This window comes from Paenarthrobacter sp. CCNWLY172, from assembly GCF_037402035.1.
Taxonomy (GTDB): domain Bacteria; phylum Actinomycetota; class Actinomycetes; order Actinomycetales; family Micrococcaceae; genus Arthrobacter.
In genome coordinates this window covers 111,045-167,107 of the sequence record NZ_JBBEGB010000005.1, presented here as the reverse complement: position 1 = coordinate 167,107, position 56,063 = coordinate 111,045, and the positions used below count along the sequence as shown (strand labels likewise).

The following is a 56,063-nucleotide window of genomic DNA, read 5'->3' as shown; positions in this document are numbered from 1 at the left end:
ACCGCCGCCCACCAGTCCTCCAGTGGGAACCCGGCGACCAGCCACACACATGGCACTGGGCGCCTGCGACCCCCGAGACGTTGCCGCACCACCTGAACAACCACGGAGAATCATGACCACAACAGCCGAAACCCTGGGCCTGCTTCCCTTGCACACCTTGGTGGACGAGCAGACAGGGATCATCCGCAGGGTCCGTCCCGTTCTCACCCCGGAGAACGCCCCACCCGCATACACGTCCATGACCGCGGAGGTATCGAACGCGCGGTGGCTGGGAGACTGGCCCGCCGACCGCGTTTCACTGGGCACCACGTTCGGCGACAGCCGACAAGCCTGGATCGCGGCCGTCGCCGAAGGCATGGAACGGTACTGCGGCAACTTCATTCCCGCGGACCTCCCGGACCACCACTACTTCACCGGGACGGCCCATGAGCTGACGGCGTCAGGCCGGGCCGCCGTCGGGCTTGAACAACTGCCGCGATTCGCGGACTGGCAGCTGGAGCGTGCGGCATTCCCCTACCGGGACCTCGACGCCGACACTCCCGCGCTGTGGACAGCATGCAGGCGGGAATCGGACAGCTCGGAGGTGTGGCTTCCTGCGAGCCTTACCCTCCTGAACTGGCGGCAACGGCGCTTCCGTGACCTCCCGCGGATCCATCATCTGAACTACGCGGGGATCGCCACCGGGCAGGGCCGCGCTGATGCCACGGACAGGGCGGTGCTGGAAACCATCGAACGCGACGCCCTGGAACTGTGGTGGCATTTGGACGGTCCCACCCGCGGTATCAGGCCGGAGAGTGTTCCCGGACTGGTGGACGCCATGGCCGGTTGCCGGCTGCAGTACTGGGTGGTGGAAATGCCCAGTGAGTTCGCACCCTGCATGGCGGCCCTGGTGTTCGATCCGGACACGGGGCTGTACGCCGCCGGATTCTCCTGCAAGAACGAACCCGCTGAAGCGGCACGCAAGGCAGTCCTGGAGGCTGTCCACACGTGGATCTACTCCCAAGGTGCCACCGACGCTGATGGTTGGGTGTTCCAAGCGGTGGAGGCAGGGCTCATGGCCAAGGGGCTGTACTTGGAACACCGTGAAGACCGTCAATACCTGGACGACGTGGGGCCCGGATTCGGTTCAGTCCGCGACCTCGGTGCGCATGTTCAGGTGTGGCTTGATCCCCGGACACACGTCCTCGCGGAACGCTTCACCAAGCCCGCAGGTGGGCTGGTGGACATTGCTGCCGTGGATGACGTGTCCATGCCGGAGCTCTACAGGCGGCTGGAATCGGCCGGCCACACCGTCTATACCCGTGAACTGACCACTCCCGACGTCGCGGCGACCGGCCTGAGTGTTGTCCGCGCCGTGGTGGGAGGGCTGGTCCCCAACGCGCCGGCCGCTTTCGCCTACCTCGGCTGCCCCAGGTTCACCACAGCGGCGTTGGAGCGCGGGTGGCGTGAAACGGCGCCGGCCCTGCCCGAGGACTTCACCCTCACCCCACCTCCCCACATGTAATGGACGTCCCCCACGTACTCCTAGCCCCAGGATTTGCCCGCGCCTGGAGCCACGAGGTTCCCGGTCCCGTGCAGCCGCCCGGCCCTCAAGGTTCCCCGGCGTCCGGCACAGTTGAGAGCCCGCGGCATGATGGGCTCCCGGTGGCTGCCATGCTGCGGGCCATCTGGTGGAGCGAGGACTTCCACCCGAATCCCGCCACCGGCCTGCCCGGGAAGGTGCGGAAACGCCCAGTGCCGTCGGCCGGCGGGTGCTACCCGGTGCAACTGCGGGTCCTCTGCGGGGAAGGCTGCGACGTGCCGCCCGGAACATACGTGTTTAACGGCACCGGCTTCAACGGCAGCGGCGGTGAGTTGCTCCGCCTGCGGAACCACGACGACGGTACCCCACCCCAAGGGGGTCTGCGGGCACCCGCGCGGGGCGCCGTCGTCGTGCTGACCGTGCTGCCGCAGCGCACCCTGGCAAAGTACCACCACCGTGCGGGTCCGCTGCTGATCGCGGATACTGCCTACGCGGCGGTGGCCTTGGTTCACCATGCCGCTGCCCGGGGTGTGGACGCCCGGTGGGATGCCGTGGCACCCCGCCCTTGGCCCGGCTCTGTTCCGGAGTTCGGGCTGGCTACGGTCTCTCTGGGAGTGTCCCCGGCGAGGTGCCAGCAGCCCCGTCATGACCGGATCGCCGGGGTTTCGGAGGCGCAGCTGGCTGCCCGCAGGAGCTGTGGGTTATCCCGCTTGCGTGCCCGCCCGGCCGCCGACGCAGGCCGGGTGGTTGGGGAACTCCTGGACCGTTCCCTCCTTTCCTTCCCGCAGCCAGCCCCTTCGTCCTGCCGTGCCCGGGTCCTGTCCGCGGAGTCGCTCCGTGATCCGGAACTGGCCGATCGATGTGCCGGGCAGTCCTGGGTCAGGAGCCTCGACGCCCTGTTGGTTTTCGAGATCCTGGGCACGCCAACCCCGGCTGCCATGTGGTGGACCGCCACGTTGGCCGCTCATATCCTCTACACCGCGCTTGGCGCGGACCTGCCCCTGGAATTTCGTCCGGTGGGCGGTTGGACCGGCTCCCGCTGCGGCTGGACCACACTCCATGGGCTGGGCGTAGCAATCCGGAAACCACTCACCACAAACCACGAAAGGGCCGCGAATGCTGGTCAATAAGAGGCTCTTCCAGATGACGGGTGGGCACCGCGGCCGGCTGGCTGGAGTGACAGCCCTGCTCTGCGTCACCACGGCGAGCTACTGGTTGCAGGCGTGGTTCCTGGCTCAGGCCCTGGCGGCGCTGGTGGTTCTGGTGCGGGTTCCCGGAAACCCCGACGGCGGCACGTACGTGCCGCTGGCTCCCTACCTTGCCGGGGTTCTCGCCTGTGGCCTGGGGCGCCTTGTGATCCAGCAGTTCCACGCCCGGCTTGCCAGTTCTTTGGGCTCCGGGGTGCGGTTGCAGGTACGACGGAAGTTGGCCGACAGCCTGCTCCAGCCCGAACGACTCAGGGATACCTCGGACCGCGGCGGAGCCCGGCGGCTGGCCCTGAGCGAAGGTGTGGACGGAGTGGACAGCTACATCAGCCAGTACATCCCCCACGCTTTCCAACTGCAGATAGTGGTGCCCGCGCTTCTTGTCTGGATCGCGTGCCTGAATCCCTTGCTGGCACTCGCCTTGGCCCTTGCCGTGGCCGTGGCTGTTGGTGCGCCGAAGCTCTGGGGAAAGGCCTTGGCGAAACGCGGAAAGCAGCACTGGGACAGTTACGAGGCACTCAGTGCCGACTTCCTGGAGGCCCTTCAAGGGATGCGGACCCTCAAGATCCTTCACGCGGTTCCCCGGACCAGGGCGCGGCTCCATAACAGGTCCCAAGAGCTTCATAAAGCAACCGTGTCCACCATGCGCACGTCCCTGGTGGACACGGCGTTGGCGGACTTCGGAATCCAGTCAGGGATGCTGGCCGCCGCCGCGCTGGCCGCATACGCAGCGCTGGGGCAGCGGCCGTTGCCCGGACCGGAGACTGCGGCGATCACGTATTTCCTGCTGATGCTCTCGTCGGAAGTTTTCAGGCCGGTACGGGATCTTGCACGGCAATGGCATGCCGGGTATCTGGGGCTCTCGGCCTTGGGCAGTATTGACGCGGCGGGAGGCGCGGACGCCCGCGGCGATAGCACGCTGACGGGCGAGGGGCAGGCGCGTTCCGCGCAAGGAGACCCTTCCGCGCCCGGGATGCGCCCCGGCGTCGTGCCTCCCGGTCGTCTCACTCTGCAGAACGTGAGCTTCCGATACTCAGCTGCGGACCCCTGGGTTCTGCGGGATGCGTCGGCGGAGATCCAGCCCGGCGGCCTCACCGCGCTGGCGGGGGTGTCAGGGGCGGGGAAGAGCACACTGTTCGATCTTCTGCTGGGTTTCCTGCCGGCGGGGGAGGGCCGCATCCGCCTGGACGGTCAACCACTCAGCCCAAGTGACGTCAGCGTGGTCTCACAGCGCAGTTACCTCTTTCCGGGGACCATCCGGGAGAACCTCCGCGTGGTGGCGCCTGCAGCTACGGAGGTGGAAATCCAGCGTGTCGTGGAGATTGCCGGCCTGGCAGACGATCTGCGGCAGTGGCCCCACGGGCTGGACACTGTGCTGTCCGAAGGGGGCGGATCCGTCTCGGGAGGCCAGCTCCAACGGCTTTCGATTGCACGGGCACTCCTGGTGGACAGGCCGGTTCTTCTCCTGGACGAGCCAACGTCCGCCCTCAATACCGAGCTCGCAGGACAGGTGTTGGAGGGGCTTCGCCGCGAAGCCGGACGCCGGATTGTGCTCATGATCGCCCACCGGCCCGAGGCCCTCGCTGCCGCGGACACCGTACTCCGCCTGGCAGACGGCCAACTCCACACACAGCAACAGGAAGCAGCCACGCTATGAGCCTCACCGCACGCACACCCCGCAACCCGCTCCTGGGCCTGGTTCCGCACATGTCCGGCGAGTGGGCAGGGATCGTGTGGACCGCGGTTGTGGGCATCCTGAACAACCTGGCCCTCATTGTCCTTGCTGTCGTGGGCTCCTACGTTGTGGCGCTGGCTGTGATGAGGCAAGAGCCCGCAGCCGCCGAATGGTGGGTCGCCGGGGTGGCGGCCGTGGTGTTCAGGGCGGTGCTGACGTGGCATGAGATGGACATCTCGCACAGCATTGCGTACCGGATCCTGGCCGCGCTGCGCATGGCGCTCTTTGACGGTTTCGCGCGCGGCGTCCCTTCCCGCACGCCGGACCAGCACACCGGAAAACTCGCCGCCACGGCCATGGGCGATGTTGAAAAGCTGGAGTTCTTCTACGCCCACACGGTTGCCCAGCTGGCTGGCTCCGCAGTGCTGTTCGTGGCCGGGGTGGCTGCGGTGTGGCCGCTGGGGCCGGGCCTGGCCGTGGCCTTGCTGCTGGGGTTCGTGGCGCTGGTGGCGGTGACGCTCCCGGGATTGCACCGGGGCGCCGTGCTGGGGGCGAGGGTGCAGGAGGCCAGATCCGGGGTGTCGGTACTCGCCGTGGACCTGCTGGCCGGCACCCGCGAGATCCTGGGTTTCGGACTGCGGGAGCACGCGCAACGCCAACTAAAGGAACAGAGCCTGGCAGTGGATGCCGGCCAGCGCAAGCTCAATTCCTTCCTTGCCTTGGCAACGTCCTTGCGCGAGCTGTGTGTCCTGGGCACCGTGGTGGCGGTCTTCGTCGCCGCCATCTCACAACCCGGGCTGGATTCTGTATGGTTGCCCGCCCTGGTTGCCGGCACTCTGACTCTCCTGGCTCCAGTGGCCGAGGGCGTTGCCACCGTAACCCAGCTCCAGCCGCACCGTGCCAGCGCCCAGCGCGTTGGGGAGGGCATCAGCCTGCCCTCGGCCGCAAAAGTTTCGGGGCCCCTCGTGGAGTTCAACCCCCAAGGGCCGCTGGGTCTGGAGGTCCGGAACCTGCAGTTCACGTACGACGACGGCGCGCCGGCTTTGCGCGCGACGTCCCTGTCCGTGGCGCCCGGCGAGCATGTGGGGATCAGCGGCCCATCCGGTGCAGGAAAGACCACGTTGGCCCGGTTGTTGGTGCGCCTGTGGGTGCCGGATTCGGGGAGTATCTCGCTTGTGTCGCGCAGCGGGGAGTCCGTGGACGCCTGGGCCGTGGACGAGGCGTCGTTCCGGCGTATGGTCACGTTGGTGGAGCAGGACGCCCCGGTTTTCCATGGTTCCGTCCTGGACAACATGCGCCTGGCCCAGCCCACGGCAACTGAAGCCGACGTCCTGTCAGCCTTGGACCTGGCCGGGCTTCCGCTCGCTGGCGAACGATGGGCGGATGGCGTGGATACTGTGATCGGCGAGCAAGGGGTGAGCCTGTCCGGTGGTGAGCGTGCCCGCTTCTGTTTGGCGAGGGCCCTGCTGATCAAGCCGAAGATTTTGGTGCTGGATGAAACCACAGCCAGCCTGGACCCTGCCTCGGAGCGTGCCTTGGTGGAGGCTGTTGCTGCAATCGCCGGCGACACCACGGTAATCACCGTGTCCCACAGGGAGTCCACCCTGGCCGCATGCCACCGGCGGGTGCAGCTGGGCTAGCTTCCCGCTCCCGCTTCCCCCGCCCGTCCTCTCGGGCGGGGGAATTGGAGGGCTTAGAACGCGTCGGGGTGGAGGCCCTTGGCGATCTGCTCCACGGCGCGGAGGTTGCCCCAGGTTCCGGGCATGACGTCATCGGAGTCGACGGCCACCAATCGCTGGTTCTTCACTGCGTCTACCTCAGGGAACTTCTCCTGAAGGAAGGTGCGGGTGGCGTCCTCGTGGGCCTTGTCCAAGGTGGTGAACACGATGACCTCGGGGTTCTTCTGTACAAGTGTCTCTGGAGAGATCATGGCAGAGAAGAACGTGGCGAAGGCTTCATCGGACGGGCTGAAGAGGTTCTCGCCACCGGCAGTCTTGATCATGTCGTACTCGATTCCCGCCCCGATGGCCGCAATGGAGTTCCCCTCAACAAACAGCTCCACCACGGTGGGCTTCTCTTTGCCTTCCACCTTTGATGCAACCGAAGCCAGCATCTCAGCTGCTTCCGTCCGAACGGCTGACGTACGCTCACCCGCGCCAACCACAGCGCCGATGTTCTCGATATCCGTGAGGATGTCCTTGACCTCGGCCTTGCTCCGGCGTTCCATGCAGCCCGCCGTTGCTATGTAGGACTCAGCGCCTGCAGCTTTGAGTTGTTCGATGCTCGCAAAGCCCTGCTCGGCAGTGAATTCATACGCTGTGGGGGAGTAGACGAAATCGGGGTTGGCGCCCAACAGGACTTCGCGCGACGGCGGCATCTGATCACTCAACTGCTGCACGTTACCGCGCTCTTTAAGTTCCGGCAGCAGCTCGCTGCCTTTGCTCTGTGCCTCAGCCACTACCTTGTCCGCGGCGCCCAGCTTCACCAACAGCTCGGACTGTCCGGGAGTCATGGCCACCACCCGCTGGGGCACGGAGGTGAAGGTCAGGGTGCGGCCGCAGTTCTCGATTGCTCCCGCGGGCTGCGCGGCGACACCGGCGTTTTCCTTGGCAGGTGTTTGGCTGACTGCTTGACCGCAGCCGGACAACAGCATTCCGCTGAGTGTCATCACGCTCAGGACCGCAGCGGTTTTGGGCAGGGTGGATTTCTTCATGTGTGTGCCTCCAGTTGGGTTGTATCGGGTGATGGGTACGTTCAATGGCGGGCGGCGGAGAAGTCCGCATCCTGGCTGGGTGGGGGCGTCTGTTCCGGCGTCTTCGCTGCAATGGCGATCAGCGCCCGCCCGGTCAAAGGATGCTCCAGCGTCCGGGATTCAACACCGAAGCAGCGGCGGACCAGTTGGGAGTCCAGCAGCGTTGACGGCGGACCGAAAGCCTGCAGCCGCCCGGACTGCAGCACTGCCACCTGGTCACAGAATTCAGCCGCCAGGTTCATGTCATGCAGGGCGGCCAGCACGGTCCTTCCCCGCGAAGTGACCAGATGCATGAGCTCCAGTTGGAAGGCGACATCGAGGTGGTTGGTAGGTTCATCCAGGACCAGGACCGGTGCTTCCTGAACGAGTGCCCGCGCCAGCAGGACCCGCTGCTTTTCCCCGCCGGACAACCCCGCAAAGTAGCGGTCCGTCAGGGAGGAGGCTCCGACGTCGAGCATTGCTTGGTGGACGAGGTGGTGATCCCGGTCTGAATCCGCACCAAACCCGCGCTGATGCGGGGCGCGGCCCAGCATCACAACCTCGCGGGCCGTCATGGGAAAGTCCTGACTGGATTCCTGGGCCATCACGGCCACGCGGAGCGCGGCCTGCCGGGAGGTAAGGGCGCGGACATCCCGGCCGCCTATGGTGACGGTCCCCGAGGTGGGTTTGTTCACCCGGTACAGGGCACGCAAAAGAGTGGATTTGCCGCATCCGTTGGGCCCCAGAATGCCAACCACGGAGCCGCTGGGTGCAGTAAAAGTGACGTCGTGAACCACCGGAGTGCCGCCAAGGGCGATGCTGACGTTGAGGAATTCCACCTTCATCGTTTGATGCCACCCCGTACAGCGCCGTTGCCGCGCATGAGCCACAGGAAGAAGGGCGCTCCGACGGCAGCGGTGAGGATGCCCAAGGGAATCTCGGCCGGTTGCGCCACCGTGCGGGCCAGCAGGTCAGTGAGCATGAGGAAAAGGGCCCCGCCAAAGATGGTGACGGGCAGCATGCGGCGGTGATCGGAGCCCACCAGCATGCGCGCGGCGTGCGGCACCACCAAGCCAACAAATCCGATGCCGCCGCACACGGCAACCGTGGTGGCAGTCAGTAACGCCGTGGCCAGCAAGAGGGTCCGGCGCAGCGATTCCACGTTGACGCCCAGGGCCGTGGCCGTTTCGTCGCCGGCCAGGAAGGCGTTCAGCGCGCGGGATCGGAACATCGCGAAGACGCTGATGGCCACGAGTGCCACGCCCGGCAGCAGCAGTTGCGGATAGGTGGCTGCGGAAACGCTGCCCAACAGGAAAAACAGCACACTGTAGACGTTCTGGGCGTCGGTGGTGATGGTCAGGAAGTTGGTGATCGCGGAGAGGAGTGAGCCCAACGCCACGCCTGCCAGGATGAGCCGGGAGGGTGCAATCACGCCATCCTGTTTCGCGAGCAAGTACACCAGGGCCGTCGCCGCCGCAGCTCCCGCGAATGCCGACGCGTTCAAGCCCAGCCCGCCCACCGCCGTCGAGCCTGCCACGATGGCCAGAACGGCTCCCACTCCCGCCCCGGCTGAAACACCCAGAATGTAAGGCTCGGCGAGTGGGTTGCGGACGTTCGCCTGGAGCAGGGCTCCGGCCAGCGCGAGGCTGGCCCCGGCAATGCCGGCCAGGAGCGCCCGGGGGAGCCGGAAGCTCCACACGGCTTGGTCCTGGGACACGGTGAGCGAGCCGTCCGACATCCATGGCAGGCCAGGGATCAAGTGCCCGGCCATGATCCGCAGCGATTCCAAAAACGTTGTTTGCAGCGGCCCGGTGCTGCCCGAAACCACCAGAAGCACAACGATTCCGAGCACCAACATTGGTGTCAGCAACCGTTCAAGCACTGACCTGCGTGGGCGGGCGGGGCCGGCTGATGGGGCGGGGCGGTTGCCGCTGACTGGGCGTTCGAGGTCAGCGGTCATGGAGGAGTCCAATCACGCCCTGACACTATCTTAAATGAGAATGATTCGCATATATGTGGTTGCCGGGTTGGTACTCAGTGCCCGTGTTGTCGGTGGGATTGCTGTTGAGTGTTACCTCGGCGCGGGCACTCCGGCAGCGGGGACCCCTGCAGCGCGCTCAGCTTCTTCGAGCGCCTCTGCGAGGCGTTCGACGGCGGCCCGGTAGTCAGTTCCAGCCGTCACCTTGCAGTATTCGGCCTCCCGCATGGCCCGGGTGAGCGCAGCAGTCTCCGCTGACCTCACGTCCGTCATGGCGGGGAAATCGATGGTGCGTGCGGGGTCCAGTTCATACCGGCTCCACTGCTCCAGGACGTACTCGTGGCGGGCGGCGTCGTCGGCAAAACCGGCACGACGGCGGGGCTCGGCGGCGTGGATCCGTTCCACTTTGCGGATGCTGACCAAGGTTGCTGCCGCCGTGGCGAGGCCGATGGAAATCATGATGAGCCCTGCCGGCGGCCATTGCACCGCGGGGACCAAGATGGCGGGCGCCACCACGACGAGCCCGCCGAACACGTCCCAAAAAAGCCCGTCCGGCTCCGCGCCGCGGCCGTAGGTCAGTTTCCTGTGCAGGACATACGTGGTTGCTGCGGTTGCGAGAACCAGAGCAACACCCCACAGGAGCATCATGGCGGGCATCGGACCACCTCCAGGCGAATTCGCTGCTTTGCCTTCAGTATGCGGCAGTGCCCGCGTTGGCGCGAGGGGTCATGTTGCCCCGGGGCGTAGCCTAGGCACCATGAGACTGAAAATGTGCAGCATCCACGTCAAAGACCCGGCAGCAGCCCATGTTTTCTACACGGAGACGCTGGGTTTCGAGACCTTGATGGCCATGCCCGAGTACAACCTCTTCATCATCAAGGATCCCGGAGCGGACAACAGCACGTCGCCTGGCCTGCTGCTGGAACCCAGCGACAATCCCATCGCCTCGAACTACATGAACGCCCTGCACGAGTCCGGGCTGGCGGCCATTACGTTCGGGGTGCCTGATGTCCAGGCCGAGTACGAGCGCTTGCTGGCTGCCGGTGTGACCTTCCAAGGCGAGCCCACCGAGGATCCCTCAGGCGTCAGTGCGGTTTTCGACGACGGGTGCGGCAACTTCATTCAGCTTCACCAAGACTGAGCTTAAACAGTTGTGGCCGGGACCATTGGTCCCGGCCACAACTCAGACAGACTTAAGCGTGGTCGCGCTTGGAGGTCTTCGGGGCGTCGCGCTTTGCGGCGGCGTTGTCCCGGGCTTCCTTGGTGGCGGCCTTCTTGGCGGCTTCGTCCTTGACCCGCTGGGCTTCGGAGCGGACGGCAGCGTGGGTGGCGCGCTCGGTGACCAGCCACTGCGGCGGAGCCTGCAGCAGCTCGGTGATTTCCGCCGTCGTGAGCGCATCTTCAACGCCGCCGCGGGCGAGGCCGCTGATGGAGACGTTCAGCTTCTGCGCGACGACCGGGCGGGGGTGCGGGCCGTTCCGGCGAAGTTCGGCGAGCCATTCCGGGGGATTGGCCTGGAGTTCGGCGAATTCGTCACGGGTGATGGACGAATCCTGGAACTCTTGGGGTGTAGCGGGCAGGTAGATGCCGAGTTTCTTGGCAACTGTTGCCGGCTTCATGGACTGGGAGTTCGAGGACGTCATGCTTCAAGGGTATCTGGCCGGTACTGTGAGTGTGTGCCAGACGCTGAAGATTCCGCCGAAACAACCGGGCCCCTTGCCGGCCTCCGCTTCGCCTACGTTGCGGGTGTGACCCCTGGGAAATGGATCCGACGGTGGGAAGAGCGCATGCCCAACTTTCCGTTGCACTCGTTCATGTCCGACGACGACGCCCAGGTTTCGGTGTTGCATGACGGTTCCGCTGACCTGAGCTTTGTTCGGTTGCCTGTGGACCGTGAAGGCCTGAACGTCATCCCTCTTTATGAAGAGCAGCCAGTGGTGGTCGCTCCCAAGGGGCACGAGATCTCCGTGTTCGAAGAGGTGGCCCTTGAAGATCTTTCCGACGAGAACTTCCTCGACATTGAGGAAATGGGCGGGCCGGACATGGCCCTCCAGGTTGTCGCGTCCGGTGCTGGGCTGGCGATCCTGCCAATGTCAGTTGCACGGCACTTGAACGCCAAGGACACCGTCATGCGCCGCCTGACCGGCGCTCCCGGGACGCAGATCGGCCTGGCTTGGCTGGTTGGAACCGACAGTCCCGTGATCGAGGAGTTCATTGGAATTGTGCGTGGGCGGACCGCGCAGAGTTCACGCCAACCCTCGGCCCAGCAGGAGAAGCCCAAGAAGGAACCCAAGCCCGACCGCCGCGGGGGAGGCCCCAGGAAGCCTGCAGTCGCGCAGCGTTACGCCCCTAATCCTGACAAGGGCCGGGGCAAAGGTTCGCGCAAGAAGGGCAAGCGCTAGCTACGCGCCGTGAATTGCGGTCTGTTGCTGCTCTGAACGGTTGAGATAGGCCAGAAGAAGGTCGCCGGCCCGTTCCAGCTCACCAGCCTCCAGCGCTGAACAGATGCGCTCGTTTTCCGTGAGCCAGTCGCTGTAGAAGTGAGCATTCAGGGTGGCCTTGTGGAAGTAGAGGCGCATCTCGGCCAGAATCTGGGCCATGATCGTGTTCAGCCGGTTGCTCTCGGCGAGGGCAACAATCGCGCCGTGGAAATGCTGGTTGGCACTTCCCAAGCCTTCGTTGTCCCCGGCTGCCGCGGCCCGCTTACCCTCGTCGACGGCGGCCCTGACGGCGGCGATGCGTTCGGGTGAACCGCCCGCCCGGATGGAACTGACCTCAATCGCACGGCGAACCGTGTAAACGTCGTGAATGTCGCCTGCTTCAAGGGTGGCAACAAAAACGCCCTTATTGGGCTGGCGGAGGAGCAGCCGTTCACCGGCCAGCTCAGCGAATGCTTCGCGGACCGTGTTCCGGGAGACGCCCAGATCCTCGGCAATGGTGGCTTCGGTCAGCTTGGCCCCCGGGACCAGGAAACCTTCGGCCAGCTGGTAGCGCAGCTCTTCGGCGACTCTTTCGGCAACGGAAGGAACTCTCATGCGGACCCGGGCCCGCGCGCTGACAAGGCCAGCGGTTCCGTCTTTTTCCTGATCTGCACTGGCCATGACACCAAAATTACACGATTGCCCAAAACTCGGATCGCTGGATTGTTGAACAATCCAACAGATTGAGGCATTCTAGATGTAACGCACATCACGAGGCAGGGATCACATCATGGCAATCATCGACATGAACAGCGACGTCGGAGAGTCCTTCGGGCGCTGGACGCTCGGCGATGACGCAGCCATGTTCGAGTCGGTCTCCAGTGCAAACGTTGCCTGTGGATTCCACGCTGGGGACCCCAGCGTCATCCGCAGCACCTGCGAAAAGGCGGCGAAGGCCGGCGTCGTCATCGGCGCCCATGTTGGCTACCGCGACCTCGCTGGATTCGGTCGCCGCTTCATGGACATCCACCCCAGGGAACTGGCGGATGATGTGGTGTACCAGATTGGTGCCCTGCAGGCTCTGGCGGCCACCGCCGGTGCACGCGTCCAGTACGTGAAGCCCCATGGTGGCCTCTACAACGCGATCGTGAAGCACACGGCCCAGGCCCGTGCCGTCGTCGAAGCTGTGAAATCGGTGGACCCCAACCTCCCGATTCTCGGCCTCCCGGGGTCCGAAGTACTGCGTCTCGCCGAAGAAGCAGGTCTTCGAGGCGTCGCCGAGGCTTTTGCCGACCGTGCCTACAACCCGGATGGAACGCTGGTTTCCCGCTCACAGGCGGGCGCCGTTCTCCATGATCCGGCTGAAGTGGCAGAGCACGTCCTTCGCATGGCCACCGAACAATCCGTCAAGACCATTGATGGTTCCATCCTGAAAATCCGCGCAGAAAGCATTTGCGTGCATGGTGACTCGCCGGGGGCCGTTGCAATGGCCACCGCAGTGAAGTCCGCTTTGGGCGAGGCCGGCGTCACCGTCGGCTCGTTCCTCTAATCCGTTCCATTCAGGCCCAGCACTACATCCCTCACCCCCGGAGGAAACCATGACCAGCACCAACAAGGCAGCCAAGGCCGTGACAAGGAAGCCACCGGCCGGCGCCATCAAGGCGTACGTCGCCAGCCTCACCGGCACCTCGCTTGAGTACTACGACTTCGCCATCTACTCGGTGGCTTCGGCCCTCGTGTTCCCCAAGATCTTCTTCCCCGGCAATGACGAATTTGTCGCGTTGCTGCTCTCGTTCTCGGCCTTCGCAGTCGGCTACCTGGCCCGACCCATTGGCGGCGTCATCTTCGGCCGACTGGGCGACAAGATCGGCCGCAAGTACGTCCTGGTCTTCACGCTCGTCCTGATCGGTGTCGCAACTGTCCTGATCGGCGCTTTGCCCGACTACTCGGTGATTGGCGTCGCGGCTCCCACCATTCTCGTCCTGCTGCGCCTGGCGCAGGGCATTGGCGTTGGCGGCGAATGGGGCGGGGCTGTACTGCCCTCCAGCGAATTCGGCGATCCCAATAAGCGGGGTTTCTGGTCTTCCGCAGCACAGATCGGCCCGCCTGCCGGTAACCTCATGGCCAATGGTGTCCTTGCCATCCTGGCCGCCTCGCTGAGCGAAGAGGCCTTCCTCTCCTGGGGCTGGCGCGTAGCCTTCCTTGCCTCCGCGTTGCTGGTGGTGTTCGGCCTGGTCATCCGGCTCAAGCTCGAAGAAACTCCGGTGTTCAAGGCCATCCAGGCCCACGGTGATCGTCCCAAGGCTCCTATCAAGGAAGTCTTCACCACGCAGCCCAAGGCACTGGTCGCCGCAGCCCTGTCCCGAGTTTGCCCTGACATCCTTTACGCGCTGTTCACGGTGTTCGTCGCCGTTTACGCTACCAAGGAACTGGGCATGACAACGGGCAACGTCCTGTCCGCCATCCTGATCGGCTCCGCCTTCCAGCTCTTCCTGATCCCGTTGGCCGGCGCGTTGACGGACCGCTTCAACCGACGCTGGGTCTACGGCATCGCTGCAGCTGCGACCGCCGCCTATATCCCGCTGTTCTTCCTGATGATCCAAGGCAAGTCCGTAGCCATGCTGACCGTCGGTACGGTCATCGGCCTGGCCCTGCACGCCTTCATGTACGGACCTCAGGCGGCCTTCATCACCGAACAGTTCCCGGCCCGCCTCCGTTACGCCGGCAGCTCGCTGGCGTACACCTTGGCCGGTGTGATCGGCGGGGCCGTTGCACCCATCATCTTCACCGCTCTCTACGGCGCAGCAGGTGGCGGCTGGTATTTGATCGCTGTTTACATCCTCGTCGCTTCTGTTGTGACGATCGTTGGCATGCTCCTCGGTCGCGACCCCAAACCGGAAGAAGACGTCCGTTTGATGCAGGGGACGCACGCTCAGCCGGCGTCGTAGCGAAAAATGGAAACCGTGATGCACACAGCCACCGCAAAAAGGGTTCGTTCTGTCAGGCCTGTCGGTACCCGTGCCGTGCTCGCTGAACTGGATGGGCTGCAGGACGTATTGGCCCTGCAGGACATGCTCAACAAGTCCCCGCTGCAGGGACAAGTGGACGTTCTTGCCGCCGCCGAAACTGTCATGGTAGTGGGCGAGTCCGCAGCGGCCACCCGCGCCATCGGCACCCGGTTGCTCGAGCTGGAAATCACGGCTCCGGAAGTCACCGACTCCGGGCTGGTGGTCATCGAGACCGTATACGACGGCGACGACCTCGCCGACGTCGCGGAGCTCACCGGCCTGAGCGTGGACGGCGTCATAGCCGCCCATACCGGCCAGATCTGGACCGTTGCCTTCGCAGGCTTCGCACCAGGTTTCGGCTACATGGTGGGCGAGAATGAAGCACTCACGGTTCCCCGCCGCTCTTCCCCGAGGACAGCTGTCCCCGCTGGATCTGTAGCCCTTGGTGGCCAATACTCGGCCGTTTATCCCCGCAGTTCACCAGGCGGTTGGCAGTTGATAGGCCGGACCGGGGCGCGGATGTGGGACCTTGACCGTGCACAGCCTGCCTTGGTCCGCCCCGGTGACCGTGTGCATTACAAGGCCGTCCGCGAGGTTGTGACAGCCGGCGCACACCCGGCAGGGGATACCTCAGCCGGAGACTCCCAGGCCGGCGGCTCCGACAAGGAGCGCCACACTGAGTCCGGTCTTCGGATACTGAATCCAGGGGCGCTGAGCCTTGTCCAGGACCTCGGCCGCCGGGGCTTCGGTCCGCTGGGAGTGTCTGCTGCCGGGGCTTTGGACCGGGCATCGCTGCGCCGCGCCAACAGACTGGTGGGGAACGCTTCGTCGGCTGCGGCCATTGAGAGCGTCAACGGCGGCCTCACGGTCGAAGCAATCGGCGACCAAGTGATTGCCGTGGCGGGTGCGCCGACGACGCTGACCATCGAGTCGCCGTCGTGGGTTGATTCTGAAGGATCCGACGACGACGGCTACGTCCAGCCCGGCGCTCAGCGGACCGTCCCCATGGGCGCGCCCTTCGCACTGCTCGACGGCGAAGTGCTCACGGTGGGGGCTCCCAAGTCGGGATTCCGAAACTATGTGGCGATCCGTGGCGGCGTTGATGTCCCTGAGGTTCTGGGCAGCCGGTCCGCTGACACGATGTCCGGGATTGGTCCTGCTCCTTTGGCAGTCGGCCAGGAACTTCCGGCTGGTGAAGACACCGCATCCACAGCCGTGGGAAGCCCAGAGCTCCAACCGGATTTCCCCGGGCTCGCCGGCCATGGCGTCACGGTACTTGACGTCGTTCCCGGACCACGTGCCGACTGGTTCGACCAGGAAGCGCTTGATTCCCTCTGCGGCCAGGACTGGCTGGTCACGCCGCAGTCCAACCGCGTGGGCATGCGCCTGGACGGGACCCCGTTGCGGCGCACCCGTGAGGGCGAGCTCCCCAGCGAGGGCACCATGGCCGGCGCCCTTCAGATTCCACCCGCGGGGCTGCCCGTCCTCTTCCTGGCGGACCACCCCATCACAGGCGGCTATCCGGTGATTGGCGTGGTGCGTGACGAACACCTCGACCTCGCTGCCCAGGTTCCCATCGGCGGACGGATCCGTTTCCGCCTCGTTCCGGATGCGCCGGACTTCACCACGACGTTTACCAAGACCCCAGAGAATTGAGTATGTGATGCGCAAGGTCCTGATCGCGAACCGCGGCGAAATCGCAGTCCGCGTCGCCCGAGCCTGCGACGACGCCGGCATCCAGTCAGTCGCCGTCTATGCAGACATCGACGCAGATGCCATGCACGTTGGTGCTGCCGACGAAGCCTACAGCCTGCGCGGCAACTCGCCGGCTGATACCTACCTGAACATTGGGAAGCTACTGCATGTTGCCGAGGAATCCGGCGCTGACGCCGTCCATCCCGGTTACGGTTTCCTGTCCGAGAACGCTGACTTTGCACAAGCAGTGCTCGACGCCGGACTCAAGTGGATCGGCCCGTCGCCGGAGTCGATTCGCCAGTTGGGCAACAAGATCACGGCGCGCGATATCGCCGTCCGCGCCGGTGCACCTTTGGTGGCCGGCAGCGACGGCCCGGTGTCGTCTGCGGCAGAGGCCCGCGCTTTCGCCGAGGAACACGGACTCCCCCTTGCGATCAAGGCGGCCTTCGGCGGCGGTGGCCGCGGCCTGAAAGTGGTTCGTGAGCTCGCCGAAGTAGAGGAAGCCTTCGACTCCGCAGTGCGTGAAGCAGTGGCTGCATTCGGTCGCGGCGAGTGCTTCGTGGAGCAGTACCTCGACCGGCCCCGGCACGTGGAGGCGCAGGTCATCGCAGACATCCACGGCAACGTGGTGGTGGTGGGAACCCGCGACTGCTCCCTGCAGCGACGCCACCAGAAGCTCGTGGAAGAAGCTCCGGCGCCTTTCCTGAGCGACGAACAGCGAAAGCAAATCTACGAGGGCTCCAAGGCCATTGTCCGCGAAGCAGGCTACTACGGTGCCGGGACAGTGGAATTCCTGGTCTCAGCTGACGGGGCCGTGGCTTTCCTGGAGGTCAACACCCGCCTTCAGGTCGAACACCCCATTACGGAAGAGACTGCGGGGATTGACCTTGTCCAGGAGCAATTCCGCATTGCTGCCGGTCTGCCGCTGAGCATCACGGAGGACCCCGTTGCCCGTGGACACTCCTTCGAGTTCCGCATCAACGCAGAGGATGTCGGGCGCGGGTTCCTTCCCTCGCCGGGCACCGTTGCGTTGTTCGAAGCCCCGACGGGACCCGGCATCCGAATGGATACCGGTGTCCGGTCCGGTTCCTTGGTGGCGCCGCAGTTCGACTCCCTGCTGGCCAAGTTGATCGTGAGCGGAGCTGATCGCCAGCAGGCACTCCGCCGCGCACGCCGGGCCCTTGCCGAAATCAACATCACCGGCCTCCCCACCGTTCTGCCGTTCCACCGCGCGGTTCTGGAATCCGAAGACTTCACGTCCATTGCCGGAATGCGGGTCCACACCCGATGGATCGAAACCGACTTCGCGGACCAGATCCCGGTGGATCCCGAGTACAACGTGGTGGCCCCGGAAGGTGCGCGCAGAACCATCACCATCGATGTGGACGGAAGACGCCTCGCCGTGGGATTACCGGCTGACCTGCTGGACGGCTGGGCCCGATCAGGGCAAGGCCTTCCTGCCGCGCCAGACGTGACGGGTTGGCCGGGTTCTGCCGCCGGTGCCGTGGACTCTCAAGCCGAATCCGCGCTCGTCTCCAGCATGGCCGGCACAGTAGTGAAGTGGCTGGTGGAACCCGGTGAAGAAGTCGCCGCGGGTGACCCCTTGGTGGTCCTTGAAGCCATGAAGATGGAAACCCAAGTTCCCGCCCACCGGACTGGTACGCTCTCCGAGGTCCTGTCCGCACCGGGCGGAGTTGTCACCGCTGGCGCCGTGCTGGCCCACATCCAGTAGCTCCGCTAGGCGTGTGCCGCCGCTGATATGCCCAGCACGCTGTCCAGCAAGCTGTTGCGGAACTTACCTGTGGGGTCGTTCGCCTGAACCAAGGCGCGGAAGTCTTTGAACCGCGGGTAGAGCGCGGCAAAGTCGTACTGCCCGGGTGTGAAGAGTTTGCCCCAGTGCGGGCGTGCGCCGAACGGACGCAGAGCTTCCTCAAGCTCCGGGAGCACTGCTTCCACGTCAGACTGGAGGGGCTTCCACGTGAAGTGCAGCGCCACACTTTGCTGCTGATAGAACGGGCTGAGCCAGAACTCGTCAGCGGCAATGGTGCGGATTTCCGAGATGAACAGGAGCGGCGCCAGCTTGCCTGCAAGCGCGCGGACTGCCTGCAAGGCAGCAGGCGCCTGGTCCAGCGGCAGAAGGAACTCGCTCTGCAGCTCCTCACCGTTGCTCGGTGTGAATTCGTGGCGGAAATGCGGCAAGCGGTCCAGCCATTTTCCAGCGACATCCAGCTGCTCGGTGCAGTTTTCGGCCGACATGTCCGGCAGGGGGTGCATGGCCGCGGTCGCCGCTGTTGCTCCAAAGAGGTCCGGCAGGGGAGCCTCGGAGTCGAGTGCTTTGAGCCAGACCTGCGGGATGGTGTCTCCGGTGTAATCCGTGAAGAAGCTGACGCTGTAGGCGCTGGATGCGATGGCCTGGAAGTTCGCCAAGGCACCTTCCCACGACAACCCGGTGAGCACACGCTGCCGGACCTCGTAGCTCGGGCGGACTGCCAGCTCAAGTCCCGTGACGATGCCAAGGGCTCCCACGCCCACCACACTGGCGGGGAATTCGTCGTCGTCCGCTGTCAGTCTCACCAGCTCGCCGGAGGCGCGCACCAGGTCAACACCCACGACGGCGGCAGCCAGCGAGGGGTTGTTGACCCCACTACCGTGCGTGCCGGTTTGGATGGCGCCGGCGACGGAGATGTGGGGGAGCGAAGCAAGATTGTGGATGGCGTAGCCCTGCTCCTCGAGCGCGCGACCCAGGGCGCCGTAGCTGATGCCGCCGCTGACCTTGACCGTGCCCTTCGCGACGTCCAGCAAAACTTCCTGGGGGAGGGCGTCGAGGAGGATGTGGGTGCCGTCCGTGTCTGCCACTGTGTTGAAGGAGTGCCTGGAGCCGAGGGCCTTGATCTTGGTTGCGTTCGCCACGAGCTCCTGCAGTTCAGCCACCGAGGTGGGGCGGTGGACTTCCGCGGAGGAGTATTCGAGGTTTCCTGCCCAGTTCTTCATTGAAGGATCTTCCCATCTGGCGTTATACGGACGTCCATAAATTGTTAACGTTCACAACTAATTGAGTCAAGGGGTGTCCAGCCCTTGCCGATAGAGTTCAAGAAACCCGCTGTCTACCAGGAGCTGCACGTGAGCCAGGGATCCAAGCCCACCATCCGGGACGTTGCGAAGGCGGCTGACGTATCGCTGACCACTGTGTCCTACGTGCTTTCCGGCCGTCACGGCGGGACAACGCGGATCAGCCAACCCACACAGGACCGGGTGTTGGCGGCCGTGAAGGAGCTCGGTTACGTGCCCAATCAGGCCGCGCGAGGCATGCGTCGGGGGAAGACGGACGTGGTGGCGGTGGCTATCGGGAACCTCGATTGGCCATGGGACCGCGCCCTCGCCACGGCGGCGGCCCGGATCCTCCCGGAGCGTGGGTACCAACCGGTGATCCTGCTGGGCGACGATTGGCGGAAGTTCATGATGTCCGGGGGCGCCGATGGTGTCATCATCGGCTACTTCCCCGAGGCCAAGGCAGCCGACGAAACCGTCACCGAACTGGCTCGCCGCGGCGTCGCCCAAGTAGTGATCTCCGGAACCATGAAGCCCGCCGGGTTTGATGTCCTGGCCCCCGAATCCGATGAAGGGCTCGCGGAGTGCATGGAATTCCTCACCAGATCCCACCGCAGAATCGCGTGCATCCGCAGGGCAGACCCAGCTGGACGGCCCAAGAGCCGCTTTGCCGCCTATGCTGCCGGGTTGGAGAAGGCTCGCATACCCCTGGATGAGTCCTTGGTCAGGACGTCGCAGCACCACCCTGCCACCGCGTATCGGTCAGCGGTGGAACTACTCCAACTGCCGGACAGGCCCACGGCCATCTTCTGCACGGACGACATGGAAGCGCTTCAAGCCATCCGTGCCGCGTACCGCCTGGGCCTGCGGGTCCCTGAGGATATCCAGATTGTTGGCGTAGGAAACTCGACTGAGGGCCAGGAGTACGACCCGGCCCTGACCACTGTTGGTCCGGACCCCATTTTTGAGCAGGTGGTCAGGATGCTGCTTGATCGCTTGGCGGGTGTGACGCCAGCGGAGGGAATCCGGATTGCTTCGCCATGGAAGTTGCACCATCGAGGCACCACGCAGCCCTAGGAGCTAGTCCTTCAGTGGGCGGCGCGCCAGCCAGGCGGCCACAATTGCCCCCGAGATGTTGTGCCACACCGAGAACACGGCCGACGGCAGTGCGGCCAAGGGGCTGAAATGCGCTGTGGCCAGCGTGGCGGCCAGGCCGGAGTTCTGCATGCCAACCTCAAACGCGAGGGCGCGGCGTGCCTTGTCGTCCAGCCGGCCGACCTTGCCCGCGAGGTAACCCAAGCCCAGACCGAAACCGTTGTGGAGAACGACGGCCAGGAAAACGATCGAGCCTGCAGCCACGATCTTGCTGGCACTTCCCGCAACGACAATGGCTACGATCAGCGAAATCACGACGGCGGACGCCCACGGCAGTGCGGGAAGAACCTTTGCGACGAGCTTCGAGAGGAAGAGGCGGGCCAACAGGCCTGCGATGACCGGCAGCAGCACCGTCTTCACGATGTCCATCACCATGGCGCCCGCTTCGATGTGCAGGAAAGATCCGGCCAGGAAAAGTGTCAGGGCAGGGGTCACGATGGGCGCGATCAGCGTGGAAACCGAGGCGACGGCTACGGAAAGGGCCACATCGCCCTTGGCCAGGAACGCCATGACGTTCGAAGCGGTACCCGAAGGTGCGCAACCCACCAGGATCAGCCCGACGGCCAGTTCCGGCGGCAACTGCAGAAGGACGGCGATGAGCCATCCGGCGCCGGGCATGATCACGTAGTGCGCCACGATGCCAAGGGCAACGGCCCATGGACGCCGGGCCACCGAGGCAAAGTCCGGCGGGGTGAGCGTGAGCCCCATGCAGAACATGATGACGCCCAGCAGGTAGGGAACCGCGACGCCCATTGGTTTGAACAGATCCGGAACCAGGAAGCCGAGGACTCCTGCTGCAACCACCAGGAGTGGGAACACAGTGACAGCGATGCGCGCAATCTTGGCTTCAGCCGCAAGGGCGGCGTTGACGGGCGCAACGGCTTGTTCGGTTGTCGACGGGGTATTGGTTGCCTCAAGCATTCATCCATGCTCACACTCGGCGCCCAACCCGAACGACTTCGTTACATCCACGCAGGGGTATATGTCAGACAACCGCTGTTTCGCACCCAACTAAGTGACAGTAAACGCACCACTGAGCCCTCATTAGGACGTGTGCTGTTACCTAGTTGGGAGGGGCGGATCAGGAGTTGAGCTTCCCGGCCAATCTCTCGCGCATGCGGATGCTGGCCTCGTTGAGTCCGATAAACTCCACCTCGCGCCCGTGATTCCGGTACTTTTCGGTCACAGAATCCAGCACGGCGACAGTCGATGCGTCCCAGATATGTGATCCGTGGAGATCGATGATCACACGATCTATGCCTTCTGAGGAATCTTTTGCATAGTCGAACTGCGTGTACAGATCATTGGACGACGCAAAGAACAGCTCGCCGTCCACGGTGTACGTGGCAACAACTTCGCCGTTGAGCTCGAGTTCCGTCCGCTCCACCGTTGCGAAATGAGCCACCCGCCGCGCGAACAGCACCATGGCAGTCAAAACGCCGACGCCGACACCCACCGCGAGGTTGTGGGTCGCCACGACAGCGGCAACAGTTATCAGCATGACGGCGGTCTCCGACTTGGGCAGCCGCTTCAGGGTTGAGGGCTGGATGGAGTGCCAGTCGAAGGTGATCAGCGAAACGAAGATCATTACGGCAACCAGCGCGGCCATGGGGATCATGCCCACGACGTCGCCGAGGACCACTACGAGCACCAACAGGAAGACACCGGCCAGGAACGTCGAGAGCCGGCTCCGGGCGCCGGAGCCCTTGACGTTGATCATGGTCTGCCCGATCACCGCACAGCCACCCAGGCCCCCAAGGAACCCGGTGACGATGTTCGCCGCACCTTGTCCCCAGGAGACGCGGGTCTTGTTGGACCGGGTGTCCGTGATGTCGTCAACCAGCTTGGCGGTCATCAGCGATTCGAGCAGGCCCACCAATGCCATGGACAGCGCGAAGGGTGCAATGATCTGGAACGTCTCCAGGTTCAGGGGAACGTTGGGGAGGAAGAAGCCGGGCAGGCTGTCCGGGAGTTCACCCTTATCGCTGACAGTCGGAACATCGATGCCACCCAGTACGGTGACCAAGGTGATGGCAACAATAGCCACCAAGGGAGCCGGAATGGCAGTTGTCAGGCGGGGCAGTCCGAACACAATGACCAGGCCAACGACGACAATCGGGTAGACCATCCACGGCACGTTGAAGAGCTCTGGCATCTGGGACATAAACACCAAGATGGCCAGCGCGTTCACGAAGCCGATCATCACGGACCGAGGGATGAACCGCATCAACTTGGTCACGCCGAGCACCGCCAGGATGATCTGGAAGACGCCGGCCAGGATGATGGTGGCAATCAGGTAGTCGAGCCCGTGTTCCTTCATGACGGGAGCGATCACCAATGCCACCGCGCCAGTGGCAGCGGAAATCATGGCAGGACGGCCGCCCACCAGCGCGGTGACCACGCCCATGGTGAACGATGCGAACAAGCCAATACGAGGATCCACACCGGCGATCACCGAGAACGCGATGGCTTCCGGGATTAAGGCCAGAGCCACCACAAGTCCCGCGAGGGACTCCGTCAGCAGCCGGCGGGGCGAGCGAAAAGTCGCCCGCAATGACATGAGTTGCTCCGGAGTCATGGGTCCTTACAGGGCAGGTTTCTTACAGTGCAGTCTGGCGGTAGCGCTCAATCTGCTTAAGACGCCGCTGGAGGCTGTCGCGCCGCGGGTGCGGAACGGCGTCGGGCGCCTCAGCAGTGAGATCAATGTGTTCGGTTCCGTACTGCCACAACAAGAGGTCATCCAGGAGGCGGTCGGGGCCGGGTGAATAGCGATGGTCCAGGGCCTTGCGGACCTCGGTGATCCGGTTGGCACTGAGAAGCCCGGCCAGCTCCACGGTCTTGGTGAGCCCGTGGGCGGCGAGCAGTTCGGCAGCCCATCCCCAGTCGTCATCAACTTTACGGTCAACGTGCGGCAGGAGCGTACGCCAGACGTCCCGGACCCGGTTGGGGGTCAGCGGCGAGCCGCCCTCACCCTCCAGGTCCCAGTAGCCGCGGACTTCCTCGTACCGCTCGTGAAGATCGGCGAAGGCGCTCTCCACTGTTTCCAACATGGCAGCTGTGGCAGTGAACTGGCGGTCAAAGTGGGGCGTCCACGCACGCGGGTCTTCGGCCTTGAACCGGATGTCGTGCTCGATCTCACTCCAGGCGTGGGCAAAAACGGTGCGGATCTGGCATTCGAAGAAGTAGCTGCCGTTGGCAGGCATGTCCGGATTGAAGACGTGCTGGTATTCCTTCACGGCCTCGTTCTGGATGGTCCGCAGAATGAGGTGGCGGCTGGAGTATCCGTAGGTTCCCGACTCGATGGAGCCGATGTCCTTTTCACGGTCTCCGCGGCAATCGAAGAGCTGCCGCTGCCGCTTGATGATGTTGGCCACGGCGGCGTTCTCGGCCGGTAGCTTGGTGATGACACGGATGCCCACCATGTCATTCAACGTGCGGAAGGGATCCGGAAACTTCAACAACCGGGGGCCACCCGGCTCCAAGGGATCATCGGTGCGGGAGATCTTTTCCCGAAAGGACTCCACTGTCTTGGTCCGTCCTGTGACAAACAACGGAGTGACCTCGGCGTCATTCAGCATGTCCCTCAAGGTGAGCAGGACATCACGCGTGACCCGCTTCAGGGCAGGGCGGACACGCTCATAGAGCGCCACGTTTGCTTCCACTGCGTCGCGCTGATCCTGGTCCAGGCTGTCCCAATTGCTTGCCATGCCCCCAGCTTACGGGGCGGGTCCGACACTGAACCGAGCCACTCGCCGTCGGGGTGCCTCTAGCCAAACTAGTGAATCGTCACGATAGGCTCAGTACAAAGGAGGGCGCAATGTTGCGGCACAAGTACAGCTACGGCGAACACCCCAGCCAATGGGGCGAACTCTTCATACCTGAACCGTCCAACGGAAACCATCGCGGCGCGCCTGCGCTGGCCGGTGGGATCGCCGTTGTGATCCACGGCGGTTACTGGCGGTCCCAGTACGGCGCGGAGCTTGGCGAGCCCCTTGCACGGGACCTCGCAGCGCACGGCATCACCGCCTGGAACCTCGAGTATCGGCGGGCCGGCAACGGCGGTGGTTGGCCCCACACTTTCGAGGACATCCTGGCCGGCATCGACCACTTGGCCACCATCGCCGGTGATCACAATCTCCAGCTCGGCAAAGTGGTCGCGTTGGGTCACTCGGCCGGCGGCCATTTGGCGGTCTGGGCTGCTGGACGGCAGCGGCTCTCGGACATCGGAACGCCTGACGCCGACCGCCAACTCCAGCGCAGCCCGGAGGACAATGCCGTGCACCTGACTGGCGTCGTCAGCCAGTCCGGCCTCCTGAACCTCGCGGCCGCGGAGAAGCTGAACCTCAGCAACGGAGCCGTCTGCAACCTCATGGGCGGGGATTCCCATAGATTCCCCAAACGGCATAAGTACGCGGACCCCATGAGTTCGCTGCCGCTGGACGTTCCGGTATATGCCGTCCATGCCACGGACGATGAGGACGTTCCCGCCAGCCAGTCCGAGGCATACGTTGCTGCAGCCACGGCGGCAGGAAGCGCCGCCCAGTTGCTCCGGGTTCCCGGTGACCACTTCGACCTGATCGACCCCAAAGCCGTCGCCTACAAGAAGTGCCGCGAACTGGTCCAACGACTACTCTCGTAAACTGTACGTCGCAGGGGCTTGCCTCTGGCAGAGTTGTCCCATGCTGACAGTCATTGGTGAAGCTCTTGTTGATGTGGTCCAACGCTCGTCCGGAATCGAGGCGCACGTTGGCGGCAGTCCGCTCAACGTAGCCGTCGGTCTGGCGCGCCTTGACCACCCGGTGCAGTTCATCGGGCGCTATGGCAGGGACGCCTACGGTGACTCCGTGGCGGCCCACCTCCGCTCAAGCTCCGTAATGGTGCCGCTTCCGCCGGACGAGAAGCCCACCAGCGTGGCCACTGCCACAATCGACGACGACGGCGCCGCCACCTACGTCTTTGACCTCGCCTGGGAATTGCCCGGACTCGCCGCAAGGTTGCCGCTGATGCTGCAGGGCGCCACCTTGCTGCACACAGGTTCCATAGCCACCGCACTGGAGCCCGGCGCCGCAGAGGTGCTTGCCGCCGTCGAACATGCCCACCCGGGCAGCACCATCAGCTTCGATCCCAACTGCCGTCCGAGCATCATTACGGACGTTGATTACGCGCGGACGCAAGCCGAACGCTTCGTGGCGCTGTCCGACGTCGTCAAGGCCTCCGACGAGGACCTTGAGTGGCTGTACCCCGGCATCGATCCAACGGAATCCGCGCGCCGCTGGCTGACGTTGGGAGGCGCAGGAGGTCCGGCCCTGGTTGTGGTGACACGTGGCTCTCGAGGTCCGTGGGGCATCACCAGGGCAGGCGAGACCCAGATTCCCGCACCAGCTGTGAACGTGGTGGACACTGTGGGCGCGGGGGATTCGTTCATGGCGGGGTTGTTGTCCGCCATTGTTGACCATGGGCTGGATGGCGCCCAGAATCGTGACGCCTTAAGGGCCATGCCGGCTGAGACCTTGGCAGCCATCATGGATCACGCAACACGTGCGGCCGCCGTGACGGTGTCGCGGGCAGGCGCGAATCCGCCCACGCGGGCTGAGCTCAACCACGGAGTGGCGTAACCACGGGCCGGAAGCGTAGGGGGCTAGCTGGCCCCGTGACCGGGGGCCACTTCCTCGCCGGCCTTCACTGGTCCCGGCGGGGTGCCTTCCCCGAACGGACTTCCTCCCAGGGATTCCCGTCCGTGCGGACTCAGCCAACCGGATAGATCCGGTCCAGCAGGAACGATCTGCGTGGGATTAATGTCCTCGTGGACGATGTAGTAGTGCTGTTTGATCTGCACAAAGTCGATGGTGTCCCCAAACCCAGGCGTCTGGAACAGGTCCCGGGCGTAGCCCCACAATGCCGGCATTTCGCTGAGTTTGTTGCGGTTGCACTTGAAATGACCGTGATAGACGGCATCGAAACGCGCCAAGGTGGTGAACAGCCGGACGTCGGCCTCGGTGATGGTGTCACCCACGAGGTATCGCTGGCCGGTCAGCCGTTCCTCAAGCCAGTCCAAAGCGTTCCAGAGACGGGTGTACGCCGCATCGTAGGCTTCCTGTGATCCGGCGAAGCCGCACCTGTAGACCCCGTTGTTGACCTCGGTGAAAACTCTCTTGTTGACGGCGTCGATTTCCTCGCGCAGGTGCTTCGGATACAGCTGCGGCGCGCCCGGACGGTGGAACTCCGTCCACTCCGTGGAGAAGTCCAGCGTGATCTGGGGGAAGTTGTTGGTGACCACTTGGCCGCTGGGGACGTCCACCAAAGCTGGAACTGTGATGCCTCGGGGGTAGTCCGGAAAGCGCTGGAAGAATGCCTCCTGCAAACGTTCGATGCCGAGTACCGGGTCCTTGCCGTCCGGATCCAGATCGAAGGTCCAGGATCGGGCGTCGTGCGTGGGACCGGGTTGGCCAAGGCTGATGACGTCCTCAAGTCCCAAGAGCCTGCGGACGATCACGGTGCGGTTGGCCCACGGACAGGCCCGGGCGGCGATCAACCGGTAGCGTCCCGGCTCCACGGGCCAGCCGGGCTCGCCGTTGGGTCCGGTGGCGCCGTCACGGGTGATCCGGTCCTCGATGTAGTTGGTATCGCGGTTGAACTCACTGCCAGTGACGTACGCGCCGCGGGTGCTGTGTTCGTCGACTTCGCTGGTCTTCTCACTCATGGCTTCAGCCTAAGCCGGGCTCACCGAACCGCGCGACCTTGTGGGCCGTTGTGCCCACGTAGACTGGCATGATGCGGCTCGTAGCAAGCGATATTGACGGCACCATCCTCGGTCACGACGGCAAAATCAGTGACCGGACCATCAAGGCATTCCAGGCGTGCCGCGACGCAGGGGTGGAACTCGTCTTCGTCACGGGTCGTCCGCCACGCTGGCTGTACCCGCTCCAGGAGCAGCTTGGCCATAGCGGAATCGTGATCTGTTCCAATGGGGCGGTGGTGTGGGACCTGGAAACCGAGAAAGCACTCTCTTCGTGTGCCCTGGACGCCGACTCCGTTTTTGAGGCCCGTCGGATCATCAAGTCGCTCAGGCCTGACGCGCTCTTCGCCGTTGAGACCCTCACGGGTTTCCAACTGGAGCCGGGCTTTATCGAGAACGAAACCAGCGAGCTTCTCGCCGAACTCACCCCGAAACCGCTGGCTGAGACGCTCACGGCGGATGACGCCGTCGTGAAGTTCCTGGCTATTACCCGGAAAGGCACGCCGGACGAATTCCTCGCCGAAGTTCAGCCTGCCGTCGCCCACCTGGTGAGCACCACCCACTCGGCACCTCGAACCGCGATGCTGGAGATGTCAGTGCCCGGCATCAACAAGGCCGTCACGCTCGCCAAGTACGCCGAGTCCCTGGGGATCGAAGCTGCTGATGTAGTGGCGTTCGGAGACATGCCCAATGACATCGAGATGCTCCGCTGGGCCGGTCACGGTTACGCCATGGCCAGCGGACACCCGGAGGCCATCCTCGCCGCCGGACAGCAGGCACCGCACTTCGACGACGACGGCGTGGCCCAGATTCTCGAGGCAAAGCTGACGGAGCAGCGGGTCTAGTTTGGTCCTGCGCTGGTGATGTCCGATTCCTGCCAGCCAGAGTTCGCGCCGGCTGGTGGAATGTAGTCATGAACCTCGAACACCACCAGACTGCTGCTCATTTCAAATCTCTCCACACCAACACGAAACCACTTGCGCTCAGCAACGCCTGGGACGTCGCCAGCGCCGTCATCACGGAGGCAGCGGGAGCGCCAGCTATAGCGACCACCAGCGCCGGAGTTGCCTGGTCCTTGGGTATGCCCGACGGCGACCGGCTGGACAGGGAGCGTGCTTTGGCAGTTATCGCCAGCATCGTGGACGCCGTCAACGTGCCCGTCACGGCGGACATCGAGGGTGGTTATTCGGAAACGCTGGAAGGAATCGCGAGGACGGTCGCCGATATTCTTGAGGCCGGTGCCGTGGGGATCAACATGGAAGATGGTTCCCGGGACCCGGAAGAATTCTGCGCGAGGATCTCAGCCGCACGGGATGCCGCACGTCAGGCGGGCAAGGACTTGTTCATCAATGCGCGCACCGATGTGTTCCTTGCCGGCGCCGGCACCGTCCAGCAGCAAATTGCCGAGGTCCTGGCCAGAGCCGAAAAGTATGTTGAAGCAGGCGCCGACGGCATCTTCGTTCCCGGAGCATCAGATACAGACACCGTTGCCGCGTTGACCGCTGGGATTTCCATCCCCGTCAACGTGATGGTGGGGGCAGGATCGCTGAGCGTCAGCGAACTCGGAAGGCTTGGCGTCTCCCGAGTCAGCCTCGGCTCGAGCGTAGCCCAAGCCGCCTATGCCGTAGCCCAGCGTGCCGCGGAAGAGCTGAACACCGAGGGCACTTACAACGCAGTGGGCGAAGCCATCGACTACGGTTCCCTCAACGGGCTGTTCGCCAGCTCGAAGTAGTCCCCAGGCCAGCAAGAAGCCCTGCGCTTCACGGGTGTCGCACGCCCTTGCCGGCCAGCAGCGCGCGATAGCCCTCTTCGAACGTGGGGAAGGTGAATTCGAAGCCTGTCGCCCGAAGCCGTGCGTTGCTGCAGCGCTTGTCACCGGGGCCGGCGTCGGAGGCGTCGCCGGGTGCCGCCGTCGGGGGTTCCGGGCATCCCATCTCCGAGGCGAGGAACCGCATGACGTCGCCCATTTCCGCCGCGAGATCATCGACGCCGACGTAGACGGAATCCGGGGCGGCTTCCATGGTGGTGAGGTGGACGATCATCGCGGCGGCGTCGTCCCTGTGGACGCGGTTCGTGTGCCGTGGTTGGGCAGGGATGACGGCCTTGCCACTGCGGACCTGGTCGATCAGCCGGGTGCGACCCGGTCCGTAAATACCGCCGAGCCGCAGCGAAATGGGCTGGATGCTGGTTCCACGCGTCCGGGCGAACAGGAGCTTCTCTGCCTCCACCAGGACTTTGCCGCTGAATCGCGTGGGCTCGGTGGGGGTGGACTCGTCCACCACCGCCCCGCCGGAGTCTTTGTACACAGCCGTGGAGGAGACGAACAGGATGCGCCGCGGTTGAATGGACTGCCGTTCCAGGGCGTCCAGGACGTTCTTCACTCCGCTCACGTAGGCAGCTCGGTAGGCCTCTTCGGTAGAGGAATCGGCCGCAATTGCCACCACCACAATGTCCACGTCTGACGGTAGTTCCGGCAGCTCGGTGGAGAGGTCCGCGTACACGCCGCGGATTTCGGCAGGCAACTTCCCGGGGGATCGGCGCAATCCCACCACCTCATGGCCCGCAGCGGCGAAGCGGAGTCCGGCTTCGGTTCCAAGGTCGCCGCATCCGGCTATCAACACAGTCATGCCCTTTAGTTTGCCAGTCCCGCGGTGTCACCCAGTTCCCAGCTTCCATACAACCGGCGTTCAACTTGGCTCCGTAGGCTTCCAGCCAAGGACCCGTTCGCACGGTGAAATCGTCTCGTTGAATGTGTAGGGGGAATCATGGCCAAGCGTCGGATCAACAACGTCAATACTGCGCCTTTGCGGCGGATCGAACCGGACCATCACTGGCGCTCGCTGCGCCAGGGCGATCGGGTCAGCGTCACTCTGACGCCGGGTTACGAATCGTCCGGGGTGGTGGACGCCGTCACCGGCGATGCCACCGCGGTGTGGGTGGAGCTCGACGGCGGTCGCGGCCGCACGCTGGTGCACGTCAGCGACGGCGTGGCGATCGTTCCGCAAAGGACGACGGCGGCACTCCCGCAGGAGTCCTAGCCGCACCTTGGCGATGGGCTACGCTACGGGTGTGACGCTGCCCTATTTCCTCCGCAAGGATGGTTCAGTGGGCCCTCTGGCCTTCGCCCACCGGGGATTCTCCTTGGACGGTCTGGAGAATTCCCTGGCAGCATTCAGGGCTGCGGTGGATCTGGGTACGATGCACCTCGAGACAGACGTCCACACCACGTCCGACGGCGTGCTGCTGGTTTTCCATGACTCGTCCTTGGACAGGGTGACTGATTCCGCAGGGAAAGTGTCCGAGCTGACGGCGGCCGAAGTAGCTCTGGCGAGGATCGGCGGGCTGGAGCCGGTGCCAACCTTTGAGGAGCTGGTCACGGCGTTGCCCGGTGCCCGGCTGAACCTGGACGTCAAGGACTGGAATTCTGTGGACACAATGGCTGCCGCCATTGAGAAGCACCGCATCCATGACAGGGTTCTGGTCACCAGCTTCTCGGATAGGCGACGCCGCGCAGTCCTTTCCAAGCTTTCCCGCCGAGTGGCGTCCTCGGCAGGCAGCTCCCTGACAGCGCTTTTCGTCCTTCTTGGGCCCATACTTCCGACGCCTCTGGCACGCAAGCTGCTCTCCGACGTCGACGTCTTCCAGGTTCCTGTCCGCTATGGGTGGTTGCCGGTGGTGACGCCCGGATTTGTACGCCGCGCCCATCGACTTGGCAGGCAGGTGCATGTGTGGACCGTCAACGATCCCGTAGAGATGGAGCGTCTGCTGGACCTGGGCGTGGACGGCATCGTGTCCGACCGGCTCGACCTCCTCAAGAAAGTTCTGGTACGCAGGGGCGAATGGGTCTGATAGAGCGTCCCAGGTGGGGACGCTCTATCACTTCCCTCGGGTTTGGTGGGGACGCTCTATCACTTCCCTCGGGTTTCGATCGCTGCAGGCCGGATTTGGCTCGCACGGATCCTGGCGAGGTCGAACTTGTTGCTGCGGTCGAAGTTGAAGATGCCGTTTTTCTCCTGGAAGACGTCCGTCAGTTGGGTGTAGCAGTACCCGAACATGTCCGGGTTCTCCAGCAGGACTGAGCACAGACCGTCGAACCGGGCGTAGAACTCCTCCTCTGAGCCGACCCGCTGGCCGTAGCCCCACGAGGAGGCGACGTCGCTTCCGTCCACAGCCTGGCGGGCCTCAACTTCGTTCCACCAGATCCCTCCGAATTCCGAGACGAAGTAGGGCTGCCCGGCATACGGCACTGAGTAGTCCTGGCCGTCCGCTGTGCGGTTGATGAACGGTTTGCCGTCCGCAAGGCCTTGTTGTTCCAGGCGGAAGCGGTCCGGATCCTGCTCATAGGAGTGGGAATCGTAGATGTCCGTTTCCCGGATGCGGTGGGAGTAGCCGGAGGCGTCGATGACCGGGCGTGTGGGATCAGCAAGCTTGGTAGCCAGGAACATGGCTTCGGTGACGTCATCCAGCACAGTCGGGCGGTCATGCATCACTTGGTGTGTCTCGTTCAGCGGGCACCAACCAATGATGGAAGGGTGATTGAAGTCGCGCTTAAGCACTTCCAGCCATTGCGCCACGAAGCTCGCTGTGGGCTTTTGGTTGTGCCCCACAGTTCCTCCGCCGGAGACACCCCAGTCGCCGAACTCGCCCCACACCAGATAGCCGAGCCGGTCAGCGTGGTAGAGGAAGCGTTCCTCGAAGACTTTCTCGTGGAGCCGGGCGCCGTTGAAACCAGCTGCCATGGACAGTTCGATGTCCTTGATCAAGGCTGCGTCATCCGGAGAGGTCATCAGCGATTCGGGCCAGTAGCCCTGATCCAGAATGAGGCGTTGGAAGACTGCTTTGCCGTTGATGCGAACAACCTTTCCGTCCAAGGCAACGGACCGCACTGCTGCGTAGCTGCTGACGTGGTCAACAGTATTGCCGGCGGAGTCCATCACGCTGACCTCAAGGTCATACAGGAAGGGATCTTCAATGGACCAAGGGCGCAGGGAATCGCTGGGGATTTCCAGCCGAAGGGAGGGCGTAAGGTCCAGATCGGCTTTGACCGTAGCTTCAACCCGCATGTCACCCTTGTCGCTGAGTACCGCGGTGATGGTGTGCCCGTTCCGGTTCTGGCTGACAGGCACCTCAAGTGTGATGCTGGAGTCCGCCAGGTTGGGGGTCATTTGGAGGCGCTTGATATGGACCTCAGGGACTGCTTCCATCCACACGGTCTGCCAGATTCCGGTCGTCCTGGTGTACTGGCAGTGGGTGTTGTTGTACCACGTGGCTTGCTTGCCGCGGGCCTGCATTTCGTGCCGGGAATCCCTGGCCCGCACCACAATTACTGCGTCCGTACCAGGCTCGGCCACTCCTCCAAGGTCTGCAGTGAAGGGAGTGAAGCCGCCCCGATGGCGGGCCACTTCGACGCCGTTCACCCACACCGTGGCGTCGTGATCCACAGCGCCGAAGTGAAGCAGGACGTTTTGACCTACCCATTCCTGCGGGATGGTCACCGTGCGCCGGTACCAGACTGCTTCCATGAAATCGACGTGCTCAATCCCCGACAGCTTGGATTCCGGCGCGAACGGCACCAGGATTTCGCTGTTGAGTACGCGCGTGGTGAGACCGCGTTCCAAACCGGAGTCACCGGCGTCGATCTCAAATGCCCAGGTTCCATTGAGGTTCAGCCACTGCTCGCGGACCAGCTGCGGGCGGGGGTGTTCGGGCTTCGGGAGGGAGGGGATCACATCAGAGTACGTCAAGGCCAGTCCTTCGAGAGCGGGATGGGGGAGTCATTTCCAGTGAAGCGCATAGGGAGAGAATTTGCAACGTTAGAAACTCCAAGGGCTTAGCTCAAGTGGAGCCCTGAGGGTCAGTAGGTGGACTCCCGGCCTTTCAGCTCATGCGGGATCACTACTTCCTCGGCAGGGAGGTCCGTTCCGGCGATCCGGGCCAGCAGCAGGCGGCAGGCTTCGTCGGCAAGGGCGAGCATGTCTGGAGCGATGCTAGTCAGTGAGGGGGACATGAATGCGGCCTCGGGGATGTCATCCCAGCCGGCCACTGCCATCTGCTCCGGTACCCGTAATCCCCGCCGCCTGAAAGCGCGCAAGGCGCCCACGGCAAGGACATCGCTGGCGCAGACAACGCCGTCGCAGTCAGCGCCCGAGTTCAGGAGTCGCAGGGCTGCAAGCTCGCCTTCTTCGCGGCTGTAGTGCTGCACGTCCACCACCAAATCCGGCTCGTAAGGAATGCCGCATTCCTCCAGCCCACGCCGGAAACCATCCAGCCTGAGCATGGCCGTGCCCTCCCCGCTGCCCGGGCGTGCGCCGATGAAGCCCAATCGCCGTCGCCCCCGGGCTGCAAGATGGCTGACGAGATTCCGCGCGGACGCGTCGTTGTCAATGCTCACGTGGGGAACGCCTGCTCCACTCAAACGTTCACCGAGCAGGACCATGGGGGTGGTGTCGGTGCGGGTCTGAAAAAGGGACAAATCCATGGTCAATGGACTGTAGATCACGCCGTCCACCATCCGGTCCCGATAGCCTGCCAACACGGACTTCTCCGCCTCGGGATCCAAGCCGAAAACCTCAGTGAGGACGGTGTAGCCCCTGCGTTTGGCCGCTGAGATGACTTCCTCTGCAAGTCGGCCAAAATAGGGTGAAGAAATTTCGGGAACAGCCAAGACCAGGGTGTTGGACGTTCCTTGGCGCAGTTGGCGCCCCGCAAGGTTGGGGCGGTAGTCCAGCTCCGCGATGGCGGCTAGAACTTTGTCCCGTGTTGAAGCCCTGACGTTGGGGCGGTTATTGACAACGTTGGACACCGTTTTCCATGACACGCCAGCCAGGCTGGCAACCTCTTTGACTCCGGGCTCGCCGCTTCTAGTCCTCCGTACAGCAGGCCGTACAGGATGAATTTCGTCAGAAGTCATGCGTTGCGTTCCTAGCGGCGTCGGTGAACCGGTCAAGGCAAGGATGCCCTTGACAAACTCTATCGGCCCCTTCATTGTTTCTAACGTTAGAACTTTATCAAGGACGTAAGTTCACCAGCGTCGCGTCGGGCAGGAAACATCGATGTACGAGCCAAGAAGTCTAAAGTCGCTGCTGCGACCCAACCAAGAGCAGTCTCCCAAGCAGGGTCTCTATGCGGGCTCTTCGGGAATCAGCCGGCGCGCAGTGCTGCGCACGGCAGCTGCAGCCAGTGGAATTTTCGCTGCGGGCGCCCTAACCGGGTGCGCCGGCCCCTCAAGCGGGACGCCCATTCAGTCCTGGGATCTGTTTTCAGGTGCTGACGGCGTGAAAATGCGGGCCATGATAGGGGCCGTCAGCACAGCCAAGGGCATTGATGTCCGGCCAGTCACGCTGGCCTGGGGATCGCCCTACTACACCAAGCTGGCCATGGCAGCCTCCAGCGGCAAGGCTCCGAATACCGCAATCATGCACCTCTCTCGCTTGGCCGGTTTCGCACCCGAGCGCCTGCTCCAACCCTATGACCTGGAGCTATTGGCGGAGTATGGGCTAAAGCCGGCGGATTTCGCTCCTGCAGTGTGGGAGAGGTGCTTCTACAACGGAAAACTCTTTGCTGTTCCCATGGACACCCACCCCTTCATCCTGCTCTACAACAAGGACTTGGCCGTCAAGGCCGGCATTGCGGACAGCGACGGCAAGCTTAGGGAAATTTCCTCACCCCAGGCACTCATGGAGGCAGCCTCCAGAATGGCTGTCGCCACTGGAAAGCAGGGTCTCTCCTTTGGCCATGTGCTGGACTCCGCGCAGTCGTGGCGACTGTTTTGGGGCTTCTACAATCAAACCGGGGGCGGATACACGATGACCGCCGGGCAGCCTGCACAGATAGACAAGGCCAAGGCAACAGAGGTGTTGACCTTCCTGAAGGAGCTGCTCGACGGCAAAATGGCCGTCAACAACCAGACGTACCATGGCGCCATTGCCGACTTCACTACCGGCGCCACAGGCATGATCTTCTCCGGTGAATGGGAGCTGCCCGCGTTCGCCAAGGCAGTGCCCAACCTTGGCGCCGTTCCCATGCCGACCCTCTTTGGCACACCGGCCAGCTACACCGATTCTCACGTCTGGGTACTGCCGAAGCAGGTACACAAGGATTCCGAAGCTTACAAAGCCTCACATCAGTTCGTGGCCGGAATTCTCAAGGAGGGACTCAATTGGGCCCAGGCGGGCCACATTCCGGCGTTCACTCCGATCCAGGCCACGGATGAATACCGCGCGTTGGTGCCGCAGGTGGATTACGCGGCTGCCGGCGAAACACCGGCGTTCGATCCTGCTGTGTGGTTCGCGGGTGCCGGCACTGATTTTCAAAATCAGCTCTCACAGACGCTTTCCGCCGCGCTACAGGGCACCGTCACGGTGAAGGACGCCGTGGATTCCATGATGGAGCACGTGCAGACGATGCTCTCAGCCCCCAACCCCACGTAACGCCGAGGTGAAAACAATGCTGACAGAGCTCTCCGAAACCAAACCTGGCACCGCGTTGGTTAGTCCAATTCCGGGACGGAAGATCAGGCAGGCCAGTGGATTCTGGTATGTGGTCCCTTTCCTTGCAGCCTTCGCACTTTTCCTTCTTTGGCCCATCATTTCCGGACTGTGGATGAGCATGACCAACCAGAGCCTCACAGGTGCCGGGGGCGAGTTCACAGGATTCGGTAACTACGCGGAAGCCTTGGGAGACAAGGCCGTCTGGCAGTCGCTGGGCAACACCGCCGTCTTCACCCTCTTCACCGCAGCACCCCTGGTGGTGTTGTCGTTCGTGATGGCGCACTTGGTGTACGTGGGACTTCCGGGCCAGTGGCTTTGGCGCCTCAGCTTCTTCGCACCGTACCTCCTGCCCGTTTCGGTGGTGGCCGCGCTGTGGCAGTGGATGTTCCAGCCGGGCTTCGGGCTGGTCAACGCCACACTGGACGCATGGGGAATCAAGCAGATCGGCTTCCTGAACACCGAAGGTGTGGCCATGTTCTCGGTGGTCCTGGTGACTATTTGGTGGACCGTGGGCTTCAACTTCCTGCTCTACCTTTCAGCCCTTCAGAACATCCCGGACCACCTCTTCGAAGCGGCGCAGCTGGACGGGGCGGGGCCGTGGCGGCGTCTTTTCTCGATCACCATTCCCATGGTTAACCGAACTACAGTCATGATCGTCATGCTCCAGATCCTGGCATCGCTGAAAGTCTTCGAGCAGATCTACCTTCTGACGTCCGGCGGCCCCCGCGGCAGTACCAGATCGGTCCTGGAGTACATCTACGACATCGGCTTTAGCGGTTACAGGCTGGGTTACGCCTCGGCCATTTCCTACCTCTTCTTTGCACTTATCGTCGTCATCGCAGTGGTTCAGTTGCGTTTGATGAACAGGAAGGCGTCCTGACCATGTCCATCCAAACGCAAACCCGGCCTGCGGCCCCGACTCGATCTCCCCTCAGGAACAGCGCACAGAACGGCAGCACAATTGCCAGGGTCGGCGGGATTCTGGCGCTTGTCATCCTCGCCCTCATGTGGCTGCTGCCTATCCTTTGGGGCGTCACCACCTCCCTCAAAAGCGAAGAAGACGCCGCTACGTCACCTTTTGTGGCACCCGCATCCGGCTGGAACTTCGATGCCTACGTGCAAGTCCTCAGCCAAGGGGACGTGCCGCGATGGATGCTGAACAGCCTGGGCATCTCGATTGCCGTCACCGTCCTGACCGTAGGAATTTCGGCACTTGCCGCGTACGGCTTCTCCCGCATGGAATTCCGGGGGCGGAGATGGCTTTTCGCGATGACCGTGGCATCCATCATGGTCCCCGGCCAAATTCTCATTGTGCCGTTGTACCAGCAGATGAACTCCATGCAGCTTGCTGATACATGGGCGGGCATCGTCCTGCCGCAGGTGGTTGCTCCCATGATGGTGTTTATTCTCAAGAACTTCTTCGACACCATTCCCAAAGAGTTGGAGGAAGCGGCCAGGATCGACGGCGCCGGCGGCCTTCGCGTGTTCTTCACCATTGTGATGCCGCTGTCCCGCCCCATCCTGATTGCCGTCTCCATCTTTGTGTTCATCGGAGCGTGGAATAACTTCCTGTGGCCTTTCATCGTCACCAACAACCCGGATCTGCTGACGCTTCCGGTTGGCCTCGCGACCATCAAGAACGCCTACGGTGTCCAGTACGCGCAGACCATGGCCAGCGCCATCCTCGCGGCCCTGCCGCTGCTGATCATGTTCATGCTGTTCCAGCGCCACATCGTGAAGGGCTTCGCGACCTCCGGTTTGGGCGGCCAGTAGCGTCGGCAGCCCGACCATCTCCTGGAGAAATCAAATCCCAACGCGAGATGGGGTTGAGTACCACCGGCCGCCACGCGAGGATAAGGTACGTGACCCGATTCCGTTTAGCCATCCTGGACGATTACCAGCAGGTCTCCGGCGATTACGCCCCGTGGGACTCACTGCTCGACGACGGCGTTAAAGTGAGCGTTTTCAGCGCACCTTTCGTATCGGAAGAGCAAGCCGTGGCCGCCCTGGCGCCGTTCGACATCATTGTGGCGATGCGCGAACGCACCCGTTTTCCCCAGGATGTCCTTGAATCCCTGCCCAACCTGAAGCTGCTGGTGACCACCGGCATGGCGAACGCAGCCATTGACTTGGAAGCAGCGGCAGAGCGGGGCATCGTGGTGTGCGGAACGGGTGGTTCTCCGGCAGCGGCCCCCGAGCTGACGTGGGCTTTGCTCATGGCCTTTGCCCGGAATCTGACCGTGGAGGAGAACTCCCTGCGGGCAGGCGACTGGCAGGCCGGCGTCGGGTTTGAACTCGAAGGCAAGACGCTGGGAATCGTTGGACTGGGCAAGATCGGCAAGCGGATCGCGGGCTACGCGAAGGCTTTTGGGATGGACGTTCTCGCGTGGAGCCAGAACCTCACTGCGGACGCTGCCGAGGCCGTCGGTGCGCGGAAGGTCAGCAAAGAGGAGTTGTTCCGTGAGTCTGACGTCGTAACGCTGCACCTCCGGCTGTCCGAGCGGACTGAGGGGATTGTCGGTTCCAAGGAGTTGCGTCTTCTCGGCCCCGAAGGCGTGCTGGTCAACACCGCGCGGGGTCCTTTGGTGGATGAGGCTGCTATGATCCAAGCACTGGAGGAGGGGTGGATCCGCGGCGCGGCGTTGGACGTGTTTGATGAGGAGCCCTTGCCGGCCGGGCACGCGCTGTTGCATTCTTCGCGGACCATGCTTTCCCCACATATCGGTTACGTGACGCACGAGAGTTACCGGCAGTTCTATGGCGGGGCTTTCGAGGACGTCAAAAGGTGGCTCGACGGGGCACCAGTTCGGGTGATCAACGGTTAAATCAGCCGCTGCATTACGCGCGGGCAAGCGCTTTCCGAGCGAAGCTGGCAAGATGGACCCATGCGTATCCTCATCGCCCCGGACAAGTTCAAGGGATCACTGACCGCCGCCGAAGCCGCGTCAGCCATGGCCGAAGGCGCTCTCCGTGTTTACCCCGATGCCATTACCACCCAGTTTCCTGTGGCCGATGGCGGGGAAGGCACGCTGGATGCTGCGATCGCCGCTGGCTACGAAGAGCGAAACAACGCGGTGGTCGGCCCCATCCTCAAGCCTGTCGGAGCCTCCTGGGCGATCCGGAAAGACGCTTTCGGCGGGGCCGGCGTTGTCATCGAAACCGCGATGGCTTCCGGCCTGGCCCACATGGAGCCGACGCCGGAGAATTCCCTGCGCGCCCACAGTTACGGCTGCGGCCAGTTGATCGCCGCTGCCCTCGACGCTGGTGCCACCGAGATCGTGCTCGGCCTGGGTGGTTCGGCAATGTCCGACGCCGGTAGCGGCGCCCTGCGTGCTTTGGGGCTCAAGCCCCTCGATGCGGCCGGAAACGTGGTGCCGCTCGGCGGAGGTTCCTTGGCCGACGTCGTGGCCATAGATGTCTCCGAGCTGGATCCGCGGCTGTCTACCGTGAAGTTCCGCATCGCCGTCGACGTCCAAAACCCGCTGTACGGCCCCGAAGGTGCCGCTCATGTTTTCGGTCCGCAAAAAGGTGCCGATGAGGATGCCGTTGAAAGGCTCGACGCCGGCCTCCGCAACTGGGCGTCGCTCCTTCGGGAAGCTACTGGCCGCGACGTGAACGTTCCGGGAGCTGGAGCAGCTGGTGGGTTCCCGGCGTCGTTCCTGGCTTTCACTGATGCGGAGCTGGAAGGCGGCTTCGCGCTGGTCGCCGGCCTGACAGGCCTCGCGCAGCATTTGGGCGAGGCTGATCTGGTCATCACCGGCGAAGGTTCCATGGACGAGCAGTCGCTCACGGGCAAGGCGCCGATCGCACTTGCCGACGCCGCGAGCGTGCACGGAATTCCCGTCATCGCAGTCGCGGGGCGCATAACGGTCACGCCGGAAGACCTCGCGAAACACGGCATTGTGGCAGCGGCCCAGTTGCTGGACGTAGCGCAGCGCAAAGATGGCGTTCCTGACGTCGCCGACGCTGTAGCCAATGCAGCTAAATACCTCGCATGGGCTACCAGCCAGGTGCTTGAGGGAGCCTGACTACTGCCGGTAGCCTTCGACTTCGCTGACGGGCCGCGGCTCGGCGTCGTCGGGGTTCCCGCCTGCGTCCTTCTTGGCGCGACGTTGGCGCAGCAAGTCCCAGCATTGGTCCAGCTGGGCCTCCAGTTGGGCGAGGCGGGCGGTGTCGTTGTCTGACCCTTCGGAGTCACGCAAGCGGTGCTCCTCTTCGACCAGCGACTGGATGCGCTCCAAGAGATCCTGGTTGTCCATGTCTAAGACTCCTCGATGTGGTTTGGACGTTTATCTAGAAACTAGTCCTGTAGGTCCAGTGCGTCTACCAATGGCCAACGGCATACTGGGGACATGAAATTCACAACCACCATCGTTGGCGATGGCAACAAGGCCGGCATCGAAGTTCCCGACGAGATTGTTGACGGACTTGGAGCCGGCAAACGGCCCCCTGTGGTGGTGACCATCAACGGGCAGAGCTACCGCAGCAGCATCGCGGTGATGGGCGGGAAGTACATGGTGGGCGTCAGTTCGGCCAACCGTGAGCTCACGGGCGCTTCGGCTGGAGACACGGTTGAGGTTGGCCTTGAAGTGGACACCCAGCCACGCGTGATCGAGGTGCCCGAGGACTTGGCCGCCGCGCTGGATGACGAACCTGAGGCAAAGGCCTTCTACGGGACCCTGAACTACAGCTCTCAGCGGCGATACGTAGAGCCGATCGGGGACGCCAAGACCGAGGAGACGCGTGCCCGGCGGATAGCGAAGGTGGTTGCGGATTTGAAGGCGGGGAAGAAGTAGGTCCTTTTCGCAAGACAAAGCGTGCTGCTGGCATGCAGGTAGGCTGATGCTTTTCTATCCTTGGGGGACAGGTGGCTCAAAGCTCAGGAAGTTACACATCCGATCAGCGGGTCGGCGGATGACGGACGGCAGCGGGGAACAGTCCTCGGGCTGGGTCAAGGTTCCTCACGCACGGATCTACTGGGAATCGACGGGGGATCCGGATGGCGTGCCCGTTCTCTACCTCCATGGTGGGCCGGGCGGCTCGCTGGGGCTGGGAGGTTACCGAAAGCGCCACGACCCCCGCCGCTTCAGAACCATAGGCCTGGATCAACGCGGGTGCGGGAAGAGCACGCCTACTGCCCAAGATGATCTCCCACATCTATCGGTCAACACCACGCAGACCTTGATTGAAGACATCGAGGCTGTCCGCACTCAGTTAGGGATTGAGCGGTGGATCGTCACCGGGGTTTCATGGGGCAGTACTCTGGCGCTCGCTTATGCGCTGCAGCACCCAAGTCGGGTATTGGGCATTGCACTTGTGGCCGTAACCACCAGCAGTCGCGCCGAGATCCAGTGGATCACGGAGGATGTTGGCCGCGTCTTCCCGGAGGAGTGGAGTCGATTCCGGGGCGGCTCTAGTGGAATGTCAGGAGAGCGCCTTGTGGAGGCCTACGCCCGGCGGTTGGCTGGGGATGACAGGGACGACGCGCACCGGGCCGCCTTGGCTTGGGACCGGTGGGAGTCCACGCACATATCTTTGGACCCTGGTTGGACCCAGGGGCTGATGTTCGACGACGATCGGCAACGGATGACGTTCGCACTGTTAGTGACGCACTACTGGGCCAACGACGGGTTTCTCACAGAGGGGAACGAAATCATCTCTCGCATCCACCAGCTCGACGGAATTCCCGGCTATCTCATCCATGGCAGGCGAGACATCAGTGGACCTGTTGTCACCGCATGGCAATTGCACCAGCGATGGCGGACAAGTCAGCTTCTGGTGGTCGAAGAGGAGGGCCATGGAGGTCCAGTCAGCATGGCGGCGTTGACGCGGGCGGTCGAGGAAATCGCAGCCGGGATCGTGTGATGATCAGGAACGGTATGACGAATTGATGTGAGGGGACTGCCCATGGTCTACGACCGGGAGCGTGAGCGGCGCGACGACGCTGCCTATGCGGAACATAAGGAAGCTGTGGCACGCGGCGAGAAGCGTGTCCTTCGACGGACCAGCACCGGTGAGTTGCACAGCTATCCCAAAGAGGAGATCGGGTTTACGCCGGGGCGGGGGCAGGCGCAGGTCAGTTCGTGGTGGGGCATGGCAATATTGGCCGCTTTTGGGGCGGTGGGATTCGTTGCCACGGTGGTGCTGTTCATCATGCCTGCGTTCCAAGGAGGCGGGCCCTCATGGGGTGCCCTGTGGCCCATGGGCATTGCGGGCTTCCTGGCTTGGTACGGGTTCAGCTTGTCCAAGGATGAGTATCGGGCAACACAATTACGCAAGAAACGGGGATCCCCGAAGCCTGGCACGGGAAACGTGGACGTGAATCTGCTGGAGCTGGGTAGCCGTCAGTAGCCCGGTTCGAGGACGCTACCGAAGGGCCCTTACCCTCGGAGTGGACTTGCGCTATCTTATTCCCACCTGCGTCGGGCTGGCTGGGAAGCGGGCGCCAAGTCACAACTAAGCGAGGTAACACAATGCGAATCAGAATTCTCTCTGCTGCCCTCTGTGTGGGTGCGCTGACGGCCTTGTCTGCGACGCCGGCTTTCGCGGCCGGACAGGTGGAAAAGGGCCCGGAAAACTCCAACTCCATCTGCTCGTACTCGGGCCTGAATGACCACCCTGATGCGGCATACCCTGAAGGTGGCCGGGTGCAGTCCTACGGTCAGGCCGTGAGGCAGGGGTTCAAGGACGAATTGGCTGCGCAGGGCGAATCGCCCAGCCTTCTCTGCAACGGACACCGTCTTCCTTGGCAGGAAGTGACCGGAAGCCACTGACTCTCCGCCCGATAAGCGACGGCTGCCTCCCGCAGACTAAAATCGGCGGGAGGCAGCTGTTGTCACGGCCCCCTCAGGCGAGTGCCGCCGTCGTCGACGCCTTCCGCGCTATCAGCGCGATTCCCGCCGCCGAGGCAAGGAAGACGGCACCCAGGATGGCCCAACCCAGCGTGCCATGTTCGACGACGGTGGCGGTCACCACGAGCGGTGCGAGCATAGCCCCCAGGGCAGATCCCATGCCGAGCATCCCTTGGTAAGCGCCTGCTTGATGGGGGTTGGCGAGTTCGAAGCTGAGTCCCCAGGCACCCGCTTGCGAGAGGATCTCCGCGAACGAGTGAAGAAGTGCCGCGCCGCAAAGAAGAATGATGGCGGCGATGACAGGCGCCCCGCCCGCCGTGGCATAGAGCGCGCAGGCTGCGGCCATGAGCACGCCGCCAATCATCACGATCTTTCCTGCGCGCCGGGGGTGCTCGGTACCGCGGGAGAGCGGCACTTGCAGCAGAACGACACACAGGGTGTTGATGACAAGGATTGCCGATATCAGGACGTCTGGGGCACTGGTGTCCTGCGAAATCCACAGCGGTACGCCCATCTCGGCGAGCCCGAACTGCATGCCGAAGATACCGGACAGTACGGTCAGCAGTACGTAGCGGCGGTCCTTGAAGGGGGAGCTACCCCGCGCCGGGGCAGGTTTGGCGGGATCGTGACGGGGTGCGTCTACCCTGGCGGGGAGGCGGCGGAGGGCCATGGCGCTCAGGAGATAGGCCACGCCGGCGCCGATCATCATTCCCCGGAATGCACCCGCGGTGCCGGCCAACAGTGCGAGACCGGCTATCATCCCTCCCACCGCGATGCCCAGGTTGGTGATGGTGCGGAGGACTGCGCGCGCATTTACGCGGTTCGCACCGTCGAAGGCCCGGGCGATGATCGCGGACCGCGTGGCATTCGCGCCCCGGTCCACGCCGACTGCTATACAGGCGATCACGACGGCGGTGCTGAAGTTCCCGGCGAACGTATAGCTTGCGATCGCGAGACCCTGGACGGCGACCATGCCCACAAGGAGCCGACGTGCGGACAAGTGGTCGGCGAGTCGGCCACCGATGTACGACGTCGCGACACCGACCCCGCTGGAAACCGTGAGGATCACAGCGATTTCGAGGGCACTCAGCCCGACGAAGCGGCTGAAGTACAGGACCGTCAGGGTGAGGAAGATTCCGCGGCCCACTGTGGATACCAGGATGGCGGAGGCGAGGATCTTGAGGGCGGGATCAGAGAGCGCGACGCGGAGGTTGTGCTGCGGAGCGGGGGCGGTATTGGCCGGCGATTTAGTCACACCCCAGTTCTGTCACCCACTGACGGCGGGCGGTATTGATGTAGCGTAATGCTTCATGTTGAAGTACGAGTTGTCAGAGGCAGATCTGGGCGGCGTGCGCTTTGGCATCTCGCCCCTCTGCGAACTGGGACTCTCCCTCAGGGCTGTTCGCGATCCCAGCCAGTACCCGCTCCAGCTGCCTTGGTTGCGTCGGACGGAAGAAGCCCGCTCACGTTTGGACCTCGATGGATTGCTGTCCTTGGTGGATGACCGGCTGTGGACACCGGACTTCCTGAACCCCCGGCCCCAGTCACCACTGACCAGAATCGACGACGAGTTCGCAGCATTGGAGCAGCTTTCAGCCGAGCAGTTCCACGGGGATCTGGTCAGGGTGCACGGCGCTGTCCCGACAGTTTTTTCCGGGCCCGTTGGGCCGGCGATCCGACGCATGGTCGGTATCCTCCGGGACTTCTGGGAAACCTGCTTCGAGCCGCACTGGCTGCGCATGCGCACCATCCTGGAAGCGGACATTGTCTACCGGGGCCGGCAGATTGCACAGGCCGGGCTGTTCACGATGCTGAACGATTTGTCCGGTGCTGTGGAATTCGATGGCCGCGTCATCTCCGTGCGGCTGAAGAATCCGGCGTCGCGGACCGAGAGGACGGACGGCTTGGGGCTGACACTTGTTCCCACCATGTTCACGCGCCGGGCCTCTGCTCCCGTGAACCACGGCGATCCGCCGCTGCTGATGTACCCCGCCAGGGGCCAGGGCGCCATGTGGGAAACGGAACGGATCACGAACCCGGCCGCGATTGTGGCCGTATTGGGTGAGGTCCGGACCAGCCTGCTCACCGCCTTGGCAGCCCCGGCCTCGTCCACAGAGTTGGGCCTGCGCTTTGGCGTCACAACGTCGGCCGTGAACCAGCACCTCAGGGCACTCCGGGACGCAGGACTCGTGACGTCAACCCGCTACGGCCGCAGTGTGCTCTACTTCCGGAGCGAACTGGGCGCGGCGTTGCTGCTGGGGTGACTTCACAGGCAGGACGACGGCGGCAGGCGAGTGTCGCCGTCGTACGTTTTAGTCTTTGCGGAGGCTGTAGGTGCTGATCACGTTGCCCTTGCTGGTAGCGTACTGGTCCTCCAACACGAGCCGGTGCAACGGGTCGCCGTCCTCAAAGAGCCGCCGCCCGCTGCCGGCCACCACGGGATGCGTCATGAGGGTCAGTTCGTCCAGGATGCCCGCGAAAAACAGTTGGCGGACCAGGGAGATGCTGCCGCAGACGGCAATCTCGCCGCCATCCCGGGACTTGAGGTCGGCGACGAACTTCTCCACATCGCCCTCGATCAGGTGCGAGTTCTCCCATTCAAGGGGCTCTGTGAGGGTGCGCGATGCGACGAACTTTTCCACGGGATTGATGAAGGCAGCAAAGTCCTCATCCCGAGGTGCGGTGGGCCAATATCCGGCCCACTCCTGGTAGCTGACCCGCCCCAGGACCACGGTGTCCACCGTGGTGATCATCTTGGTCAGTCCTCTGCCGAGTTCGTCGTCGAAGCTGTCGAACTGGAACTTGAATGGGTCCTGAACCACGCCATCAACGGAGTGGAACAGGCCGGCGGTGACTTTGCGCAATTGTTTCTCCTGTTGGGCGGCGGGTGTTTGGAGTGTTGGTGTTAGGCGGCGCGGCTGGTGGTTTGGAGGCCGCGGGGCGGAAGGGCGGTCACATTGTTGTGGTCCGGGTTGAGGCGCACGGGCACTTCATGGAGTTCGGCGTAGACCTGGAGTTGTTTCAGTGCATCCTCATCAATGGTCGCTTGGGACAGGTCCATCTCCACTCCGAGACCGCCGCCAAGGCCCTTGGTGCGTTGGACCACTGGGTAGAGACCCTGAAGGCTCAAAGCGGTCACGCGACCGGTCGCTTCGATCTGAATTTGCTCGCCGTCTACGTCGACGCGAACAACAACGGAGAGCTTCTCGCTGGCCAATGCACTGCCTTTCATCCTTGCTGCCACGCTGCAGCGACCCCAGCGTATGTGCCATGTGTGACCTGCGCAACATTACGACGGCGGTGGCCGGCATGGCAGCTGCGGCTGAGGATCGTCGGCGTCGACCAGGCCGCTGTGTACCCACGCATGGATATGGGCTCCTGAGTCACAAACCGAACTGTCCCGGAAGTTGTCTTTGTGACAGCTGGCTGCAGGGGATGTTTTGGGACAACATACGGGACTGAAATGTTACGTCCAGGCTGATTCGGCATTCCACCAGTGCTCAAAAGTGCCTTGATGAATGGCCTACAGCCGTTTGCAAGATGCCCCGGCGTGGATGCCCTTTAGTCCGTTTTGCGGCGGGGCGCGGTGTCGGGGTGCCGTCGCCGCCTAAATCGGCCGAGTGGGACCGTCCCAACGAGAGTGTTCCAGTACTAAGGAAGTGGGACAGCGTCCTTAGGTTCCTAAGTGCCACCAGCCTGTGGACCGACGGTGCTCCATTTGTGGCTGTGGCGGTTGACCTCCGGCGTTTGGGTTGCGGTGTTCGTTTACTTGCCCGTTTGAGAGTTAGAGGCTGTTCGGTTGCGGGTCCAGTCCGGAGGCCCACACTCGTCCGTTGATGGCCAGTTCACGCAAGAACTCTGTGAGTTCCTGGTCGGTGTATGGCGCGTCCTCGTCTACCCACCACGTGAGGATGCCGATTATTTCGCCGGCCCATGCCCGGGCGACGAAGCTTGTGGGCAGGCGGGGGGTTACCCCGGCGCGTGTGGCTCGTTCTTCGAATAGCTCTTCGGCTTGGGTGATGAGAAATTCCCTGAGTTCCCGTAAGGCCCGTCCGTTCCCTTCGCCGCGGAGAATGACGCGGTAGGCGTCTCTTTCGCGCCCTGCGTGTTCGAAGAGGTATTTCACGGGGAGCCCGGAGAATCCGAGGGGTTTGGCTTCTTCCACGGCCGGCAGTACGCGGTTCCGTTCATCGGCGAGGTCGGCGACCACGTCGCTGAGGAGGCCGTCCTTGTCCCGGTAGTGCGTGTAGAAGGTCGCCCGGGAAAGGTCTGCGGCGTTGATGATGTCTTCAATGGTGATGGCGTTGAAGCCTCTTTCCAACACCAGGGCGATGAAAGCACTCCGGATCGCTCGCTTCGAGCGGCGCACGCGGCGGTCCTCGACTGTTTTCACCTGAATTCCTTCCAAACCATTGACCAAGGGCACTCTCACAGTATATTACTGTACAGATAATCCAGTACTGAACACTCTGTATAGGAAAGATTTTTATGAATCTTGGAAGATTTGTGCGGTCATCAGCGGCGTACCAGCCTGATGCCGAGGCTGTTGTAGGCCCGGACTCGCGGCTGTCGTATGCCCAGCTGGACGAGGGGAGTGACCGTTTGGCCGCTGCCCTGCAGGACCGTTTCGGTCTTGGCCGGGGAGATGTGGTGGCCGTTCTTGGCTGGAATTGCCCTGAGCTTGTGGTGGCGGAAGTCGCCCTTTACAAGGCGGGTCTGGTGCGTGCCCCGATCAACGCCCGGCTGGGGGCATCGGAGGTTGCGCACCTGTTGGCCGACTCCGGGGCGAGGGTCCTCATTACGGACACCGATCATGCAGATGTGGTTCGTGCCGCGACCGCGATCGCTGCTGTTGCGGCTGTGGTCACTATTGGCGGTGAAAGCGACTTCGGTGCCTCGTTCTCCTCCGTCCTGGACTCCGCGGAACGGAGGGCGGTCGATGTTGATTGTGCGGATTCCGATGTGGCGGTGCTTCACTTCACGTCGGGTTCAACGGGGAAACTCAAGGCTGCGGTTCACACCTACGGAAACCGGATGGCGCTGGTTCGGAAGTCGCTGATGCATCCGGACGGTTATGTCGGGCCAGGGGGCCGGATTATTTTGGCCGGACCTATCACTCATGCTTCCGGGATGCCGCTCATGGGGGTCTTTCGGGCCGGTGGTTGCGTGATCGTGATGCGGACATGGGATCCTGTCGATTTCCTGGCAACGATTGAGCGTGAACGAGCAACGCACGCTTTTGTGGTGCCGACGATGATCATGACCGTCTTGGGGGTTCCTGAGGCCAGGCGTTTTGATCTGACCAGCATGCAGCACCTGATCTACGGAGGGGCGCCTATGTCCCCGGCCCGAATCCGTGCTGCGTGGGACTTGTTCGGCCCGGTGCTGACCCAAGGTTTCGGATGTGCGGAGACGACATCGGTCGTGATGCTCCTGAGCACGGAAGACCACCGGCAGGCCATTGAGGGCGGCGATGAGGAACTGCTGCTCAGTTGTGGCCGTGCCATTTTTGACGCGGAGGTCCGCGTCGTGGATGAAGACGGCGCCCCGGTGGGACCTGGTGAGATCGGGGAGCTGGCGGTTCGTGGCCCCGATGTTGTCAGCGAATATCACAATGAAGCGGACTTGAGTGCGGAGACATTTCGGGACGGTTGGTTCCATTCCGGGGACCTCGCCCGTTACCGGGAAGACGGGTTTGTCTTCATTGTCGATCGTAAGAAGGACATGATCATTTCCGGCGGTTTCAACATCTACTCCGTCGAAGTTGAGGCCGTCCTGCAGCAGCACCCTGCTGTTCTGGACGCTGCGGTCGTCGGTGTCCCTGACGAGGAGTGGGGCGAAGCTGTCAAGGCTGTCGTCGTTCTGCGCAGCGGTTTAGAGCTTGATGAGCAGGAAATTATCGAATTCTGCGCGGCGAACCTGTCCCGCCTGAAAAAGCCCCGCTCGGTCGACTTTGTCGATCACCTTCCCGTTAACCAGAACGGCAAAACCGACCGCCGCGCCGTCCGTAACCGTTACTGGGCGGCAACCGGCCGTCGCGTCGCGTAACCCGAAGGATTTCGACATGACATTCACCCTGGAACCCGACCACTCTGCCGAACCGGAACTGCACGAGCTGGTCATGAGCCTGCGCGCCTACCTGCTCGAGGAGCTCATTCCTTACGAGCAACGACTCGGGCTTTCCCCCGAGACCAAGCTCAGCCGCGCTGACCTCGAGCCCATATGGCAACGAAGCCGCGAACTCGGCTTTTATGGCATCGCCCTCCCGCCGAATCTGGGCGGACAGGGCCTCTCAACCCGAGCGCTGTGCGCCTTGAAGGAGGAACTCATGTCCCACGGTTCCGTGCTCGCGCACTCAGTGCTGGGCGATATGGGGGGACCACTGCGTGCAGGGTCCATCATGCAGTACGCCAGCACATACCAGCTCGAAAAATACCTTATGCCAGTCATTCGTGGGGAAAGGGCGTGTTGCTTTTCCATCACCGAACCCGATGCCGGTTCAGACGTACGGCGCATGCGCACGACCGCCCGCCTCGAAGGCGACGAGTACATCCTTGACGGCGGTAAAGTCTTCAGCTCCGCGGCACCCTTCGCCGACTTTGCCATCGTCGTTGCCCGCATGGACGGCGAAGCCGAAGCCTATAGTGCGTTCCTTGTGGATTTGGACGCTCCAGGGGTCACAGTTCGGGACGGTGAGGTTCCCATGTCCGGGCAGCAGATCGAAGGGGACATCGACTTCGATGAGTGTCGCATACCGGTGGCAAACCTTCTCGGTGACGTCGGTCAGGGGCTGCGGATCGGTATTGGGCGAATCAACCTGAACCGGCTGCTCCACAGTCCCTCAATCATCGGCGCTGCCCGCCGGGCCTGGACCCTGTCCGTGGAATACGCCACATCGCGCGTCGTCAACGGCCGGCCGTTGATTGAACTCCAAGCGATTCAACACAAACTCGCTGACATGGCCACGGACATCTACGCTGCGCGGTCGATGGTGGCAGCAACGGCCGCGAAGGTCGACAGGGGGGAGGACGTTTCGGTCGAGGCGAACATGTGCAAGTTGTTCACAGCCGAAGCATGCTTCCGGGTCGTCGATGAGGCTGTGCAGATTCACGGCAAGGCAGGACTGACGAGGGGCAACGAAATTGAACAGCTCTTCCGGTCCCTGCGGATGTACCGCATCGTCACCGGCACCAGCGAGATTCATCGAAACGCCATCGCCAAAGCGCTCACCTGAGCACCGGCTATCTCTCGGACCTATAACTCGTAAGCAACGTCGCTCACACTAGGAGAACCATGGACAGTTCACCCGCCCGATCCAAGGCCGTTGCGCCTATTCCCGCCGCGGCGCGGGGAATGATCGCGCTCCTGATCCTCTTGGAGTTCGTCGCCGGTCTCCTCCAAGGTTTCTATGACCCCCTGGCCAAACTTTTCGCCAAAACGTACGAAGTTTCAGACGGACACATCATCTGGTTCCACACCCTCCAAGGCCTGTCTGCTGCGGTGATGGTGCCGCTACTGGCCAAATTCGGGGACATGTTCGGGCACCGCAGGGTGCTCAGAATCGCCGTGGGTGTGGTGCTTGCCAGCACTCTTTTGACAGCCATGGCACCGAACTTCCCACTGCTCTTGGCTGCACGAGTGCTGGCAGGGCCGATCGCCGTTTGGCTGCCACTTGAAATCGCTCTGGTGCATCAGCGTATCGATCAAGCTGCTGCCCGCAGAGTGATCGGGATCCTGGTCTCGGTACTGGTGCTCGGAGCGGTTATTGGGAACATCGGTGGCGGTCTTTCGGTAGTTTTGATGCCTTTCTCAGCCGCGCTGTTCATCCCGCCTCTTTTGATGATCGGGGCCCTCGTGGCAGTAATCCGAATCCCGGAATCCACGCTCCGGGCCGCCCCCGGCATCGACGGTTGGGGACTCCTAGGGATAGCGGTGGCAATGATCCTGTTACTCACAGGAATGAGCAGGCTCTCCGAAGAAGGCCTGGGGGATCCGCTGCCCTGGAGCCTCATCGCGGCTGCACTCATTGTTTTCGCAACCTGGGCCTGGTGGGAACTGCGAGTCAGCAACCCCGCAGTGGACCTCCGGATGCTCACCTCACACGCTCTCGCACCCTTATATATCGTGGGGTTCCTCTTCGGTTTTGTGCTGTTCGGGTTTCAAACACCGTTGGCGACTTTCGCAGCGTCCCACCCCGACACCGACGGCTACGGGCTCGGCTTCACCACGTTCAGCCTGTCCCTGATCATCGCCACTTTCACTGTCCTTACAGCCATCGGCTCCGCAACTGTCAACCCACTCACACGCCGCTTCGGAACCAAGTCCGTGCTCGTGTTCGCCGCTGCCTTCTCCGCTGCAGGCTTCGGCTTCTTCGCGCTGCAGCACGCCGAAAAGTGGCACCTTCTAACAATGGCAGTACTGGCAGGCATCGGAATGGGCTTACTTATGGGAACCCTGCCCGCCCTGATAGCCGAAGAGTCCCCGGCAGACAGTACGGCCATAGCAACCGGCGTCTATAACTCCCTGCGGACCCTTGGCGGAGCTGTAGCCGGGGCCGGATTCTCGATCATCCTCATCTCATTCGCTCAGTCCTCCAGCGGCAATCCCGGTGACGGATACACCATGATCTGGACAATCGCGGCGGGAGCATTCACCGTCGCGGCGATCGTCCTGGCCCTGAGCAAGACCACCAAAATACCCCGACCCCTTCTCCCACCAACCCCCACCGGAACCGTCCCCCTGCTCAAGCCCGCCCCTAGGGAACGTTGAGCATCACCAGACCACCCGCAAAAAACGCTCTCAGAGCACTCGAAAGGACCTCGACTCATGAGCCAAACCATCATCCCCGAAGCATCACAGGAAGCCTCTGACTCCAGCACCATCGACTTCCGAGCCGACGGCGCCGCGATCCTTCACGAGCTGGTAACACTCCGAAGAGAGCTGCACGCCGACCCCGAAATAGGCACGAACCTCCCGCGAACACAGCGGCGGCTGCTGAACGCTTTGGAAGGTTTGCCACTGGAAATCACGCTCGGAGAACGGCTCACCTCGATTGTCGCGGTCCTTAGAGGCGAACTGCCTGGCCCCACAGTCCTTCTGCGAGGAGACATGGATGGCCTGCCTGTCACCGAAAAAACGGGCCTGCCCTACCGATCCGAGAACGGCGCAATGCATGCCTGCGGACACGATCTGCACATGGCAGGGCTCGTAGGGGCCGCCCGCCTCCTGAGCGCACACCGTTCCCAAATCCCCGGAAACGTCATCTTCATGTTCCAGCCCGGGGAAGAAGTCCTGCTCGGGGCGAAGATGATGATTGACGAAGGGTTGCTCACCGCAGCCGGGGACATCCCCGTCGCCGCCTACGGACTACACGTCGCCCCGGGACCCTTCGGGCACTTCGCCCTCTCCGCCGGCACAGCAACAGCCGGATCCACCAGAATCAGCATCACCATCCATGGCAAGGGCGGCCATGGCTCACGGCCCCACGAAGCCGTCGACCCGGTGCCAATCCTGGCCGAAACCATCCTCGCCCTCCAAAGCCTTGTCACCCGACAACTGGACGCCCAAGACCCCGTAGTCCTCACCCTAACCGTGCTCGAAGCAGGAACAACCGGCAACGTCATTCCGGACACCGCCACAGCCAAGGGGACACTCCGGAACCTCAGCGATCAAGCCCTTACAAAGGCAAAAGACAAAATCGCCCGCCTCGTCCCAGCCATCGCCGAAGCACACGGCGCATCGGCACAAATCGAAATGACCGAAGGCTGCCCTGTGCTTGTCAACAGCACAGAGCTCACGGACCAATCAGAATCTGTGCTGTCCACCGCATTCGGTGCAAGCCGGGTCACCCGAAAGGACACAACATCAGTGATGGGCTCCGAAGACTTCTCCTTCGTAGCCCAGAAAGTCCCCGCCAGCTTCTTCAGGCTCCTGGTCTCACCGGCAGATCTCGACCCCAGCGAGACCAGCTACAACCACTCGCCACTGGTCCGCTTCGACGACGCCATCCTAGGTGACCAAGCCGCAGCCCTTGCAGGTCTCGCCCTGAACCGACTCCAACAAGGCTGACCGCGCCCAGTGCCGGCACCATGGGTAAAGCCGGACGCTGGTTAACGGTCCAGCGGCCGCCGCATGCACCACACGGCGCCGGCAGCCTGAATGAAACTTGCAACGAATGGGAGCTATCCCGCCGAGGGTGTCCCACTTCTAAGGAAGTGGGACGGCTAACCGTGTAGCGTTTAGGGCACCCTCACCGGGCATTTTGCGGGCGGGTCTTACGGGAATCTCGTAGCGGTGCAACGGCGGGGGCGTCGATATGGGAATGAGGATTGGAGAACTAGCAGTCGGTTGGGGAGGTGCGGCTCCAATCGGATCCATCCTGCAAAGCAAGGCGACCATGCGCCAGCAGTTCGACTGCCACGCGTTCGGAAACGCCTTTGCTGGTACTTGGAACCTTGAGCGGTTCCGTCCGAACCGCACCACGGTCTGGAGCTGGGGCGTTGCTATCCACCGTTGCAACTGGACAACGGCGAACCAATATTGAGTCGAGATGAATGGAGTTTGCAGCATGAGCCAACAGTGCAAGGGGCTGAAAATACTTCTTTATGGCTCGATCGCCAGCGGAGTACTGGCGCTACTAACGGCATTACTGACTTCGGTTTTGTTCCAGGAAATTGAGAGCAAGGGAGACGTCACCAATGCGCAGGATTTCGGTTGGCGCGCAGTTGCGCTTGCCGTGTTGACCGTCGCGCTTTTTACCGTTTATCTGATTCGTCGCAAGACTCTGAGGAAAAGGTTCAAGCAAACGCAAGAGCACTACCCAGCTCCGTGATGGGATTACGGCGTCGATGAAACGAGCAATTACCTTGTCGCTTCGCTTTGCGCCGATCTCTCAGTGGAGCTCCCCGCACCTAATTAAAAACCGGCTCATCGCAGTGCGCGCTGCAGCAGTGCCGCGCTAGCCCGTGGGCTGGCCCAGCCCGATCAGCGCGGGGTAAAGCGCATGTTCGCCGGAACGGCGCCGGCTATCTGGCAGACTTCGCAATAGCGCTGGCCCGCGGGCGGTTCATAGCGATCGACGAACTAGCCAGAGCCACCGAAGCCCCGTCTGAGCAGCTGCTCGACGTCCTGGAAGTCCAGGCCCTAGAAGGCCAGGATGACGGCTAACTCAGGTCATGGAGGGGCGCAGGCCTCCCGGATGGCCTCGTGCCTCCGGTGCAGGTTGCGCTGGCCCGCGCCGTGGAGTCCATGCCAGCTAGCGGCGCACTGCCAGGGGAACTGCTCTTAGAACGGAAATGGGACGGGTACATTCACTGAACACTGTCAAGGGTGACACTCGTGGAAGTCGGTTCCGAGCTGCCGCCCGTAGGCTATCGTTCAGACTTTGTCGGGGGCGGAGCCTGTTTTTGTGCGGCTGGCGGCCTTGGCGGTGGATTCCCGTTGGAGCAGGACCGGGCCGGTTATGGAGTCGGGCACTTTTTCTTCGCCGGCAAGGCGCTGCTTGAGGAGGTTGAAGGCCCTGATGCCCAGATCTTTGAAGTCTGGCGCCACGGTGCTGAGGGCCGGCCAGGTGAATTCGCTGAAGGGCTGGTTGTCCCAGCCGATGATCGAGACGTCTTCAGGAACCCGTATGCCGTTTTCGTGAAGGGCTCGCAATGCAGCGACAGCGAGCCCATCATTTGAGCAAAACACGGCTGTGATTTCGGCGTTGGCGGCTATCCGGAGCCCTTGCTCATAGCCGGAACGTGCGGTGCGTGATGCTTCAAGAACGGCAGGAGGGGTGATTCCTGCGTCGGTGAGCGCGTCGTGCCAGCCTTGGTATCTTCCCGAGAATTGGGTGAGCGGGAAGAGTCCGAGGTGGTGAACGGTTTTGTGGCCGAGCTTGAGCAGGTGCTCTGTAGCTTCCCGCCCTGCCGCGTATTCATCGATGAATGCGTAGGGGTAGCCCGGTTGGCCGGTTGGGAAACCTGACGCTGCCACGGTTGGAATGCTGGCGGGAAGGTGTTTAAGTACCTCAGCTGCCGACGGATCAAAGTCCAGAACGATGATGCCGGCCAGTTGTTGCTGCAGGGCAACTTCGAGAGCGGCTTTGACGTCTGCTTCTTCCCGTGACCGCACCGCTGAGATAACTACCGTGTAGCCGGCTGCTTGGGCGACTTCTTCTATGCCTGCCAGCGTGTTCGCGTACCCGTATGCCGAGGTGCTGGCGGCAAAAATCGCGATCATGGTCCGTTCGCCACTCCGCAGGGCACGGGCAACGGAGCTTGGACGGTAGTTCAGTTCCTTGACTGCCGCCTCAACCCGGGCGCGCAGTCCCTCACTGACGGGAATGTTTCCGGTAAGGACGCGCGAGACCGTTGGTACGGACACACCTGCCAGGCGGGCAACGTCGGCAATGACTGGTTGGCGAGTGTCTTTGGTGATTCTCATAGTCGATCCTCGAAATTTCCGTGTGCGTCTTCAGCGAGGTTATCCCGAAACACGACTTTCAGTGTTTGGTGCCTTTCGAACCATGAGCCAGGCGAGCATGGCGGGGACCAACCCGCTGCCCAAGGGGATCAACGTCGGAACGCGCAGCATCAGGAGCAGCCAGGTGGCCAAGGCAATCACGCACCCAGCGAGGGGCAGCGGCTTGGAAAGAATGATTCTGAGCGTCAAGTCGGTCAACCCCTGTCTGGTCGTCCCGTCTTCAGCCGTCATTGCCGCCACAAGCAAGGCAATATAACCTGCGGCGAGGATGCCGCAGAGCGGGATGATCACGCAGAGGGCCACGGCGCCCAAAGCACCCGGGGTTGAGAGCCAGAACAGAATGGAAAACGCCGCGGCCGCGACGACAAAGGGCGCTGGCCAGCTGATCTTTCCCACCCGGTTCCATGCCCAGGAAAACTCCCTCATGAAAGCCCGGGCAACGCCTGGCCTGTCTTCGAGCACCGTCTTCTGCAAGGCGCGCTGCAGGGCAATCGCAGCCGGAACGACCGTGATCAGGGGCAGGCTCGTGACGACGAAAAGCAGTTGAAGGATCAGCACATCCCCCACGACATCGAGCGCTGCCAGGAGGGCGGTCCCTCGGGGCCGGCGTTTCTGCTGTTTCATGCATCCATCCGTTCATTGCAGCGACATTGCTGATTGCAGAGCCCCGCTGGTCCCTCATTCTATGGAACCGAGTACTGTGACTTGCATCTCTGATATCGATATCATACAGTGGTTTCACACGCTATCCAATGCCGGATGGCTAAATCAGGAGGATTGATATGGCACGTCGACGTGCAGGATTTCTCGCGCTGGCAGTGGCCGGCACTCTGGCACTAGGGGCCTGCGGCTCAGGTGGTACTTCCACCGCCCCGGCATCAAACCCGGCCGAGGTCACTGGCACGTTGCGGGTCCTCGTCCCGAGCTACCCTGCCAGCAACGAAGGCAAAGCCGCACTGGAAAAGGTGGTTGCCTCCTTCAACGCCAAGTACCCGAAAGTCACGATCGAACCGGACTTCGCTACCTTCGATACGTTGAACCAGAAGATTTCGACGTCCATCGCAGGCGGCCAGGGCTATGAC

55 protein-coding genes (2 of these 55 cut by a window edge) are annotated in these 56,063 nt (G+C 63.0%); 34 read left to right on the top strand and 21 right to left on the bottom strand.

All coding sequences use genetic code 11. The annotated features are described in order from the left end of the window. The 5 genes in view from WBN73_RS09425 to WBN73_RS09405 are tightly spaced (each overlapping or abutting the next) and all read left to right on the top strand, a layout consistent with a single transcriptional unit that may run on beyond the window. Positions 1–116 carry the 3' end of a CocE/NonD family hydrolase gene (locus WBN73_RS09425; protein WP_337340136.1) on the top strand. It extends 994 nt beyond the left edge of the window, so only the last 116 of its 1,110 coding nucleotides appear in the window; its start codon lies beyond the left edge, outside the window; its stop codon occupies positions 114–116. Continuing rightward, a complete protein-coding gene (locus WBN73_RS09420; protein ID WP_337340137.1) occupies positions 113–1,504 on the top strand; it encodes a YcaO-like family protein in 1,392 nt (463 codons plus the stop codon). The genes WBN73_RS09425 and WBN73_RS09420 overlap by 4 nt, the downstream gene beginning before the upstream one ends. Beyond that, entirely contained in the window at positions 1,504–2,652 is a 1,149-nt protein-coding gene (locus WBN73_RS09415) for a hypothetical protein (RefSeq protein WP_337340138.1), read from the top strand. Before WBN73_RS09420 ends, WBN73_RS09415 begins: the two co-directional genes overlap by 1 nt. After that, positions 2,639–4,384, top strand: coding sequence for an ABC transporter ATP-binding protein/permease (locus WBN73_RS09410; protein WP_337340139.1), 1,746 nt, complete (start codon positions 2,639–2,641; stop codon positions 4,382–4,384). The genes WBN73_RS09415 and WBN73_RS09410 overlap by 14 nt, the downstream gene beginning before the upstream one ends. Continuing rightward, positions 4,381–6,042, top strand: a complete 1,662-nt coding sequence (locus WBN73_RS09405) for an amino acid ABC transporter ATP-binding/permease protein (RefSeq protein WP_337340140.1) — start codon at positions 4,381–4,383, stop codon at positions 6,040–6,042. Before WBN73_RS09410 ends, WBN73_RS09405 begins: the two co-directional genes overlap by 4 nt. A gap of 53 nt (positions 6,043–6,095) precedes the next feature. On the opposite strand, the gene WBN73_RS09400 is transcribed toward WBN73_RS09405, so the two are convergent. From WBN73_RS09400 to WBN73_RS09385, 4 genes are all read right to left on the bottom strand, one after another. Further along, on the bottom strand, positions 6,096–7,115 hold the full coding sequence (locus WBN73_RS09400) for an ABC transporter substrate-binding protein (RefSeq protein WP_337340141.1): 1,020 nt from the start codon (positions 7,113–7,115) through the stop codon (positions 6,096–6,098). Positions 7,116–7,156: 41 nt separating this feature from the next. Continuing rightward, positions 7,157–7,978, bottom strand: a complete 822-nt coding sequence (locus tag WBN73_RS09395) for an ABC transporter ATP-binding protein (protein WP_337340142.1) — start codon at positions 7,976–7,978, stop codon at positions 7,157–7,159. Then, a complete protein-coding gene (locus WBN73_RS09390) occupies positions 7,975–9,093 on the bottom strand; it encodes a FecCD family ABC transporter permease (protein WP_207595622.1) in 1,119 nt (372 codons plus the stop codon). The genes WBN73_RS09395 and WBN73_RS09390 overlap by 4 nt, the downstream gene beginning before the upstream one ends. 111 nt (positions 9,094–9,204) lie before the next feature. Beyond that, entirely contained in the window at positions 9,205–9,768 is a 564-nt protein-coding gene (locus WBN73_RS09385; protein ID WP_280625343.1) for a hypothetical protein, read from the bottom strand. 100 nt (positions 9,769–9,868) lie between these two features. On the opposite strand from WBN73_RS09385, the gene WBN73_RS09380 reads away from it, so the two are divergent. After that, positions 9,869–10,252: a VOC family protein gene (locus tag WBN73_RS09380; RefSeq protein ID WP_207595624.1), complete on the top strand. Its 384-nt coding sequence runs from the start codon at positions 9,869–9,871 to the stop codon at positions 10,250–10,252. A 52-nt stretch (positions 10,253–10,304) separates the two neighbouring features. Here the strand turns inward: WBN73_RS09380 and WBN73_RS09375 are convergent, their stop codons facing one another. Next, positions 10,305–10,754 (bottom strand): DUF5997 family protein, encoded by a 450-nt coding sequence (locus WBN73_RS09375; RefSeq protein WP_280625351.1) that lies wholly within the window; start codon positions 10,752–10,754, stop codon positions 10,305–10,307. 33 nt (positions 10,755–10,787) lie between these two features. On the opposite strand from WBN73_RS09375, the gene WBN73_RS09370 reads away from it, so the two are divergent. Continuing rightward, positions 10,788–11,513: a LysR family transcriptional regulator substrate-binding protein gene (locus tag WBN73_RS09370; protein WP_207595626.1), complete on the top strand. Its 726-nt coding sequence runs from the start codon at positions 10,788–10,790 to the stop codon at positions 11,511–11,513. Here WBN73_RS09370 and WBN73_RS09365 read toward each other — a convergent pair whose 3' ends face one another. Continuing rightward, complete coding sequence (locus WBN73_RS09365; protein ID WP_207595627.1) at positions 11,514–12,212, bottom strand: GntR family transcriptional regulator; 699 nt, start codon at positions 12,210–12,212, stop codon at positions 11,514–11,516. A 109-nt stretch (positions 12,213–12,321) separates the two neighbouring features. Between WBN73_RS09365 and WBN73_RS09360 the strand changes: the two genes are divergently transcribed. Genes WBN73_RS09360 through WBN73_RS09345 form a run of 4 tightly spaced genes read left to right on the top strand, consistent with a single transcriptional unit; the run spans position 12,322 to position 17,966 of the window. Further along, positions 12,322–13,080, top strand: a complete 759-nt coding sequence (locus WBN73_RS09360) for a LamB/YcsF family protein (RefSeq protein WP_280625357.1) — start codon at positions 12,322–12,324, stop codon at positions 13,078–13,080. 49 nt (positions 13,081–13,129) lie between these two features. Next, complete coding sequence (locus tag WBN73_RS09355) at positions 13,130–14,479, top strand: MFS transporter (protein ID WP_337340143.1); 1,350 nt, start codon at positions 13,130–13,132, stop codon at positions 14,477–14,479. Positions 14,480–14,485: 6 nt separating this feature from the next. Beyond that, on the top strand, positions 14,486–16,195 hold the full coding sequence (locus WBN73_RS09350; RefSeq protein ID WP_337340144.1) for a 5-oxoprolinase/urea amidolyase family protein: 1,710 nt from the start codon (positions 14,486–14,488) through the stop codon (positions 16,193–16,195). A gap of 7 nt (positions 16,196–16,202) precedes the next feature. Then, a complete protein-coding gene (locus WBN73_RS09345; RefSeq protein ID WP_337340229.1) occupies positions 16,203–17,966 on the top strand; it encodes an acetyl/propionyl/methylcrotonyl-CoA carboxylase subunit alpha in 1,764 nt (587 codons plus the stop codon). A 5-nt stretch (positions 17,967–17,971) separates the two neighbouring features. Here WBN73_RS09345 and WBN73_RS09340 read toward each other — a convergent pair whose 3' ends face one another. After that, positions 17,972–19,225: a D-arabinono-1,4-lactone oxidase gene (locus WBN73_RS09340; RefSeq protein ID WP_337340145.1), complete on the bottom strand. Its 1,254-nt coding sequence runs from the start codon at positions 19,223–19,225 to the stop codon at positions 17,972–17,974. Between the two features lie 129 nt (positions 19,226–19,354). On the opposite strand from WBN73_RS09340, the gene WBN73_RS09335 reads away from it, so the two are divergent. Then, a complete protein-coding gene (locus WBN73_RS09335; protein WP_337340146.1) occupies positions 19,355–20,359 on the top strand; it encodes a LacI family DNA-binding transcriptional regulator in 1,005 nt (334 codons plus the stop codon). Between the two features lie 3 nt (positions 20,360–20,362). On the opposite strand, the gene WBN73_RS09330 is transcribed toward WBN73_RS09335, so the two are convergent. The 3 genes from WBN73_RS09330 to WBN73_RS09320 all read right to left on the bottom strand — a co-directional run bounded on the left by WBN73_RS09330 (position 20,363) and on the right by WBN73_RS09320 (position 24,144). Beyond that, the gene (locus WBN73_RS09330) at positions 20,363–21,358 is read right to left on the bottom strand and encodes a bile acid:sodium symporter family protein (protein WP_337340147.1); all 996 of its coding nucleotides are present in this window, start codon (positions 21,356–21,358) and stop codon (positions 20,363–20,365) included. Between the two features lie 160 nt (positions 21,359–21,518). Further along, a complete protein-coding gene (locus tag WBN73_RS09325; RefSeq protein ID WP_207595634.1) occupies positions 21,519–23,015 on the bottom strand; it encodes a SulP family inorganic anion transporter in 1,497 nt (498 codons plus the stop codon). Between the two features lie 22 nt (positions 23,016–23,037). Next, positions 23,038–24,144, bottom strand: coding sequence for a GTP pyrophosphokinase (locus WBN73_RS09320; protein ID WP_207595635.1), 1,107 nt, complete (start codon positions 24,142–24,144; stop codon positions 23,038–23,040). A 110-nt stretch (positions 24,145–24,254) separates the two neighbouring features. Between WBN73_RS09320 and WBN73_RS09315 the strand changes: the two genes are divergently transcribed. Continuing rightward, positions 24,255–25,076, top strand: a complete 822-nt coding sequence (locus tag WBN73_RS09315; protein WP_207595636.1) for an alpha/beta hydrolase — start codon at positions 24,255–24,257, stop codon at positions 25,074–25,076. A gap of 40 nt (positions 25,077–25,116) precedes the next feature. Next, positions 25,117–26,052 (top strand): carbohydrate kinase family protein, encoded by a 936-nt coding sequence (locus WBN73_RS09310; protein WP_089593110.1) that lies wholly within the window; start codon positions 25,117–25,119, stop codon positions 26,050–26,052. 23 nt (positions 26,053–26,075) lie between these two features. On the opposite strand, the gene WBN73_RS09305 is transcribed toward WBN73_RS09310, so the two are convergent. Further along, a complete protein-coding gene (locus tag WBN73_RS09305; protein ID WP_337340148.1) occupies positions 26,076–27,137 on the bottom strand; it encodes a glutathione S-transferase family protein in 1,062 nt (353 codons plus the stop codon). 71 nt (positions 27,138–27,208) lie between these two features. On the opposite strand from WBN73_RS09305, the gene WBN73_RS09300 reads away from it, so the two are divergent. Together WBN73_RS09300 and WBN73_RS09295 are read left to right on the top strand one after the other, a co-directional pair. Then, positions 27,209–28,018 (top strand): HAD family hydrolase, encoded by an 810-nt coding sequence (locus WBN73_RS09300; RefSeq protein ID WP_337340230.1) that lies wholly within the window; start codon positions 27,209–27,211, stop codon positions 28,016–28,018. Between the two features lie 68 nt (positions 28,019–28,086). Further along, the gene (locus tag WBN73_RS09295) at positions 28,087–28,905 is read left to right on the top strand and encodes an isocitrate lyase/PEP mutase family protein (RefSeq protein ID WP_337340149.1); all 819 of its coding nucleotides are present in this window, start codon (positions 28,087–28,089) and stop codon (positions 28,903–28,905) included. Positions 28,906–28,933: 28 nt separating this feature from the next. Here the strand turns inward: WBN73_RS09295 and WBN73_RS09290 are convergent, their stop codons facing one another. After that, positions 28,934–29,800, bottom strand: a complete 867-nt coding sequence (locus WBN73_RS09290; protein ID WP_337340150.1) for an SDR family oxidoreductase — start codon at positions 29,798–29,800, stop codon at positions 28,934–28,936. A 138-nt stretch (positions 29,801–29,938) separates the two neighbouring features. Between WBN73_RS09290 and WBN73_RS09285 the strand changes: the two genes are divergently transcribed. Then, a complete protein-coding gene (locus WBN73_RS09285; protein WP_207595640.1) occupies positions 29,939–30,211 on the top strand; it encodes a hypothetical protein in 273 nt (90 codons plus the stop codon). Positions 30,212–30,224: 13 nt separating this feature from the next. After that, positions 30,225–31,022, top strand: a complete 798-nt coding sequence (locus tag WBN73_RS09280) for a glycerophosphodiester phosphodiesterase (RefSeq protein WP_207595641.1) — start codon at positions 30,225–30,227, stop codon at positions 31,020–31,022. A gap of 59 nt (positions 31,023–31,081) precedes the next feature. Here WBN73_RS09280 and WBN73_RS09275 read toward each other — a convergent pair whose 3' ends face one another. Next, a complete protein-coding gene (locus WBN73_RS09275) occupies positions 31,082–32,923 on the bottom strand; it encodes a glycoside hydrolase family 2 protein (protein ID WP_443193255.1) in 1,842 nt (613 codons plus the stop codon). Positions 32,924–33,027: 104 nt separating this feature from the next. After that, positions 33,028–34,083: a LacI family DNA-binding transcriptional regulator gene (locus tag WBN73_RS09270; protein WP_337455536.1), complete on the bottom strand. Its 1,056-nt coding sequence runs from the start codon at positions 34,081–34,083 to the stop codon at positions 33,028–33,030. A gap of 142 nt (positions 34,084–34,225) precedes the next feature. Between WBN73_RS09270 and WBN73_RS09265 the strand changes: the two genes are divergently transcribed. From WBN73_RS09265 to WBN73_RS09245, 5 genes are all read left to right on the top strand, one after another. Further along, complete coding sequence (locus WBN73_RS09265) at positions 34,226–35,602, top strand: extracellular solute-binding protein (protein WP_337340152.1); 1,377 nt, start codon at positions 34,226–34,228, stop codon at positions 35,600–35,602. 178 nt (positions 35,603–35,780) lie between these two features. Next, on the top strand, positions 35,781–36,542 hold the full coding sequence (locus WBN73_RS09260; RefSeq protein WP_337340153.1) for a carbohydrate ABC transporter permease: 762 nt from the start codon (positions 35,781–35,783) through the stop codon (positions 36,540–36,542). A gap of 2 nt (positions 36,543–36,544) precedes the next feature. Beyond that, positions 36,545–37,435: a carbohydrate ABC transporter permease gene (locus WBN73_RS09255; protein ID WP_280625408.1), complete on the top strand. Its 891-nt coding sequence runs from the start codon at positions 36,545–36,547 to the stop codon at positions 37,433–37,435. Positions 37,436–37,524: 89 nt separating this feature from the next. Then, complete coding sequence (locus WBN73_RS09250; protein ID WP_337340154.1) at positions 37,525–38,487, top strand: D-2-hydroxyacid dehydrogenase family protein; 963 nt, start codon at positions 37,525–37,527, stop codon at positions 38,485–38,487. A 60-nt stretch (positions 38,488–38,547) separates the two neighbouring features. Beyond that, positions 38,548–39,690, top strand: coding sequence for a glycerate kinase (locus WBN73_RS09245; protein ID WP_207595643.1), 1,143 nt, complete (start codon positions 38,548–38,550; stop codon positions 39,688–39,690). On the opposite strand, the gene WBN73_RS09240 is transcribed toward WBN73_RS09245, so the two are convergent. After that, positions 39,691–39,921, bottom strand: coding sequence for a DUF2630 family protein (locus tag WBN73_RS09240; protein WP_207595644.1), 231 nt, complete (start codon positions 39,919–39,921; stop codon positions 39,691–39,693). A gap of 93 nt (positions 39,922–40,014) precedes the next feature. Between WBN73_RS09240 and WBN73_RS09235 the strand changes: the two genes are divergently transcribed. The 4 genes from WBN73_RS09235 to WBN73_RS09220 all read left to right on the top strand — a co-directional run bounded on the left by WBN73_RS09235 (position 40,015) and on the right by WBN73_RS09220 (position 42,435). After that, entirely contained in the window at positions 40,015–40,458 is a 444-nt protein-coding gene (locus WBN73_RS09235; RefSeq protein ID WP_337340155.1) for a YdeI/OmpD-associated family protein, read from the top strand. 118 nt (positions 40,459–40,576) lie between these two features. Next, the gene (locus WBN73_RS09230) at positions 40,577–41,527 is read left to right on the top strand and encodes an alpha/beta fold hydrolase (protein WP_337340156.1); all 951 of its coding nucleotides are present in this window, start codon (positions 40,577–40,579) and stop codon (positions 41,525–41,527) included. A gap of 42 nt (positions 41,528–41,569) precedes the next feature. After that, the gene (locus WBN73_RS09225) at positions 41,570–42,013 is read left to right on the top strand and encodes a hypothetical protein (protein WP_207595646.1); all 444 of its coding nucleotides are present in this window, start codon (positions 41,570–41,572) and stop codon (positions 42,011–42,013) included. Between the two features lie 122 nt (positions 42,014–42,135). Next, the gene (locus WBN73_RS09220) at positions 42,136–42,435 is read left to right on the top strand and encodes a hypothetical protein (RefSeq protein ID WP_207595647.1); all 300 of its coding nucleotides are present in this window, start codon (positions 42,136–42,138) and stop codon (positions 42,433–42,435) included. Between the two features lie 73 nt (positions 42,436–42,508). Here WBN73_RS09220 and WBN73_RS09215 read toward each other — a convergent pair whose 3' ends face one another. Then, complete coding sequence (locus tag WBN73_RS09215; RefSeq protein WP_337340157.1) at positions 42,509–43,768, bottom strand: MFS transporter; 1,260 nt, start codon at positions 43,766–43,768, stop codon at positions 42,509–42,511. Positions 43,769–43,823: 55 nt separating this feature from the next. Here WBN73_RS09215 and WBN73_RS09210 point away from each other — a divergent pair, with 55 nt between their 5' ends. Then, positions 43,824–44,777: an ArsR/SmtB family transcription factor gene (locus WBN73_RS09210; RefSeq protein WP_337340158.1), complete on the top strand. Its 954-nt coding sequence runs from the start codon at positions 43,824–43,826 to the stop codon at positions 44,775–44,777. A gap of 48 nt (positions 44,778–44,825) precedes the next feature. On the opposite strand, the gene WBN73_RS09205 is transcribed toward WBN73_RS09210, so the two are convergent. The 3 genes from WBN73_RS09205 to WBN73_RS09195 all read right to left on the bottom strand — a co-directional run bounded on the left by WBN73_RS09205 (position 44,826) and on the right by WBN73_RS09195 (position 46,906). Continuing rightward, positions 44,826–45,377 carry a dihydrofolate reductase family protein gene (locus WBN73_RS09205; protein WP_280625423.1) on the bottom strand — a complete coding sequence of 184 codons (552 nt, stop codon included), beginning with the start codon at positions 45,375–45,377 and terminating at the stop codon, positions 44,826–44,828. 41 nt (positions 45,378–45,418) lie between these two features. Further along, positions 45,419–45,745, bottom strand: a complete 327-nt coding sequence (locus tag WBN73_RS09200) for a hypothetical protein (RefSeq protein WP_280625425.1) — start codon at positions 45,743–45,745, stop codon at positions 45,419–45,421. A 552-nt stretch (positions 45,746–46,297) separates the two neighbouring features. Then, positions 46,298–46,906: a TetR/AcrR family transcriptional regulator gene (locus WBN73_RS09195; RefSeq protein ID WP_337340159.1), complete on the bottom strand. Its 609-nt coding sequence runs from the start codon at positions 46,904–46,906 to the stop codon at positions 46,298–46,300. Between the two features lie 95 nt (positions 46,907–47,001). On the opposite strand from WBN73_RS09195, the gene WBN73_RS09190 reads away from it, so the two are divergent. The 5 genes from WBN73_RS09190 (at position 47,002) to WBN73_RS09170 (ending at position 53,344) form a co-directional block, all read left to right on the top strand. Further along, entirely contained in the window at positions 47,002–48,561 is a 1,560-nt protein-coding gene (locus WBN73_RS09190) for an acyl-CoA synthetase (protein ID WP_337340160.1), read from the top strand. A 16-nt stretch (positions 48,562–48,577) separates the two neighbouring features. Continuing rightward, entirely contained in the window at positions 48,578–49,747 is a 1,170-nt protein-coding gene (locus WBN73_RS09185) for an acyl-CoA dehydrogenase family protein (protein ID WP_337340161.1), read from the top strand. Positions 49,748–49,806: 59 nt separating this feature from the next. Then, complete coding sequence (locus tag WBN73_RS09180) at positions 49,807–51,282, top strand: MFS transporter (RefSeq protein ID WP_337340162.1); 1,476 nt, start codon at positions 49,807–49,809, stop codon at positions 51,280–51,282. A gap of 57 nt (positions 51,283–51,339) precedes the next feature. Then, positions 51,340–52,581: a M20 metallopeptidase family protein gene (locus WBN73_RS09175; protein WP_337340163.1), complete on the top strand. Its 1,242-nt coding sequence runs from the start codon at positions 51,340–51,342 to the stop codon at positions 52,579–52,581. A 499-nt stretch (positions 52,582–53,080) separates the two neighbouring features. Beyond that, positions 53,081–53,344 carry a hypothetical protein gene (locus WBN73_RS09170; RefSeq protein WP_337340164.1) on the top strand — a complete coding sequence of 88 codons (264 nt, stop codon included), beginning with the start codon at positions 53,081–53,083 and terminating at the stop codon, positions 53,342–53,344. Between the two features lie 545 nt (positions 53,345–53,889). Here WBN73_RS09170 and WBN73_RS09165 read toward each other — a convergent pair. Then, positions 53,890–54,942: a LacI family DNA-binding transcriptional regulator gene (locus WBN73_RS09165; protein WP_337340165.1), complete on the bottom strand. Its 1,053-nt coding sequence runs from the start codon at positions 54,940–54,942 to the stop codon at positions 53,890–53,892. Positions 54,943–54,981: 39 nt separating this feature from the next. Continuing rightward, positions 54,982–55,605, bottom strand: coding sequence for a DUF624 domain-containing protein (locus tag WBN73_RS09160; protein WP_337340166.1), 624 nt, complete (start codon positions 55,603–55,605; stop codon positions 54,982–54,984). Between the two features lie 158 nt (positions 55,606–55,763). On the opposite strand from WBN73_RS09160, the gene WBN73_RS09155 reads away from it, so the two are divergent. Continuing rightward, positions 55,764–56,063, top strand: partial view of an extracellular solute-binding protein gene (locus WBN73_RS09155; protein WP_337340167.1) — the beginning only. The gene runs 978 nt beyond the window's last position; the window shows 300 of its 1,278 coding nt (coding positions 1–300); it begins with the start codon at positions 55,764–55,766; its stop codon lies beyond the right edge, outside the window.

Bases quoted from the DNA above. Each gene is read 5' to 3' on its own strand.
- WBN73_RS09330 (WP_337340147.1), bottom strand. From the start codon at position 21,358: ATGCTTGAGGCAACCAATACCCCGTCGACAACCGAACAAGCCGTTGCG.
- WBN73_RS09260 (WP_337340153.1), top strand. From the start codon at position 35,781: ATGACCAACCAGAGCCTCACAGGTGCCGGGGGCGAGTTCACAGGATTC.
- WBN73_RS09415 (WP_337340138.1), top strand. From the start codon at position 1,504: ATGGACGTCCCCCACGTACTCCTAGCCCCAGGATTTGCCCGCGCCTGG.
- WBN73_RS09385 (WP_280625343.1), bottom strand. From the start codon at position 9,768: ATGCCCGCCATGATGCTCCTGTGGGGTGTTGCTCTGGTTCTCGCAACC.
- WBN73_RS09325 (WP_207595634.1), bottom strand. From the start codon at position 23,015: ATGACTCCGGAGCAACTCATGTCATTGCGGGCGACTTTTCGCTCGCCC.
- WBN73_RS09255 (WP_280625408.1), top strand. From the start codon at position 36,545: ATGTCCATCCAAACGCAAACCCGGCCTGCGGCCCCGACTCGATCTCCC.
- WBN73_RS09190 (WP_337340160.1), top strand. From the start codon at position 47,002: ATGAATCTTGGAAGATTTGTGCGGTCATCAGCGGCGTACCAGCCTGAT.
- WBN73_RS09160 (WP_337340166.1), bottom strand. From the start codon at position 55,605: ATGAAACAGCAGAAACGCCGGCCCCGAGGGACCGCCCTCCTGGCAGCG.
- WBN73_RS09410 (WP_337340139.1), top strand. From the start codon at position 2,639: ATGCTGGTCAATAAGAGGCTCTTCCAGATGACGGGTGGGCACCGCGGC.
- WBN73_RS09185 (WP_337340161.1), top strand. From the start codon at position 48,578: ATGACATTCACCCTGGAACCCGACCACTCTGCCGAACCGGAACTGCAC.
- WBN73_RS09170 (WP_337340164.1), top strand. From the start codon at position 53,081: ATGAGCCAACAGTGCAAGGGGCTGAAAATACTTCTTTATGGCTCGATC.
- WBN73_RS09300 (WP_337340230.1), top strand. From the start codon at position 27,209: ATGCGGCTCGTAGCAAGCGATATTGACGGCACCATCCTCGGTCACGAC.
- WBN73_RS09240 (WP_207595644.1), bottom strand. From the start codon at position 39,921: ATGGACAACCAGGATCTCTTGGAGCGCATCCAGTCGCTGGTCGAAGAG.
- WBN73_RS09270 (WP_337455536.1), bottom strand. From the start codon at position 34,083: ATGACTTCTGACGAAATTCATCCTGTACGGCCTGCTGTACGGAGGACT.
- WBN73_RS09230 (WP_337340156.1), top strand. From the start codon at position 40,577: ATGACGGACGGCAGCGGGGAACAGTCCTCGGGCTGGGTCAAGGTTCCT.
- WBN73_RS09180 (WP_337340162.1), top strand. From the start codon at position 49,807: ATGGACAGTTCACCCGCCCGATCCAAGGCCGTTGCGCCTATTCCCGCC.
- WBN73_RS09400 (WP_337340141.1), bottom strand. From the start codon at position 7,115: ATGAAGAAATCCACCCTGCCCAAAACCGCTGCGGTCCTGAGCGTGATG.
- WBN73_RS09280 (WP_207595641.1), top strand. From the start codon at position 30,225: ATGGGCTACGCTACGGGTGTGACGCTGCCCTATTTCCTCCGCAAGGAT.
- WBN73_RS09290 (WP_337340150.1), bottom strand. From the start codon at position 29,800: ATGACTGTGTTGATAGCCGGATGCGGCGACCTTGGAACCGAAGCCGGA.
- WBN73_RS09380 (WP_207595624.1), top strand. From the start codon at position 9,869: ATGAGACTGAAAATGTGCAGCATCCACGTCAAAGACCCGGCAGCAGCC.
- WBN73_RS09360 (WP_280625357.1), top strand. From the start codon at position 12,322: ATGGCAATCATCGACATGAACAGCGACGTCGGAGAGTCCTTCGGGCGC.
- WBN73_RS09395 (WP_337340142.1), bottom strand. From the start codon at position 7,978: ATGAAGGTGGAATTCCTCAACGTCAGCATCGCCCTTGGCGGCACTCCG.
- WBN73_RS09375 (WP_280625351.1), bottom strand. From the start codon at position 10,754: ATGACGTCCTCGAACTCCCAGTCCATGAAGCCGGCAACAGTTGCCAAG.
- WBN73_RS09295 (WP_337340149.1), top strand. From the start codon at position 28,087: ATGAACCTCGAACACCACCAGACTGCTGCTCATTTCAAATCTCTCCAC.
- WBN73_RS09315 (WP_207595636.1), top strand. From the start codon at position 24,255: ATGTTGCGGCACAAGTACAGCTACGGCGAACACCCCAGCCAATGGGGC.
- WBN73_RS09320 (WP_207595635.1), bottom strand. From the start codon at position 24,144: ATGGCAAGCAATTGGGACAGCCTGGACCAGGATCAGCGCGACGCAGTG.
- WBN73_RS09200 (WP_280625425.1), bottom strand. From the start codon at position 45,745: ATGAAAGGCAGTGCATTGGCCAGCGAGAAGCTCTCCGTTGTTGTTCGC.
- WBN73_RS09405 (WP_337340140.1), top strand. From the start codon at position 4,381: ATGAGCCTCACCGCACGCACACCCCGCAACCCGCTCCTGGGCCTGGTT.
- WBN73_RS09365 (WP_207595627.1), bottom strand. From the start codon at position 12,212: ATGGCCAGTGCAGATCAGGAAAAAGACGGAACCGCTGGCCTTGTCAGC.
- WBN73_RS09390 (WP_207595622.1), bottom strand. From the start codon at position 9,093: ATGACCGCTGACCTCGAACGCCCAGTCAGCGGCAACCGCCCCGCCCCA.
- WBN73_RS09220 (WP_207595647.1), top strand. From the start codon at position 42,136: ATGCGAATCAGAATTCTCTCTGCTGCCCTCTGTGTGGGTGCGCTGACG.
- WBN73_RS09345 (WP_337340229.1), top strand. From the start codon at position 16,203: ATGCGCAAGGTCCTGATCGCGAACCGCGGCGAAATCGCAGTCCGCGTC.
- WBN73_RS09285 (WP_207595640.1), top strand. From the start codon at position 29,939: ATGGCCAAGCGTCGGATCAACAACGTCAATACTGCGCCTTTGCGGCGG.
- WBN73_RS09235 (WP_337340155.1), top strand. From the start codon at position 40,015: ATGAAATTCACAACCACCATCGTTGGCGATGGCAACAAGGCCGGCATC.
- WBN73_RS09420 (WP_337340137.1), top strand. From the start codon at position 113: ATGACCACAACAGCCGAAACCCTGGGCCTGCTTCCCTTGCACACCTTG.
- WBN73_RS09165 (WP_337340165.1), bottom strand. From the start codon at position 54,942: ATGAGAATCACCAAAGACACTCGCCAACCAGTCATTGCCGACGTTGCC.
- WBN73_RS09340 (WP_337340145.1), bottom strand. From the start codon at position 19,225: ATGAAGAACTGGGCAGGAAACCTCGAATACTCCTCCGCGGAAGTCCAC.
- WBN73_RS09355 (WP_337340143.1), top strand. From the start codon at position 13,130: ATGACCAGCACCAACAAGGCAGCCAAGGCCGTGACAAGGAAGCCACCG.
- WBN73_RS09175 (WP_337340163.1), top strand. From the start codon at position 51,340: ATGAGCCAAACCATCATCCCCGAAGCATCACAGGAAGCCTCTGACTCC.
- WBN73_RS09245 (WP_207595643.1), top strand. From the start codon at position 38,548: ATGCGTATCCTCATCGCCCCGGACAAGTTCAAGGGATCACTGACCGCC.
- WBN73_RS09225 (WP_207595646.1), top strand. From the start codon at position 41,570: ATGGTCTACGACCGGGAGCGTGAGCGGCGCGACGACGCTGCCTATGCG.
- WBN73_RS09350 (WP_337340144.1), top strand. From the start codon at position 14,486: ATGGAAACCGTGATGCACACAGCCACCGCAAAAAGGGTTCGTTCTGTC.
- WBN73_RS09305 (WP_337340148.1), bottom strand. From the start codon at position 27,137: ATGAGTGAGAAGACCAGCGAAGTCGACGAACACAGCACCCGCGGCGCG.
- WBN73_RS09310 (WP_089593110.1), top strand. From the start codon at position 25,117: ATGCTGACAGTCATTGGTGAAGCTCTTGTTGATGTGGTCCAACGCTCG.
- WBN73_RS09210 (WP_337340158.1), top strand. From the start codon at position 43,824: ATGTTGAAGTACGAGTTGTCAGAGGCAGATCTGGGCGGCGTGCGCTTT.
- WBN73_RS09265 (WP_337340152.1), top strand. From the start codon at position 34,226: ATGTACGAGCCAAGAAGTCTAAAGTCGCTGCTGCGACCCAACCAAGAG.